The sequence below is a fragment of the Allobosea sp. P4_E12 genome, from assembly GCF_056401655.1.
The window spans coordinates 55,563-108,998 of sequence record NZ_JBFUIY010000018.1; the positions used below are offsets into that span (position 1 = coordinate 55,563).

General features: G+C 64.1%; 61 protein-coding genes, 1 tRNA gene and 1 pseudogene (2 of these 63 running past the window's edge). 44 read left to right on the forward strand and 19 right to left on the reverse strand.

Features of this window, described 5'->3' with window-relative positions; translation table 11 throughout:
• Together AC1DW9_RS22250 and AC1DW9_RS22255 are read left to right on the forward strand one after the other, a co-directional pair.
• A protein-coding gene (locus tag AC1DW9_RS22250; RefSeq protein WP_441505779.1) for an Lrp/AsnC family transcriptional regulator crosses the window boundary here: on the forward strand, positions 1-25 show its 3' portion. The gene continues 455 nt to the left of window position 1, outside the view; only the last 25 of its 480 coding nucleotides appear in the window; the start codon falls outside the window, past its left edge; its stop codon occupies positions 23-25.
• Between the two features lie 106 nt (positions 26-131).
• Complete coding sequence (locus tag AC1DW9_RS22255) at positions 132-1,025, forward strand: tellurite resistance TerB family protein (RefSeq protein ID WP_476775530.1); 894 nt, start codon at positions 132-134, stop codon at positions 1,023-1,025.
• A 20-nt stretch (positions 1,026-1,045) separates the two neighbouring features.
• Here the strand turns inward: AC1DW9_RS22255 and AC1DW9_RS22260 are convergent, their stop codons facing one another.
• Positions 1,046-1,378, reverse strand: coding sequence for an NIPSNAP family protein (locus tag AC1DW9_RS22260; protein ID WP_441505815.1), 333 nt, complete (start codon positions 1,376-1,378; stop codon positions 1,046-1,048).
• A 2-nt stretch (positions 1,379-1,380) separates the two neighbouring features.
• Positions 1,381-2,565: a pyridoxal phosphate-dependent aminotransferase gene (locus tag AC1DW9_RS22265; RefSeq protein WP_476775529.1), complete on the reverse strand. Its 1,185-nt coding sequence runs from the start codon at positions 2,563-2,565 to the stop codon at positions 1,381-1,383.
• Positions 2,566-2,931: 366 nt separating this feature from the next.
• Between AC1DW9_RS22265 and AC1DW9_RS22270 the strand changes: the two genes are divergently transcribed.
• The 11 genes from AC1DW9_RS22270 (at position 2,932) to denD (AC1DW9_RS22320) (ending at position 13,697) form a co-directional block, all read left to right on the forward strand.
• The gene (locus tag AC1DW9_RS22270; protein ID WP_441492460.1) at positions 2,932-4,752 is read left to right on the forward strand and encodes an IlvD/Edd family dehydratase; all 1,821 of its coding nucleotides are present in this window, start codon (positions 2,932-2,934) and stop codon (positions 4,750-4,752) included.
• Between the two features lie 31 nt (positions 4,753-4,783).
• The gene (locus AC1DW9_RS22275) at positions 4,784-5,686 is read left to right on the forward strand and encodes a LysR family transcriptional regulator (protein WP_441505776.1); all 903 of its coding nucleotides are present in this window, start codon (positions 4,784-4,786) and stop codon (positions 5,684-5,686) included.
• A 90-nt stretch (positions 5,687-5,776) separates the two neighbouring features.
• Positions 5,777-6,790, forward strand: a complete 1,014-nt coding sequence (locus tag AC1DW9_RS22280) for a tripartite tricarboxylate transporter substrate binding protein (protein ID WP_476768430.1) — start codon at positions 5,777-5,779, stop codon at positions 6,788-6,790.
• A gap of 9 nt (positions 6,791-6,799) precedes the next feature.
• Positions 6,800-7,831: a zinc-dependent alcohol dehydrogenase gene (locus tag AC1DW9_RS22285; RefSeq protein WP_476855185.1), complete on the forward strand. Its 1,032-nt coding sequence runs from the start codon at positions 6,800-6,802 to the stop codon at positions 7,829-7,831.
• 5 nt (positions 7,832-7,836) lie between these two features.
• Positions 7,837-8,484 carry a hypothetical protein gene (locus AC1DW9_RS22290; protein WP_476855186.1) on the forward strand — a complete coding sequence of 216 codons (648 nt, stop codon included), beginning with the start codon at positions 7,837-7,839 and terminating at the stop codon, positions 8,482-8,484.
• A gap of 125 nt (positions 8,485-8,609) precedes the next feature.
• A complete protein-coding gene (locus AC1DW9_RS22295; RefSeq protein ID WP_441505772.1) occupies positions 8,610-9,449 on the forward strand; it encodes an isocitrate lyase/PEP mutase family protein in 840 nt (279 codons plus the stop codon).
• Complete coding sequence (locus tag AC1DW9_RS22300) at positions 9,446-9,772, forward strand: hypothetical protein (RefSeq protein WP_441492466.1); 327 nt, start codon at positions 9,446-9,448, stop codon at positions 9,770-9,772. Before AC1DW9_RS22295 ends, AC1DW9_RS22300 begins: the two co-directional genes overlap by 4 nt.
• Positions 9,769-10,893: a GNAT family N-acetyltransferase gene (locus AC1DW9_RS22305; RefSeq protein WP_476775526.1), complete on the forward strand. Its 1,125-nt coding sequence runs from the start codon at positions 9,769-9,771 to the stop codon at positions 10,891-10,893. Before AC1DW9_RS22300 ends, AC1DW9_RS22305 begins: the two co-directional genes overlap by 4 nt.
• Before the next feature lie 32 nt (positions 10,894-10,925).
• Positions 10,926-11,672 (forward strand): SDR family oxidoreductase, encoded by a 747-nt coding sequence (locus tag AC1DW9_RS22310; RefSeq protein ID WP_441492468.1) that lies wholly within the window; start codon positions 10,926-10,928, stop codon positions 11,670-11,672.
• A 19-nt stretch (positions 11,673-11,691) separates the two neighbouring features.
• Positions 11,692-12,687, forward strand: coding sequence for a D-erythronate dehydrogenase (gene denD, locus AC1DW9_RS22315; RefSeq protein ID WP_476775525.1), 996 nt, complete (start codon positions 11,692-11,694; stop codon positions 12,685-12,687).
• Positions 12,688-12,713: 26 nt separating this feature from the next.
• On the forward strand, positions 12,714-13,697 hold the full coding sequence (gene denD, locus AC1DW9_RS22320) for a D-erythronate dehydrogenase (protein ID WP_441505769.1): 984 nt from the start codon (positions 12,714-12,716) through the stop codon (positions 13,695-13,697).
• Positions 13,698-13,757: 60 nt separating this feature from the next.
• Here the strand turns inward: denD (AC1DW9_RS22320) and AC1DW9_RS22325 are convergent, their stop codons facing one another.
• The 3 genes from AC1DW9_RS22325 to rplU all read right to left on the reverse strand — a co-directional run bounded on the left by AC1DW9_RS22325 (position 13,758) and on the right by rplU (position 15,587).
• Positions 13,758-14,393 (reverse strand): GNAT family N-acetyltransferase, encoded by a 636-nt coding sequence (locus AC1DW9_RS22325; RefSeq protein WP_069878797.1) that lies wholly within the window; start codon positions 14,391-14,393, stop codon positions 13,758-13,760.
• A 153-nt stretch (positions 14,394-14,546) separates the two neighbouring features.
• Entirely contained in the window at positions 14,547-14,813 is a 267-nt protein-coding gene (gene rpmA, locus AC1DW9_RS22330; RefSeq protein ID WP_043241804.1) for a 50S ribosomal protein L27, read from the reverse strand.
• A gap of 99 nt (positions 14,814-14,912) precedes the next feature.
• Positions 14,913-15,587, reverse strand: a complete 675-nt coding sequence (rplU, locus tag AC1DW9_RS22335; protein WP_069878798.1) for a 50S ribosomal protein L21 — start codon at positions 15,585-15,587, stop codon at positions 14,913-14,915.
• Positions 15,588-15,890: 303 nt separating this feature from the next.
• On the opposite strand from rplU, the gene AC1DW9_RS22340 reads away from it, so the two are divergent.
• A tRNA-Ser gene (locus tag AC1DW9_RS22340) sits at positions 15,891-15,980 on the forward strand.
• A gap of 61 nt (positions 15,981-16,041) precedes the next feature.
• On the opposite strand, the gene AC1DW9_RS22345 is transcribed toward AC1DW9_RS22340, so the two are convergent.
• Both AC1DW9_RS22345 and AC1DW9_RS22350 read right to left on the reverse strand, forming a co-directional pair.
• Complete coding sequence (locus tag AC1DW9_RS22345; protein ID WP_441505768.1) at positions 16,042-16,332, reverse strand: I78 family peptidase inhibitor; 291 nt, start codon at positions 16,330-16,332, stop codon at positions 16,042-16,044.
• A gap of 44 nt (positions 16,333-16,376) precedes the next feature.
• Entirely contained in the window at positions 16,377-16,910 is a 534-nt protein-coding gene (locus AC1DW9_RS22350; RefSeq protein WP_441505767.1) for a hypothetical protein, read from the reverse strand.
• Positions 16,911-17,172: 262 nt separating this feature from the next.
• Here AC1DW9_RS22350 and AC1DW9_RS22355 point away from each other — a divergent pair, with 262 nt between their 5' ends.
• Entirely contained in the window at positions 17,173-17,568 is a 396-nt protein-coding gene (locus tag AC1DW9_RS22355; protein ID WP_476775524.1) for a PRC-barrel domain-containing protein, read from the forward strand.
• 606 nt (positions 17,569-18,174) lie between these two features.
• Here the strand turns inward: AC1DW9_RS22355 and AC1DW9_RS22360 are convergent.
• Positions 18,175-18,336, reverse strand: coding sequence for a hypothetical protein (locus AC1DW9_RS22360; RefSeq protein ID WP_476775523.1), 162 nt, complete (start codon positions 18,334-18,336; stop codon positions 18,175-18,177).
• Between the two features lie 579 nt (positions 18,337-18,915).
• Between AC1DW9_RS22360 and AC1DW9_RS22365 the strand changes: the two genes are divergently transcribed.
• Entirely contained in the window at positions 18,916-19,134 is a 219-nt protein-coding gene (locus tag AC1DW9_RS22365; protein WP_476768422.1) for a DUF4167 domain-containing protein, read from the forward strand.
• 85 nt (positions 19,135-19,219) lie between these two features.
• Here the strand turns inward: AC1DW9_RS22365 and AC1DW9_RS22370 are convergent.
• From AC1DW9_RS22370 to AC1DW9_RS22380, 3 genes and pseudogenes are all read right to left on the reverse strand, one after another.
• Positions 19,220-19,315: pseudogene (locus tag AC1DW9_RS22370) on the reverse strand (DUF2934 domain-containing protein); the annotation flags it as partial.
• Between the two features lie 162 nt (positions 19,316-19,477).
• Entirely contained in the window at positions 19,478-20,002 is a 525-nt protein-coding gene (locus AC1DW9_RS22375; protein WP_476768420.1) for an L-2-amino-thiazoline-4-carboxylic acid hydrolase, read from the reverse strand.
• 326 nt (positions 20,003-20,328) lie between these two features.
• Positions 20,329-21,333 (reverse strand): SphA family protein, encoded by a 1,005-nt coding sequence (locus AC1DW9_RS22380; protein WP_441492477.1) that lies wholly within the window; start codon positions 21,331-21,333, stop codon positions 20,329-20,331.
• A 201-nt stretch (positions 21,334-21,534) separates the two neighbouring features.
• Between AC1DW9_RS22380 and AC1DW9_RS22385 the strand changes: the two genes are divergently transcribed.
• Entirely contained in the window at positions 21,535-21,813 is a 279-nt protein-coding gene (locus AC1DW9_RS22385; protein WP_476769460.1) for a hypothetical protein, read from the forward strand.
• Between the two features lie 114 nt (positions 21,814-21,927).
• On the opposite strand, the gene AC1DW9_RS22390 is transcribed toward AC1DW9_RS22385, so the two are convergent.
• Positions 21,928-22,233, reverse strand: a complete 306-nt coding sequence (locus AC1DW9_RS22390) for a hypothetical protein (RefSeq protein WP_476775522.1) — start codon at positions 22,231-22,233, stop codon at positions 21,928-21,930.
• A gap of 209 nt (positions 22,234-22,442) precedes the next feature.
• Between AC1DW9_RS22390 and AC1DW9_RS22395 the strand changes: the two genes are divergently transcribed.
• Positions 22,443-22,706, forward strand: coding sequence for a hypothetical protein (locus tag AC1DW9_RS22395; protein WP_441492480.1), 264 nt, complete (start codon positions 22,443-22,445; stop codon positions 22,704-22,706).
• A 120-nt stretch (positions 22,707-22,826) separates the two neighbouring features.
• On the forward strand, positions 22,827-23,132 hold the full coding sequence (locus tag AC1DW9_RS22400) for a hypothetical protein (protein WP_084651267.1): 306 nt from the start codon (positions 22,827-22,829) through the stop codon (positions 23,130-23,132).
• 191 nt (positions 23,133-23,323) lie between these two features.
• Here the strand turns inward: AC1DW9_RS22400 and AC1DW9_RS22405 are convergent, their stop codons facing one another.
• On the reverse strand, positions 23,324-23,926 hold the full coding sequence (locus tag AC1DW9_RS22405; RefSeq protein WP_441492481.1) for a hypothetical protein: 603 nt from the start codon (positions 23,924-23,926) through the stop codon (positions 23,324-23,326).
• Positions 23,927-24,118: 192 nt separating this feature from the next.
• Here AC1DW9_RS22405 and AC1DW9_RS22410 point away from each other — a divergent pair, with 192 nt between their 5' ends.
• From AC1DW9_RS22410 to AC1DW9_RS22425, 4 genes are all read left to right on the forward strand, one after another.
• On the forward strand, positions 24,119-24,388 hold the full coding sequence (locus AC1DW9_RS22410; protein ID WP_441492482.1) for a hypothetical protein: 270 nt from the start codon (positions 24,119-24,121) through the stop codon (positions 24,386-24,388).
• A 115-nt stretch (positions 24,389-24,503) separates the two neighbouring features.
• Positions 24,504-24,824: a polyhydroxyalkanoic acid system family protein gene (locus AC1DW9_RS22415; RefSeq protein WP_441492483.1), complete on the forward strand. Its 321-nt coding sequence runs from the start codon at positions 24,504-24,506 to the stop codon at positions 24,822-24,824.
• Between the two features lie 216 nt (positions 24,825-25,040).
• The gene (gene ybaL / locus AC1DW9_RS22420) at positions 25,041-26,774 is read left to right on the forward strand and encodes a YbaL family putative K(+) efflux transporter (protein ID WP_476775521.1); all 1,734 of its coding nucleotides are present in this window, start codon (positions 25,041-25,043) and stop codon (positions 26,772-26,774) included.
• A gap of 280 nt (positions 26,775-27,054) precedes the next feature.
• Positions 27,055-27,984: a lipid kinase gene (locus AC1DW9_RS22425; RefSeq protein WP_441505760.1), complete on the forward strand. Its 930-nt coding sequence runs from the start codon at positions 27,055-27,057 to the stop codon at positions 27,982-27,984.
• Between the two features lie 92 nt (positions 27,985-28,076).
• On the opposite strand, the gene AC1DW9_RS22430 is transcribed toward AC1DW9_RS22425, so the two are convergent.
• Both AC1DW9_RS22430 and AC1DW9_RS22435 read right to left on the reverse strand, forming a co-directional pair.
• Positions 28,077-28,448: a YciI family protein gene (locus AC1DW9_RS22430; protein ID WP_476775520.1), complete on the reverse strand. Its 372-nt coding sequence runs from the start codon at positions 28,446-28,448 to the stop codon at positions 28,077-28,079.
• 144 nt (positions 28,449-28,592) lie between these two features.
• Positions 28,593-29,477, reverse strand: coding sequence for a LysR family transcriptional regulator (locus tag AC1DW9_RS22435; protein ID WP_476769455.1), 885 nt, complete (start codon positions 29,475-29,477; stop codon positions 28,593-28,595).
• Between the two features lie 99 nt (positions 29,478-29,576).
• Between AC1DW9_RS22435 and AC1DW9_RS22440 the strand changes: the two genes are divergently transcribed.
• Together AC1DW9_RS22440 and AC1DW9_RS22445 are read left to right on the forward strand one after the other, a co-directional pair.
• Positions 29,577-30,176 carry a GNAT family N-acetyltransferase gene (locus AC1DW9_RS22440; protein ID WP_441505757.1) on the forward strand — a complete coding sequence of 200 codons (600 nt, stop codon included), beginning with the start codon at positions 29,577-29,579 and terminating at the stop codon, positions 30,174-30,176.
• Positions 30,173-31,345 (forward strand): MFS transporter, encoded by a 1,173-nt coding sequence (locus AC1DW9_RS22445; RefSeq protein WP_476775519.1) that lies wholly within the window; start codon positions 30,173-30,175, stop codon positions 31,343-31,345. Before AC1DW9_RS22440 ends, AC1DW9_RS22445 begins: the two co-directional genes overlap by 4 nt.
• 30 nt (positions 31,346-31,375) lie before the next feature.
• On the opposite strand, the gene AC1DW9_RS22450 is transcribed toward AC1DW9_RS22445, so the two are convergent.
• A complete protein-coding gene (locus tag AC1DW9_RS22450; protein ID WP_441505755.1) occupies positions 31,376-32,005 on the reverse strand; it encodes a GntR family transcriptional regulator in 630 nt (209 codons plus the stop codon).
• A 192-nt stretch (positions 32,006-32,197) separates the two neighbouring features.
• Here AC1DW9_RS22450 and gabT point away from each other — a divergent pair, with 192 nt between their 5' ends.
• The 11 genes from gabT to AC1DW9_RS22505 all read left to right on the forward strand — a co-directional run bounded on the left by gabT (position 32,198) and on the right by AC1DW9_RS22505 (position 43,228).
• Complete coding sequence (gene gabT / locus AC1DW9_RS22455; protein WP_441505754.1) at positions 32,198-33,553, forward strand: 4-aminobutyrate--2-oxoglutarate transaminase; 1,356 nt, start codon at positions 32,198-32,200, stop codon at positions 33,551-33,553.
• Positions 33,554-33,560: 7 nt separating this feature from the next.
• Positions 33,561-34,538 (forward strand): aminopeptidase, encoded by a 978-nt coding sequence (locus AC1DW9_RS22460; RefSeq protein WP_441505753.1) that lies wholly within the window; start codon positions 33,561-33,563, stop codon positions 34,536-34,538.
• Positions 34,538-35,311: an enoyl-CoA hydratase/isomerase family protein gene (locus AC1DW9_RS22465; RefSeq protein ID WP_441505752.1), complete on the forward strand. Its 774-nt coding sequence runs from the start codon at positions 34,538-34,540 to the stop codon at positions 35,309-35,311. Before AC1DW9_RS22460 ends, AC1DW9_RS22465 begins: the two co-directional genes overlap by 1 nt.
• Positions 35,312-35,336: 25 nt before the next feature.
• A complete protein-coding gene (locus AC1DW9_RS22470; protein WP_441505751.1) occupies positions 35,337-36,536 on the forward strand; it encodes a CaiB/BaiF CoA transferase family protein in 1,200 nt (399 codons plus the stop codon).
• 74 nt (positions 36,537-36,610) lie between these two features.
• A complete protein-coding gene (locus tag AC1DW9_RS22475) occupies positions 36,611-37,849 on the forward strand; it encodes an ABC transporter substrate-binding protein (RefSeq protein ID WP_441505750.1) in 1,239 nt (412 codons plus the stop codon).
• Between the two features lie 13 nt (positions 37,850-37,862).
• Entirely contained in the window at positions 37,863-38,738 is an 876-nt protein-coding gene (locus tag AC1DW9_RS22480) for a branched-chain amino acid ABC transporter permease (RefSeq protein WP_441505749.1), read from the forward strand.
• A gap of 4 nt (positions 38,739-38,742) precedes the next feature.
• Positions 38,743-39,636, forward strand: coding sequence for a branched-chain amino acid ABC transporter permease (locus AC1DW9_RS22485; RefSeq protein ID WP_441505748.1), 894 nt, complete (start codon positions 38,743-38,745; stop codon positions 39,634-39,636).
• Positions 39,636-40,397 (forward strand): ABC transporter ATP-binding protein, encoded by a 762-nt coding sequence (locus AC1DW9_RS22490; RefSeq protein WP_476775518.1) that lies wholly within the window; start codon positions 39,636-39,638, stop codon positions 40,395-40,397. The genes AC1DW9_RS22485 and AC1DW9_RS22490 overlap by 1 nt, the downstream gene beginning before the upstream one ends.
• 65 nt (positions 40,398-40,462) lie before the next feature.
• Positions 40,463-41,137 carry an ABC transporter ATP-binding protein gene (locus AC1DW9_RS22495; protein ID WP_476775517.1) on the forward strand — a complete coding sequence of 225 codons (675 nt, stop codon included), beginning with the start codon at positions 40,463-40,465 and terminating at the stop codon, positions 41,135-41,137.
• Positions 41,138-41,153: 16 nt separating this feature from the next.
• The gene (locus AC1DW9_RS22500) at positions 41,154-42,500 is read left to right on the forward strand and encodes an amidase (protein WP_441505745.1); all 1,347 of its coding nucleotides are present in this window, start codon (positions 41,154-41,156) and stop codon (positions 42,498-42,500) included.
• Between the two features lie 59 nt (positions 42,501-42,559).
• Positions 42,560-43,228 carry a TetR/AcrR family transcriptional regulator gene (locus AC1DW9_RS22505; RefSeq protein ID WP_441505744.1) on the forward strand — a complete coding sequence of 223 codons (669 nt, stop codon included), beginning with the start codon at positions 42,560-42,562 and terminating at the stop codon, positions 43,226-43,228.
• On the opposite strand, the gene AC1DW9_RS22510 is transcribed toward AC1DW9_RS22505, so the two are convergent.
• Positions 43,173-43,730, reverse strand: coding sequence for a gamma carbonic anhydrase family protein (locus AC1DW9_RS22510; RefSeq protein WP_441505743.1), 558 nt, complete (start codon positions 43,728-43,730; stop codon positions 43,173-43,175). The genes AC1DW9_RS22505 and AC1DW9_RS22510 overlap by 56 nt on opposite strands.
• A 77-nt stretch (positions 43,731-43,807) precedes the next feature.
• Positions 43,808-44,551 (reverse strand): FadR/GntR family transcriptional regulator, encoded by a 744-nt coding sequence (locus AC1DW9_RS22515; RefSeq protein WP_441505742.1) that lies wholly within the window; start codon positions 44,549-44,551, stop codon positions 43,808-43,810.
• Positions 44,552-45,024: 473 nt separating this feature from the next.
• Here AC1DW9_RS22515 and AC1DW9_RS22520 point away from each other — a divergent pair, with 473 nt between their 5' ends.
• The 5 genes from AC1DW9_RS22520 to AC1DW9_RS22540 all read left to right on the forward strand — a co-directional run bounded on the left by AC1DW9_RS22520 (position 45,025) and on the right by AC1DW9_RS22540 (position 49,826).
• The gene (locus tag AC1DW9_RS22520) at positions 45,025-45,735 is read left to right on the forward strand and encodes an ABC transporter permease (RefSeq protein ID WP_441505741.1); all 711 of its coding nucleotides are present in this window, start codon (positions 45,025-45,027) and stop codon (positions 45,733-45,735) included.
• Positions 45,736-45,791: 56 nt separating this feature from the next.
• A complete protein-coding gene (locus AC1DW9_RS22525) occupies positions 45,792-46,517 on the forward strand; it encodes an ABC transporter permease (RefSeq protein ID WP_441505814.1) in 726 nt (241 codons plus the stop codon).
• A 12-nt stretch (positions 46,518-46,529) separates the two neighbouring features.
• Complete coding sequence (locus AC1DW9_RS22530) at positions 46,530-47,306, forward strand: ABC transporter ATP-binding protein (RefSeq protein WP_476775516.1); 777 nt, start codon at positions 46,530-46,532, stop codon at positions 47,304-47,306.
• Positions 47,307-47,317: 11 nt separating this feature from the next.
• Complete coding sequence (locus tag AC1DW9_RS22535; RefSeq protein ID WP_441505739.1) at positions 47,318-48,172, forward strand: transporter substrate-binding domain-containing protein; 855 nt, start codon at positions 47,318-47,320, stop codon at positions 48,170-48,172.
• Positions 48,173-48,395: 223 nt separating this feature from the next.
• Positions 48,396-49,826: an FAD-binding oxidoreductase gene (locus AC1DW9_RS22540; RefSeq protein WP_476775515.1), complete on the forward strand. Its 1,431-nt coding sequence runs from the start codon at positions 48,396-48,398 to the stop codon at positions 49,824-49,826.
• A 133-nt stretch (positions 49,827-49,959) separates the two neighbouring features.
• On the opposite strand, the gene AC1DW9_RS22545 is transcribed toward AC1DW9_RS22540, so the two are convergent.
• Positions 49,960-50,883 (reverse strand): LysR substrate-binding domain-containing protein, encoded by a 924-nt coding sequence (locus AC1DW9_RS22545; RefSeq protein WP_441505737.1) that lies wholly within the window; start codon positions 50,881-50,883, stop codon positions 49,960-49,962.
• A gap of 205 nt (positions 50,884-51,088) precedes the next feature.
• Between AC1DW9_RS22545 and AC1DW9_RS22550 the strand changes: the two genes are divergently transcribed.
• The 3 genes from AC1DW9_RS22550 to AC1DW9_RS22560 all read left to right on the forward strand — a co-directional run.
• Positions 51,089-52,138, forward strand: coding sequence for an ABC transporter substrate-binding protein (locus tag AC1DW9_RS22550; RefSeq protein ID WP_476775514.1), 1,050 nt, complete (start codon positions 51,089-51,091; stop codon positions 52,136-52,138).
• Between the two features lie 142 nt (positions 52,139-52,280).
• Positions 52,281-53,354 carry an ABC transporter ATP-binding protein gene (locus AC1DW9_RS22555; RefSeq protein ID WP_441492494.1) on the forward strand — a complete coding sequence of 358 codons (1,074 nt, stop codon included), beginning with the start codon at positions 52,281-52,283 and terminating at the stop codon, positions 53,352-53,354.
• Positions 53,347-53,436: the beginning of an ABC transporter permease gene (locus AC1DW9_RS22560; protein WP_441492495.1), read on the forward strand. The gene runs 774 nt beyond the window's last position; 90 of the gene's 864 nt are visible here — the first part of the coding sequence; its start codon is at positions 53,347-53,349; its stop codon lies off the right edge, out of view. The genes AC1DW9_RS22555 and AC1DW9_RS22560 overlap by 8 nt, the downstream gene beginning before the upstream one ends.

A 53,436-nucleotide genomic window follows, 5' to 3' on the forward strand; every position in this document is an offset into this window, starting at 1 on the left:
GCTCCTGCCGTTGCCTTCGTCATGATCGCGTCAAGGTTCCCTTCCATGCGGGGCGGCTTGTGAAGCCCGTGACCCGGGTGCAGGTTACGCCGCCGCTTTGCGGTGAATGGCCTAAACGAGGGAGCCTCTCGATGTTCAACGCAAAATCTCTGCTGGACGCGCTGGTCAGCGCCGGCAATCAAGCCGGTCAGCAGGCCGGCCAGTCCGGGGGGCTCGGCGGAATGCTGGGCAATCTGGCGCAACAGGTTCAGCAGGCCGGTGGTTCGGGTGGCATTGGCGGCCTCGTCGGCAGCGTGCTCGGCCAGGCGACGCAGGGCATGCAGGATGCCGCGCGCCAGACAGGGCTGGAGCAGAAGGCGAGCGACGTTCTCGGCCAGGTCTCCGGCGGCAAGACGCCCGACCAGTTGCTGGAACAGGCCAAGGGGATGTTCAGCAGCAATCCGGCCGTGGCGACTGCGGTGCTCGGCGGCCTCGGCGCCTTGCTCTTCGGTTCCTCGACAGGGCGTTCGGTTGCCGGCTCTGCGGCGAAACTCGGCGGCCTCGCGCTGATCGGCGGCCTCGCCTACAAGGCCTACCAGAACCATCAAGCCGGCAAACCCCTGCTCGATCTGAAGCGTCAGGAGGTTCTGCCGGCACCAGTCGGGACCGGTTTCGAGCCGGAGGCCGCAAGCGAGGCAACGGCCCTGATCTTCATCCGGGCGATGATCGCAGCCGCTGCCGCCGACGGTCATATCGACACCGAGGAGCGCAATGCCATTCTCGGCGGCCTGCGCGACGCCGGTTTCGATCCCGAAGCCAATGCCTGGCTCGCCCATGAAATGGCCAATCCGGCTTCGGTCGATGTCCTCGCCGAAGCGGCGGAAACGCCGGAACTCGCGGCGCAGATCTACACGGCGGCTCGCATCGCCATCAATCCTGATACGCCCGCGGAGAAGGACTTCCTCGCCGGGCTTGCGGGCTCGGTCGGGCTCGATGCCGAACTGGTCGCCAATATCGACGCGGCCGCGAGCGCGGCGAAAGCCTGACGCCGTTCCAATCGGCGCGATCAGGGTGCGCGGCGCGCACCCTGATCGTCTTCGAAGACCGGTCGGAAGAACGAGCGTTCATAGCTGATGATGAAGCGGTGCTTCTCGTTCATCGCCACGGCCGCCAGGCATTCCTCGTCCCTGAACGAGGCGGTGCGATACTCCTCATAGGCCGCAAGCGACGGAAAGCTGAACATCGCCAATGCGACGTTCGACGTGCCTTCCGAGGGCATGAAATAGCCGTGATGCTTGCCGCCGAATTTCTCGACCAGCCTGATCCAGAGCTTGCCATAGGCCTCGAAGGCCGGCAGCTGGTAGGGATCGACGATATAGCTCAAATGGCAGGTGATCATCGTCATGCTGCCTTCGCGTTGGCGAGGAAGCTCTTCATCCGCTCCAGCGCGCGTTCGATGTTCTCCAGCGAGTTGGCATAGGACAGGCGGATATAGCCTTCGCCATGGATGCCGAAATCGGGCCCGCCGATCGTCGCGACACCCGCATCCTCGAGCAGGGCGGAGGCCAGTTTCTTCGCCTTCCACCCGGTCTTCGAGATATTCGGGAAGGCGTAGAAGGCGCCTTTCGGCACGGCGCAGGACACATCGGGCAAGGCGTTCAAGCCGGCGACCACCGCCTTCCGGCGCCGATCGAACTCTGCGACCATGGCATGCACCGCGTCCTGCGGGCCGGTGAGCGCGGCGAGCCCCGCCCATTGCGCCGGGGCGTTGACGCAGGAATGCGAATTGACCGCGAGCTTGCGGGCATTGTCGTAGAGCGGCTTCGGCCAGACCGAGAACCCCATGCGCCAGCCGGTCATGGCATAGGTCTTGGACCAGCCATTGAGCAGGATCAGCCGGTCGCGAATTTCGGGATAGCTCAGCAGGCAGACGTGCTTCTCGCCGTCATAGAGCATCTGGTCGTAGATCTCGTCCGACATCACCGCGACATCGGGGAAGCGGCTGAGCCCGGCGACGAGCTTGTCGACCTCGGCCTTCGGCGTGACGCCGCCGGTCGGGTTTGCCGGCGAATTGACGATCAGCAGCCGGGTTTTGGGCGTGATCAGCGAGAGCGTCTCCTCGGCCGAGAAGGCAAAGCCGTTCTCCTCGCGGATCGGTACCGGGATCGGGGTCGCGCCGGTGAACTCGATCATCGAGCGATAGATCGGGAAGCCGGGATCGGGATAAAGGATCTCGGCGCCGGGCTCGCCGAACATCAGGATCGCCATGAACATGGTGACCTTGCCGCCCGGCACGATCATCACCTCTTCCGGCGAGACGTCGACCGAGAAGCGCTTGTGCAGGTCGGCGGCGACCGCCTCGCGCAGCGGCAGGATGCCATTGGCCGGCGTATAGCCGTGATGGCCGTCGCGCAGCGCCTTCACCGCGGCCTCGACGATGTGGTCGGGCGTCGGGAAATCGGGCTGGCCGATGCCGAGATTGATGATGTCCTTGCCCTTGCGCTGCAGCTCGGTCGCTCGTGCCAGCACGGCGAAAGCGTTTTCCTCGCCGATCCGGGCGAAGGAGGAGACGGTCTGCAGCGTCATGGTGCGTTTTCCTCTGCAAGCTCTCGACGAGGCGGCCCTGTCGTGGGCCTTGCGCTGTCGTGGTGCGCTGTCTTGGCCGGAAACGCAGCGGCGATGCAAGCCCGCCGTCTGCACCGGCCGCCGGGCGCCCGCGCATTTGGAACACTTGCAAACTGCAGGGCGGCGACCTTTCCTGCGCAGCCGGCATCTGCATGGATTGGCGAAGTAATTTGTGTGCTGTATGCAGAATGCAGGTGACGCGATTTGGTCGAATTTGGCTCTTGTCGCGCGCATGGCGATCGGCATGATTGGCTGGTCAAATCGATTTAAAGACCATGGCGGACGCGGCGCGAAGGCTGCGCGCCGGTGCGAGAGGGAATGACGGGGATGGCCAAGACGCCTGCAAGGAAGTCGGTCCGCAAGATCAAGCCGGAGCAGCTGCGCTCCAAGGCCTGGTTCGACAATCCCGCCAATGCCGACATGACCGCGCTCTATATCGAGCGCACCATGAATTTCGGCCTGTCGCGCGAAGAGCTGCAGTCGGGCCGCCCGATCATCGGCATCGCCCAGACGGGCTCCGATATCGCGCCCTGCAACCGCCATCATATCGAGCTCGCCGCCCGCGTCCGCGACGGCATCCGCGAGATGGGCGGCGTGCCTTTCGAGTTCCCGATCCATCCGATCCAGGAAACCTGCAAGCGCCCGACCGCGAGCCTCGACCGCAACCTGCAATATCTCTCGCTCGTCGAGATCCTCTATGGCTATCCGCTCGACGGCGTCGTGCTGACGACCGGCTGCGACAAGACCACCCCGGCACAGATCATGGCGGCCGCCACGGTCGACATCCCGGCCATCGCACTGCCGGGCGGGCCGATGCTGAACGGCAATTTCCGCGGCGAGCGCACCGGTTCGGGCACGATCGTCTGGAAGGCGCGCCAGATGATGGCCGCCGGCGAAATCGACTATCGCGGCTTCGTCGATCTGGTGGCGTCGTCGGCTCCGTCGGCCGGCCACTGCAACACCATGGGCACGGCCTCGACCATGAACTCGCTGGCCGAGGCGATGGGCATGACCCTGCCCGGCGGCGCCGCCATCCCGGCGCCCTATCGCGACCGTTATGAGATGGCCTACCACACCGGCAAGCGCATCGTTGAGATGGTCTGGGAGAACCTGATCCCGTCGAAGATCCTGACACGCGAAGCCCTGGAGAACACCATCGTCGTCAACTCGGCGATCGGCGGCTCCACCAATGCGCCGATCCATGTCAACGCCATCGCCAAGCATATTGGCGTGAAACTCGACAACGAGGATTGGACTGCGATCGGCTACGACATCCCGCTGCTGGTCAACCTGCAGCCCGCCGGCGAATATCTCGGCGAGGATTTCTACCGCGCCGGCGGCGTGCCTGCGGTCGTTGCCGAGCTCGTCGCCAAGGGCAAGATCAAGCCCGCCATCACCGCCAACGGCAAGACGCTGGCCGAGAACTGCGAAGGCTTCTTCTCCGGCGATCGTCGGGTCATCAAGGCCTATGACGAGCCGATGAAGGCGCAGTCCGGCTTCCTCAATCTGCGCGGCAACCTGTTCGATTCCGCGATCATGAAGACCAGCGTGATCACGCCGGAATTCCGCAAGCGCTATCTCGAGAACCCGAAGGACCCAATGGCCTTCGAGGGCAAGGCAATCGTCTTCGACGGACCGGAGGATTACCACCACCGCATCGACGATCCGTCGCTCGCGATCGACGAGCACAGCGTGCTCTTCATTCGCGGCGTCGGGCCGATCGGCTATCCCGGCGCGGCCGAGGTCGTGAACATGCGGCCGCCGGATTACCTGATCAAGAAGGGCATCACGGCGCTGGCCTGTATCGGTGACGGCCGCCAGTCCGGCACGTCGGGCTCGCCCTCGATCCTGAACGCCTCGCCGGAAGCGGCGACCGGCGGCGGACTTGCGCTGCTGAAGACCGGCGACAAGGTCCGCATCGACCTGAAGAAGCGCACGGCCGACATCCTGATTTCCGACAAGGAGCTGGACGAGCGCCGCGTCGCGCTGAAGGCGGCCGGCGGCTACAAATATCCGAAGAGCCAGACCCCCTGGCAGGAGATCCAGCGCAAGATCGTTGGCGAGCTCTCCGAGGGCATGGTGCTGAAGCCGGCGGTCAAGTACCAGAAAATCCACAAGAAGTTCGGCGTTCCGCGCGACAATCACTAGTCGGTCGTCGCTGGCGCAGGAGCGCGCCGCTTTGCTGCTCACGCTGAGGCAGATCGAGGTCTTCCGCGCCGTGATGCGCGCTCGCACCATCGTCGGTGCGGCGCGCGATCTCGGTATCGCCCAGCCGACCGTGACCAAGACGGTGCGGCGGATCGAGGATATCTGCGCGTTTGCCCTGTTCGACCGGCATGGCGGCCGCCTGACGCCGACGGCGGAGGCGCATCGTCTTCTCGGTGAGGTCGACATCGCCTTCGACCAGCTCGAAGGCGCTTTGGCGCGGGCGCTCAGGCTGGCGCGGGCCGATACCGGCTCGCTCCGTCTCGGCGCTTCGCCGAGCATTGGCCGCGTCCTGATCCCGCGCGCAGCCGCCAGCCTGCTGAATGACCATCCCGGGCTCAGCCTGCATCTCGATATCCTGTCGGTCAGCCAGGTGATGGAGTATCTGCTCTCGGCTCAGGGCGAGGGTGCCGTCACCTTGTTCCCTATTCTTCATGCGGGAATCCGGAGCATATCGGTCGGGACCGGCAAGGCGGTTGCCGTGTGTCCGCGTGACTGGCCGCTGGCTTCGGCCAAGCGCCTGTCGCCCTCGGCTCTGGCTGGTATTCCGATCATCGTGTTCGAGCCACAATCCGTGCATGGTCAGGTCGTCGACGCGGTGCTGCGCGACGGTGGCGTCGTGCCGGAGCGGACGCATGTCGCCCGCTTCGCCGAAACCGCGATTGCGCTTGCCGAGGCGGGGCTCGGTCTTGCCATCGTCGACCGTTTCAGCGCGCTGGCGGCCAACCGCGATGTGGTCGCGCTTCTGCCGCTCGATCACCCGGCCCAGTACGAGGTCTTCCTGCATCGGAATGTCGAACGCGCGCGCAGTCGCCTGATCCAGCATTTCGAGACGGCCTTGCGGGCCGAGATCTCAAAAGTCGGGGCTGATCTATAGCCTCAGGCTATCGCGGGACGCAGGATTCGCTGTTGTCGCCCCTCCCCATCGATGGCCTTGTCGTTTGCAATAAGAGCAGGAGGAAACATCATGACGGACCCGTTGGCGCTTACCCCCATCCGGCCGGGCCCCCTGAGCAGGCGTGAGGCGATGGCGGCGGCGCTCGGGCTGCTTGCGGCAACGGCTGCCGGGCCGGCGCGGGCCCAGGCCTATCCGGTGCGGGCCATGCAGCTTGTCGTGCCCTTTGCCGCAGGTGGTGGCGTCGATGTCGTGACGCGCGTCGTTGCCGAAGCGGCGGGCGACGTGCTCAAGCAGCGCTTCGTCATCGAGAACCGCGGCGGTGCTGCCACGATCCTCGGCTCCCAGACCGTCGCCAAGGCGGAGCCCGACGGCTACACGCTGCTCGCTGCGCCGACCACGATGGTGATCAATCCCGCGCTGAAGGCGACTGTGCCCTTCGATTGGGAGAAGGATTTCGTCCCGGTCGCGATGATCGCGAAGCTGCCCTTCGTTGTTGCGGCCGGGAAATCCTATCCGGCCAATACGATGAAGGAACTGGCCGCGCATGGGCAGGCGAGCAAGCGGCCGATCACCTTCGGTTCGGGCGGCACCGGCACGGTCGCGCATCTGGCTGGAGAATTCTTCGGCCTGGTCTCGGATACCAAGGTCCAGCATGTGCCGTATCGCGGCGAAGCGCCAGCTTTGACCGATGCGATCAGCGGCAATATCGACGTCATGTTCTCGACCCTTGCCGGCGCCTCCAGCCACGTCAAGGGCGGCACGATGAAGGCGCTCGCGGTGACCACGGGCAAGCGTGCCTCGCTGTTGCCGGATGTGCCGACTGTCGCCGAGCAAGGCTATCCCGGCTACGACCTCTCGGCCTGGGTCGCCCTCGTCGCCCCCAAGGGAACGGCCCCCGAAGTGGTGCAGGTGCTCAATTCCGCGATCAATGCGGCCTTGGCCCGGCCCGATGTGAACGCCCGCCTGGTCGAGATCGGCGCCGAGCCGGCACCCGGCACGCCGGCCGAACTCGCGGCGTTCATGGCCAAGGATGCCGAAACTTGGGCAAAGGTGGTCAAGTCGGCTGCGATCAAGGTCGAGTGAGAGCGGTTCATGCTCGCGCTTCGCAAGACCRCCCCCGCGCCCGGGCTCTGGCTCGGTGAGATATCCGAGCCGAGTGCCGGTCCCGGCGAAGTGCTGCTTGAGGTTACGGCTGCAGGTCTTTGCGGCACGGATCTCCATATCGCGGACTGGTCGGGCGGGTACGAAGCGATGGCGGCCGCAATGCCGGTCACGCTCGGGCACGAGTTCGTCGGCCGCGTCCGGCATTTCGGTGAAGGCACCGACGGCATCGCGGTCGGGACACGCGTGGTGGTGCGTCCCTCCGTCGTCTGCGGGCGTTGTGAGCGTTGCCGCTCAGGACGGGCAGAGGATTGCGCCATGCGGACCGGCATCGGCATTGCTCGCAATGGCGGCTTTGCAGCCCTTGCCGCCGTTCCAACAGAGAATTGTATCGCACTCCCCGATGAGCTCGATGATGCGGTTGCGGCACTCGCCGAGCCCATGACGGTTTCGACCGAGGCCGTCGATACGGGCGGGGTGAAACCGGGCGATATGGTGCTGGTCATCGGGCCCGGTACGATCGGGCAAGGGGCGGCGCTGGCCGCCGAGGTGGCTGGTGCAGCGCGGGTTGTCGTGGCTGGGCGCGACGACGCGGTCCGCCTCGCCACCGTCGAGGCACTCGGCTTTCCCGAGACGGTTGACACGGCCGGGACGACCTTGCGAGAGGCGCTCACGCGCGTCGGCCTGCCTGTCAGCTATGATGTGATCATCGAGGCCGCGGGCGCACCGGTAGTGGTGCCGGAGGCGATCGATCTGCTTGCATTGCGCGGTGTCCTTGTCATCTGCGGGATTCATCCCCGTCCGGCGCCAATCGACCTGACGGCGCTTGTGCGGCGGCACCAGCAGATTCGCGGGAGTTATCGCTCGCCATTGGCAACGTGGCCGCGGGTGATCGCGCTCATGGCTGCGCAACAGGAGCGCATCCGGCGGATGATCAGTGAAGAGATGCCGCTCGCAGCGGGGCTCGACGCCTTTGCAAGAGCAAGCCGTCGCACTGCATCCAAGATCGTCCTGCGGCCATGACGGGCATGCCGTCAGGTTCGGCCGATTGGCCCGGACCAGTCTTCCTGGCGATCGGCAACAGCGTCGACCCGGCCATGCGCCTGGATTACGAGGCCTGGCACGGGGGCGAGCATGTCCCGGAGCGGCTGACGATGCCCGGCTTCCTCGCCGCGATGCGCTACGTCGGGGGGCGTGGCGCCGCCGCCCGTTATCTGACGCTCTACGACCTCGGCTCGGCAGAGGCACTGGAGACGCCCGAATATCTCGATCTGCTTGCCAATCCGACCCCGGAAACGCGCAGGATGCGACCGGCCATGGGGGCGTTCAGCCGCTCTGTCTATCGTGAGACGGGCCGGGCCGGGCGTGGCCTCGGCCGCTATCTCGCTGGAGTGACATGGCAGGTCAGCGGTGAAGAGGCGGTGCCGCCACCGAGCCTGGTGGACCTGATCGGGCGTTCTGGCGTCCTCTCGGTCCGAACAGGCGTTGCCCTGGCGGCCAGGCCCCATCCCGCCTTTCCCACAACGCAGGATGCGAGTGCAGCGCATGGCATTGCCCTGCTCAGCGGCACAGACCGGGAGGCACTGCCTGCGCTCCTGCGCGGTGCTCTTGCCTCCAGGATTCCGAGCCCGGCCGGTCTCACGGCTTTCATCTACGAGCTGATTGCAGCCTATTGATCGGCCTCCATGCCGGTTGCGCATCGTTGCCGAGCCTTGACGCATGACGTGAAGGGCTGACAAACGGCACGCGCCCGGACAGTATGGGGCATCGCTCGGCCAACTCGCATCTGAAACGATTTAAAATGACCGACAGTCCGCAGATCGCCGCCTTTCGTGCACTTCACGAATCTGGCTGCTTCGTCATGCCGAACCCATGGGATGTCGGTTCGGCGCGCTGGCTGCGCGGGCAGGGTTTCAGGGCGCTGGCCACGACCAGCGCCGGTTTCGCCTTCACGCAGGGGCGGGCTGATCAGGACGTGCCGCGCGACATGATGCTCGCTCATATCGCGGATATGGTGAAAGCCGTACCCGACCTGCCGATCAATGCCGATTTCGAGAACGGCTATGCCGACGGACCGGCCGATGTCGCGCTCAATGTGAAAGCCTGTGTGGCGACCGGGGTCGCCGGGCTCTCGATCGAGGATGCGACCGGGCGCGATGACGTCCCGCTCTATCCTTTCGAGCTCGCGGTCGAGCGGATCCGCGCGGCGCGGCGGGCGATTGACGAGACCGGCTCCGGCGTTCTGCTGACGGCGCGTGCCGAGTGCTTTCTCACCGGCCATGACGATCCGCTGAACGAATCGGTCAGGCGCATTGCCGCCTATGCCGAGGCGGGCGCCGATGTGCTTTATGCACCCGGGCCAAAGACCCGCGAGCAGATCGCCGCGATTGTCGCGGCTGCCGGCGGCAAGCCGGTCAATGCGCTGATCTATGGCGATTTCGGCCTGACGGTGTCTGATGTCGCCGCACTTGGTGTCCGGCGCATCTCGATCGGCGCGGCGCTGGCGCGCGCGGCCTGGGCTGCCTTCATCGAGGCGACACGCCTGATCACCGAGCAGGGCAGTTTTGCAGGCTTCGCCGGCAACGGGCCGTCGGTCCCGCTTAACAATTTCTTCGAGGACGACCTCAAGGCGCGCTCGTGAGCAGCGAACTCGTCATTGCGCCCGAATGGCTCGGGCGAAGCGGCCTCTGGATGATCGACGCCAAGGGCAGGCGCAAGGCGATCGACGCTGAGGACGCCGGTCTCTCCGAGGCGTTCGGCGATCGGCTGGAAGCCTGGATGGATGCGTTCGACGCGATCTACGATGAAGAGGACGAGGCGGCGTCGGCCTTCGCAAACGAGGTCGAGCGGCTTGTCTGGGAGGCGGAGGGTTCAGCGCTTGCCCATGCGGCCGCTGCCGAGCTCGGTGCTGGCTGGAATATCTCGCTCGATCTCTCCGCCTGGCATGCGCGGGGGAAATCATGACCCTTTCGCCTGATTGGAAAGCACCGCCCTTTCCGCCGGCCAAGGTACTGGAAGGGCGCTATTGTCGGCTCGAGCCGATCGATCCGGACCGGCATCTTGACGATATCTGGCAGGCCAATGGCGGGCATGATCAGATCTGGACCTGGATGCCGGCCCATCCGCCGCAGGATCGCGAAAGCTATCGCGAGCTGCTGACGACGATGGCGGCGAAGGCCGGCATCGTGCCGTTCGCGGTGATTGACAGGGCCGACGGCAAGGCCAAGGGCCATCTCTGGCTAATGGAGATCAGGCCCGAGCATGGCGTCTTCGAGGTCGGCTACATCACCTATTCGCCGAGCCTGCAGAAGACCCGGGTTGCGACCGAGGCGATCTATCTGTGCGGCGCCTACGGATTCTCGCTCGGCTATCGCCGTTTCGAGTGGAAGTGCAACACCCTGAACGAACCGTCGAAGCGGGCCGCTCTGCGCTTCGGCTTCCAATACGAGGGTCTGTTCCGCCAGCACATGGTGGTGAAGGGCAGGAATCGCGACACCGCCTGGTATTCGATCCTCGACAGCGAATGGCCGGTGCGGGCGCAAGGCTTCCAGCGCTGGCTGGATCCCGCGAATTTCGACGCCGAGGGCCGGCAGAAGCTGGCGCTCGGGACCTTCAACCAGATGCTGGGCGGGATCGATGGGCTATCCTTGCGCCGGGCGTCATCCGGCGACATTCCCGCCATCAGGGCGCTGAAGAGCGCAGCCTATACGCCGAACGAGGCCATTATCGGCGTGCCTTCGCTGCCGCGGATCGCCGATTATGCGCAGGTCGTGGCCGAGCACGAGGTCTGGCTGGTCGACGGCGACAACGGGCTGGATGCCGCGCTTGTTCTCGAGATCTCTCCGGACGATTTCACGATCTGGAGCGTGGCGGTCTCCCCAGGGGCACAAGGGCGCAAGCCCGGTCTGCTGCTGATGCGCTTTGCCGACGAGCGCGCCGCCGCACTCGGCTTTGGTTCGGTGCATCTCTACACCCACGCGAAACTGACCGAGCGCATCGCCTGGTATGAGCGCTTGGGTTTCGCGGTTACCCATCACACTGATCTGGCCGATCGGCGCCTGACGCATATGCGCAAGCAGCTCTGACAATAAGCCGGCTTAACAAGAGGACCAAGGATATGGCAGGACGTTTGAAGGGCAAGGTCGCCGTCGTCACGGCCGCGGGGCAGGGCATCGGCCGGGCGATCGCGGAAGCCTTCGTCAGGGAAGGCGCGACGGTCTGGGCAACGGACAAGGATGTTGCGCTGCTGGAGGGAATCCCGAAGGCGAAGAAGCGTAAGCTCGACGTGCTTTCGAGCAAGGCCGTCGACGCTTTCGCCGAGAAGGTCGGACCGATCGACATCCTGGTCAATGCCGCCGGCTTCGTTCACCACGGCACCGTTCTGGACTGCGACGACAAGGCCTGGGATTTTTCCTTCGACCTCAACGTCAAGTCGATGCACCGCACGACCAAGGCCTTCCTGCCGGGGATGTTGTCGAAGGGCGCGGGCTCCATCGTGAATATCGCTTCGGGCGCCGGCTCGGTGCGCGGCATTCCAAACCGCTATGCTTATGGCGCGACCAAGGCGGCCGTGATCGGCCTGACCAAGGCAGTCGCCGCCGACTACATCAAGAAAGGCATTCGCGCGAACGCGATCTGCCCGGGCACGATCCAGTCGCCCTCGCTCGACCAGCGCATCGCCGATCTCGCCAAGGTGACGAAGACGACCGAGGCGGCTGCGCGTCAGGCCTTCGTCGACCGCCAGCCGATGGGCCGGCTTGGCACGGCCGAGGAAATCGCCTGGCTTGCCGTCTATCTGGGTTCCGACGAGTCGAGCTACACCACCGGGCAGATTCATCTCGCCGATGGTGGCTTCGCGCTCTGACGCAGGGAAGGGCGCGTCGATGCACGTCCTGGTGACAGGCGCGGCCGGCATGGTCGGCCGCAAGCTCGCAGCGCAGCTGGCGGCTGTCGGTGCTTGCGCCGGCAAGGCTATCAGCAAGCTGACGCTGACCGATGTCGTTACGCCGGAGACGCCGGGGGGCTTTGACGGCGAGATCGAGATCCGGACCGAGGATTTCGCCGATCCCGCCATCGCCGCGGAGCTGATCGGGGCCCGCCCGCTCGTGATCTTCCATCTTGCTGCGATCATCTCCGGCGAGGCCGAGCGAGATTTCGACAAGGGCTATCGGATCAATCTCGACGGGACCCTGAGCCTGCTCGAGACGATCCGCCGGGAAGGACGGAAGGATGGCGGCTCCTATGTGCCCCGTCTCGTCTTCACCTCGTCGAGCGGCGTCTTCGGCGCGCCCTATCCGGCGGTGATTCCGGACGAGTTCCATGCCACGCCGCTGACCTCATACGGGACGCAAAAGGCGATCGGCGAGCTGCTGCTTGCGGATTACGCGCGGCGGGGTTTCGTCGACGGCGTCGGAATTCGCTTCCCGTCGATTGCCGTGCGCCCGGGCAAGCCGAACGCCTCGGCCGGTGGCTTCTTCTCCAGCATCATCCGCGAGCCGCTGGTCGGGCTGGAGGCGTCATTGCCGGTCGGCGACGATCTCGTGTTCACGCATGCGAGCCCGCGTTCGGCTGTCGGCTTCCTGCTCCATGCTGCCGGGCTGGACCGCGAAACCCTCGGCCCGCGGATCAATCTGACCATGCCGGGCGTCTTCTGCTCGGTCGGGGAGCAGATCGCGGCCCTGCGGCGCGTGGCCGGCGAGAAGGCGGTCAATCTGATCCGCCGTGCTCCGGACAAGGCAGTCACCGAGATCGTCGCCGGCTGGCCGACCGGCTTCGAGGCCAGGCGCGCGCTTGGGCTCGGTTTCCGGGCCGAAAAGGATTTCGACGAGATCATCCGCGTCCATATCGAAGATGAACTCGGCGGGCGCCTGCCACACTGATCAACAACAAGCACCAGGAAATCCCCATGCATATTCTCGTTCTCGGTGGCGCCGGCATGGTCGGCCGCAAGTTCATCGAAAGACTGGCCCATGACGGTCAGCTCGGCGGCAAGCCGGTCACCAAGATCACGGCCCAGGATGTCATCGCCGCAAGCGCGCCAGCCGCAGCGCCCTTCATCTTCGACGTCGTCGTCTCCGACATGTCGAACGAGGGGGAGGCCGAGTCGCTGATCGCTTCCCGCCCCGACCTGATCGTCCATCTCGCGGCGATCGTCTCGGGCGAAGCCGAGGCCGATTTCGACAAGGGCTACCGGATCAATCTCGACGGCACGCGCCATCTCTTCGAAGCGATCCGAAAGGTCGGCGGCGGCTACAAGCCGCGTGTCGTCTTCACCTCCTCGATCGCGGTCTTCGGTGCGCCCTTCCATGAGAAGATCGAGGACGAGTTCTTCACCACGCCGCTGACCTCCTACGGGACGCAGAAGGCGATCGGCGAGCTGCTGCTCTCCGATTACTCCCGCCGTGGCTTCTTCGATGGCGTCGGAATTCGCCTGCCGACGATCTGCGTGCGTCCGGGCAAGCCGAACAAGGCCGCGTCCGGCTTCTTCTCCAACATCATCCGCGAGCCGCTGAACGGTGAAGAGGCGGTGCTGCCGGTTTCCGATCAGGTCCGGCACTGGCATGCCTCGCCGCGTTCGGCCGTCGGCTTCCTCATCCATGCCGCGACGATGGATACCGGCGCCATCGGGCCTCGCCGCACCCTGACCATGCCCGGCTATTCCTGCACGGTGGCGGAGCAGATCGAGGCGTTGCGCAAGGTCGCCGGCGAGAATGTGGTGAAGCGGATCAAGCGGGTTCCGGACCCGGTCATCGATGGCATCGTTGCCGGCTGGCCGCGCAACTTCAACCCGCAGCGTTCGACCGCGCTCGGCTTCAAGGCGGAAGCGAGCTTCGAGGAGATCATCCGCGCCCATATCGATGACGAGCTTGGCGGCAACTTCGTTAGGTAAGCCTAGAGCTCACGGCCAACAGCAATCAGCCCCGGCATCATCTGCCGGGGCTGTTTCGTTTCAGGCGACGCAGAATTCGCCGGGGGTCTCGATTTCGGGCGCGTGGGTCCAGCCCGTTGCTCCCCAGCTCTTCAGGGCAGCCCAGGTCGAGCGGTCGAGCCGGTACTGCTCGCAGGGGAACAGCCCGCCGCGAGCCGGCAGCGACTTCAAGAAGGAGCCCTCCTGCCGGAAGCCGGACTTCTCCAGCACCCGGCGTGAGGCCGGGTTGATGACGCGCGTGTCCGCCTCGATCGCCGGAATGTCGAGCAAGGTGAAGAGCGTGTCGATCAGAGCCTGCGCGGCCTCGGTCGTGTAGCCCTTGCCCCAGTGCGGGGTGCCGAGCCAGTAGCCGATGAAGGGGATGCCGGTCGCCTGCTTATGGGCGCCGATCATGCCGATGAGCTCGTTCGGCCTGGAGCGCGGCGTGATCGCCAGCGCCAGATGCTCGCCGAGCGCATTGCCCTTGCGCATGGCGAAAATGAAGGGCTCGACCGCATCCGCCGGATAGGGATGCGGGATCGAGGCCGTCATCTCGGCCACGGCTTTCTCCCCAGCCTGGCGCAGGATGGCGGAAGCGTCTGCCATGCGCGGCCAACGCAGCCAGAGACGGCGGGTCTCGAGCCGGAAGACATCGTCGCGGGTCAGTTCGGGGAACATCGGTCTCTCCGTCGGCGCAAACGAAAAAAGGGAGCTGGGACTTTGGTCCCATCTCCCCTTTCGCTTGACCTTCGGGAGACCCTTGTCGGGCCTTGCCCTTGATCCGATCGGTTCGATGGAACCGGCGGATCAAGGAACTTCCCTATCCGCCTTTTACTCTGCGGCCTCTTGGGCCGGGACTACGTTCACGAAAGCTCGGCCGAGTTTCGTCGTGAATCGGACTCGTCCATTGGTCGTCGCAAAGAGCGTATGGTCTTTGCCCATGCCAACGTTCACGCCGGCATGCCACTTGGTGCCGCGCTGACGAATAATGATGTTGCCGGCCACGACCGCCTGGTCGCCGAAGCGCTTCACGCCGAGACGCTTGCTTTCGGAGTCGCGACCATTGCGCGACGAGCCGCCTGCTTTTTTGTGAGCCATAACGCCCTACCTCGAAACTACTGTTGTCTCTCTAACCCGAATCGGCGGCAAAAGCCACCGGTTCGGAGATGAAAGCCGAAGACTGCCTGACAGGAGCTGTCAGTAGTCCTCGCCGGAAGCCTGTTCGGCCTGGTCGACCTTGGCGCGCGGGGGCTTGCCGGCCAGGAGTTCCTTGGCCTGAACAACCCACTCCTCGCGGGTGGCGCGGCCACGCAGCTTGAGCTCTTCGTCCCACTTGGCGACGTCGGCCTCGGACCAGGCGGCGATGTCGTTCCAGGAGGTGATGCCGGCAGCGCGCAGCTTCTTCTCGATGGTCGGGCCGACGCCCGAGATCAGCGAGAGGTTCGAGGCGTCGAGCGCCTCAGCCTTGGCTTCAGCCTTCGCCTTGCCCTTGACGGCGCTGGCGGCGGCCTTCACGGCAACGGTCGAAGCGTCACCCTTCTTCATCTCGGGCTTCTTGCCGCCCGTGAGGATGTCGGTGATGCGCACGATCGTCAGCTCGGCGCGGAAGCCACGCTTGCGCTTCGAGTTCTGGCGGCGGCGCTTCTTGAAGGCGATGACCTTCTCGCCGCGGGCCTGGCGCACGATCTCACCGGCAACGGTGATCTCGGCCAGTTCCTTCGCGCCGAGCGTCGACTTCTCGCCGTCGGTCAGCATCAGGACGTTGCCGAAGGCAACGGTATCGCCAGGCTCGCCTTCGAGCTTGGCAATGGTGATTTCATCGTTCGCGGCGACGCGAAACTGCTTACCGCCGGTCTTGATGACTGCGAACATCGTTGTTCTCCATGTTCAGCCCCGCCCTGTCATGGCCTCGCGAGGCGCATGCGGGACGGCTTTTTGGCAGTCGTTACGTGGTCGGGTTCACTCTTCGATCATGCCGGATGCCGCAACGCGGAGCCGGACACGCAAAAGAGATCAGGCGCGGGTTTCCCCACGCCGGACGAGGCTCGATAGTCTTGGCGGCTCTTCAGGTCAAGTCGCGAGGCTTCAGATTCGTCGGATTTATGACAGCGAGGAGACTTGTAACCGTCCGATGTGGCGTGTAGTAACCAGCCCGCTTCGACCGAAGGCGACCGCGGACAGGTGGCAGAGTGGTTGAATGCACCGCACTCGAAATGCGGCATACCCGCAAGGGTATCGGGGGTTCAAATCCCTCCCTGTCCGCCATCTTCCCGCTCAGGGTTTCATCGCCTCGAGCAATGGCCCCCCTGCGGAGCGCCGTTTGGCGTCAGCCGCAGAGCGCCCGCTGGATTTTTCCGCTCTCATCCACCTCGATCGTCACCCGCTCCCGGCGGTAATCCATCGTCATGGGCGAGCCGGGTGAAAGACGTCGCACCACACTTGCGCCGGTCGCACGCATGACCTCGGCGTCGCTCTTGCCGATCTGCCCTGCAAGGCGCTTGGCTCCTTCGGGCGAGCACGGACTTGGCGGCGCGGCACTGGATGGTTGACCGGCGGCCGTGCAAGCAGCGAGCGCCAATGCTGCGATCGAGCCGAGGAGGTGAAGAGATCTGGTCATGGGGCAAGACTATCCGCGAATTGCTCTTCGCCAAGCCCCTGTCCTCAAGGGCCGCGCCGTTTTCCGCTGAGGCGCAGGTCGAGGTTCTGCCCTTGCCCCGGCTGGCTCGCTCTGAGCGCCAGGGCCAACCCTTCTGCGTGCCGGCTGATCGTCAGCGTGGCCGGCGGACTGGGCCGAACGCTCTCCGCCGTCTCGCGGAAGGACAATGCGAGATTGTCACCACGACGTGCGCCGGCGAGGTTTGCCACAGTGCCCTTGCTCTCGCGGAACTCACCGTCATAGCGCTGCGTCCTGGGATCATAGCGCAGATCGATCTTCACGGTCGTGGAGAGGACCAGCGCGGTCGAGCAATGGCCGCTTAAAGTGACCCGGGAGCCCTGCTGATCGCCGTCGAATTTGCAGTTCAGTTTATGGCTCGATCCGCCCGCATTTTCGAGCGTCCCGGTGCCCGTGAAGCGTCCTTCGAATGCCTGTAGAAAGGACGCTTCGTCGATCATGGCCTGCTGGGCTGAAGCCGGCGTCACCGCGGTCGTCGCAAGCATCACGGTGAATGCCTTGAGCATGTGATCATGTTTCATGGCCGTTCCTCCTGCCGGCTAAACGCCCGAGGCAGGGATCGGATCAGTCCTTCTCGAAAATCGTGATCTCCTGGAGAGATGTTCGCCCGCGCGCTCCTGCGAATATCCAGGCGCGCGATGCAGATGTCAGCGGTCCCACCGGGCCATGAGCCCCCTTGTCGCACTGCAGATATTCCCGGAACCGATCGGGAGGCCGGGAATTACCTCTCTGTCACGCCGCAGCGGTCTCCGACTGCGGCCCAACAAGAAGGTTATCCCAAAAATGCGTCCCATTGCTCTTGCTCTCGCCGCCACCGTGCTTTCCAGCGCCGCTTTCGCGGAGACCGCTCCCACTCCGGCTCAGGCTCCGGTCTTCGTCTCAGTGAACGAAGCATCCGCCCTGACCAGCAGTCTCAAGGGGCTCAACGTCAAGAATGCCGGTGACGAGAATGTGGGTGAGATCGAGGACGTCGTCATCGCCGGTAACTCCCTCGCCTCTTACATTCTGTCGGTCGGCGGCTTCCTTGGAATGGGCACGCACTATGTTGCGGTCAGCCCGAACGCGCTCGCCATCACCTGGAATGCGACCGACAAGAAGTGGAATGCCAGGATCAACGCCACCAAGGACCAGCTGAAAGCGGCGCCGCAGTTCAAATATGAAGGTCGCTTCGCGAAATAGGCTCAATCGCCATAGCCTTGAACAGGGCCCGGCTCCTCGAATGGGGCGCCGGGCCCTTACGCTGTGGGACACGGCACTCTCGCGGAAACCCGTCTGCCGGATTGATCGCCGCGCCGGAGTTTTCAGTTCCAGGCCTCGTCTCCCTCGCCTCACCATCGCGGTCGCGGCGGAACTGACGAGGCGCGATCGACACCCGGCGCGACACGCGCGGAAGTTGCGAAGCTCACCACCGCAGATCGATGATACGCAGCATAAAGTCTAGCTGTCGGCCTCCCGAAGCGTGTGGAATCGTATGGTCAGCCGGGAGAGAGCGCAGGGCTAGTAATAATCTCGGGGGAACGCCGTTCTGCGGGAGGAGGCTGCTGTTCGGGAGGGCGGCAGCCTCTTTCCACAGGGCGGACATCGCTTTTCCCCTTCGGCTTCAGTCGCGGCAACTCCTGACACAGTCTTCGGCGAATCTGTATGATCGGGCGCGGGGGCTTGAACGGTGTGCAAGGTCAAGGGCGAGAGCCAGACGGCATCGTCTGCCAACGGGGCCTGACAATTGGTGTCCCGCGCCCATGCGATCTGCGCCATCTGTCCTGTTGGGAGTCGAAGCTCGGCGCATCATTTCGGATTGCCGGTCGGTCCTGAGCGGCGGCGGACAAGCAGGAGAGACTGTGCTGCAAGCTGCAGGGCTTCGTCCGCCCGGCGCGGCCATCGACGCGCGCCGATGATATCTCCGAGCAGAAGCCCACTCATGAAGGCGAGGATGAGCCATCCGATCATGTTGGGTCTCTCCCCGGGAGGAGGGGCCATGATGCTGGCGGCGCTTGTTCCCCGGCAAGCGACGAAGGTCCTGGCTTTTTGAGCGACGCCCCGCCGTGGCGCGCAGGGGCGTCGCATCCGACCGTTGGTGCGGATGATGGCCCTGGCTTCCTGAAAGGCGACGCCGGTTGCTCGATCAGCAATTGGACAACCTGAATTCGCCACATTGTTCCGCTAACAGTGCCGGGTCGACTTAGAAATGCTCGGCTTGGCTCATGTCTCCTGAGAGAGCACGGAGCCTCAACCCGTATCCCTTCGACGATTGATCGCTGCCTCGATGCAGCGCGCCCGTCGCATGCATTTCGCTCGACGATTCTCCAACACGAATGCCTTGCGGCCTCGCCGCGTGGCCAATGGACCTACATGCACAACAACATTGAAACGAAGCCTGTTGAGGCGCGTGCGCGCCCCGAGATCTTGAGGAAGAATGCCATCGTCCCGCTCAGGGCAGATCCGAACTGGAAGCCCGAACCCTGTGGCCTCAGCCGTGAGGAGCTCCGCAAGATCGTGGCTGAGATCCTAGGTTAGGGAGAAGCAACGATGCCTCGCACCTACTCCATCCCGTCGCGCCCGCGTCCATATCGCGTGCCGCAGTCCGGGCGCGCCGAACAGGCGCCGCTCCAGGGCGCGCGGCAGCACTATGAGCGTGCCCTGAAACTTGGTGATGCCGAAGCCTTGGCCGGTCATCGCATCGAGGCCGAGCGCTATTATCAGCTGGCCGAGCACTATCTGCGATCCGGCAGCGGTCGAGCCGCGTGAGAGCGGGTCTCGAGCGCGGTATCACCGTCTTGTGTCCACCGGCTTCGTGGTTGCGGAAAGCCCAAATGACTTTGGCCGCTTCCCAATGTTCACGATCGCGGCCGTCCGGCTGGCCTTGCTCCATCCAGAGGGCATAGGCAATTTTGCGGATTTCCCGCTGGGCACTGTCCTTGCTGGCCATCTCTCGCTCCCTTCGCCAGTCACAACCGGATGAAACCGCGCGTTCGCTCCGGCGTTCCCCTGCCGCGACAATCTGGCTCGACCCCAGGGCCCAGGCTCGAGCCGCATCCTTTCTTGCGGCGGTCCGTGCCGGTGAAGCGGGGTCGCAGGAACGCGGTGCCGCTCACTCCGGGGCGGTGTCGAGCTTGTCCGAGAAACGATACTTGAAATCGCAGTGCGAAGCGCCCTCCATCACGGTCTGGCTGCGCTCCAGCGAGATCCGTGGGTCGTAACCCGTGCAAAAGACTCCGTCGCGATTGCACGAGAGCAGATGGCCGATATGGCCGAGGCCCATCTCCCGATAGGTCTCAGCATAGCGGCACCGTTTGACGTTGTAGTGAAATTCCGCGTCGGTGGCCTTGATGACCTCGATCGTCAGCGCATCGTCCTGCGTCCAGAGATCCTGGAGTTCCTGGAAGGTGCGCAGTGTCGTCCCTCCCGGTGTCTTGGCGGCAAAGGCCTTGCCGGTCTCAACGGCGGCCCGCCTGATCGCCGTGTCGAGAATGGATTGTGCCAACTCTTCGCCCAGCTTTTCACGCATGACCTCGTAGATCGGCGCGATGATTCCGGCCTCGATCTTGCGACGTGCGAGAATTCCGATCTCGCCATCGATCGCAGTGCGCGAACCGGCCTCAGAGTCCTTGTCCATCATGGTATTCCCCTGGATTGCCCGGCGTCGGCATCGCGCTGGCACGACGAGGCCCGCTGCCGTCGGATGATGTCATGCGAGGCCGGCCCGACCGCCGCAAATGATAGCGTCGCATCTTGGCTCGATGGACGGAAATGACAAGATTCCCTGCAGGCAGCCGGCACGGCAGCCTGGCATGCCGGTGACACCGGCCAGCGTCAGCGCGTGGCTTTGTGGCAGCCTTCGTGGAGCGAGAGCGGAGTCTTGATGGGGACGCTGCGTCCGCGACCTTGGCCGGCAAAGTTCGGTATCGCCGGTCGGACCAGGTTCTTGGCCGGGGTGTGGGGTCAGTGCTTGACGATGGTCGGCTTGGGCGCTGCCGGAGCCGCCTGTCCCCCGAGCGGGAAGGCGACTGTGAAGAGCCCGATCGTACCGCGCGGGCGGTTCTCGACCCCCACCTCGCGAAGGACCTTCAATCGCGTCGAGATCGGGAGGCCACCAACCTCGAAATTATAACCGATGGTTCCGCCGATCGCCGTGGTCCGACCCTTGAACGGGCCCAGCGAGGCGCCGCTGCCGCCATCCCCGCTCACCTGCTGGTAATGGCCGACCTGCACGCCGATGGAAAAGTCCTTGCTCAGGTACTGGCTGATCGAAAGATCGGCGTGAAAGGCGTTGCCGCTGTTGTAGTCGGTGGCAGTGTTCGTGCCGTTGATCTCGAATCCGGCTGCGGCCGAGACTTCCAGCCCCGTGGTCGTGTTGAGATAGGTCACGGCGCCGTAGAGGTCGCCAATCCAGCGATTGAGCGCGACATTCGACAGCTGGCCGTCCTGATAGGCGCCGGCGGGAATGTTGACGGCAACACCGGTCGTCCAGTGGAAATTGCCGGAATGCCAGCCGATGAAGCTGGTGACGACGGGATCGCCGATGTTGAAGGTGGCGTCGCGCTGGCTGAAGGCGAAAGCTCGCCCCAGGCGCGGGGCGGCAATTAGGGCTCCGGCGCTGACTCTCGGAATGCCGAAGGGCAAGGTCACGGCGAAGCCGAGATTGCCGCCCAGGACCTCGAGCGGAGTCACCCAGGTCGGTGTCAGGAAATCGACCCGCGCCTCGACCTTGACGTCGCTGAGGACGGCCCCGCCGAGCTGGAGACGGCGGGAGCCCGGCAAGCTGCCGGAATAGCTGTAGAAATCATTCTGAAAATAGAAGCCCGGCGGCGGCACCAGGCCCGACAGAGCCCCGCGCAAGCCCGGGATATAAAGACTAGCGCCGCCTTCGGTCGCAAATGCCGGGCCCGCTGCCAGGCCGGCGAAGGCGCAGATTGCGGCACCGATTTTCAAAACGTGCCGCCGCATCGATTCGGTCCCCACATCGTGATGGAGGGAAGCTGGGCCGGCCTCGGTTTCATCGTCAAGCGAAGAGTTTCGGTGCAGAGACAGAAGACTGGCGAAGGTTTTCGAGTGTGGTGTTTACGACCCGGTAAGACGCAGACGATGTTATGCTGGGGGTGCAAGACGGGTGCCCAGACCGAAGAGGCTCCAATCCATGACTGTCTCATGAGCAGAGTTCTGTTGAGCGGCCTTGCGGCAGCGACAATCGTCGCTGCACTGTCGTCGCGCGCCGAGGCTTTCTGGGAGCGCTCCCAGATCATGGCCTGTGCGGAAGCCCAGTCCGAAGCAGAGCGGATCAGGCGGCAATGCTGGATTTTCGCTCCTGTGCCGGAGTTTCCGGCGCCGGTGCTGTCCGGGTACCGGTATGTGCCTTATGAGAAACGCTCCGGGCGCGCGCGTGGTCCCTGGCCGAATGGCGAGAAGGTCATCCGGCGCCTCGGCTAGGTCTTTCCTGAACCGAACGAGCGTTTGCCGCGGCGTTTCCTATTGTCGTGCTGCCGCGAAGGAACGAACGAAACCCGACGCAATCCGAGCCTCGGGCCGATCCCCAGGCGGGTCTCAGCACTTATAGACTGTGCCGGCGGTGCTGGGTCCCTTCCAGGTATGGGCTGCGACCGGTGAGACCACATGTGTCCCGCCGGCTTCGGCGGCACGGATCTTCAGCCTGGCAAGGGCACTGTCGCGGGCGCTGTCGATCAGCAGCGTCTGATTGATGGTCGAATCGCCATTGATCTCCGCGATCTGCTTGCAGGCTTGAACGATTTCCTTGTTCTCCGTCACGACGACTGCGTTGGAGCGCGAGTTCGGAACGGCGCAGGCGGCGAGTGCGAGCGTCGACAGGAGCAGTATCGGGCGCAGTAGCATCGGGGTCTTTCCTGAAGGCCTGTGTGTGGCCATATCACATTTCGCACGATCAGCCGCCTGGCTGCAATTTCGGGAAACAGGCCGCCGCGGACGATCGCATTGAACCGCGGACGCAGGTGTTCTATCCCGGGGCCGCTTTCACTCAGGTCGCTTCAAGAGCCGCAGGCCCATCGCGCCGCAGCCGGCGACCTTTCGCATAAGGATCGACCATGGCCCGCAAGAAATCCAAACCGCTCGATGCCGAGTTCGTCATGTTCGACATCGTCTATTCCGATGGCTCGCGCTCGTCGAACCGGCGGGTTCCCTCCGACCTGCTCGGCGGGCTCGATGGTGACGAGCCGGCGCGCGAGGCCATCATGGAACAGGACCAGATCATCGCGGAGAAGTCCGGCAGGCCGGCTCTCGCGATCACCTCGCTGACCCGTTCCGGAAAGGCCGCCCCGGAAAAGCCGGCGCAGAAAGCCCGCCGCTAGCACGCGTAACCGCGACGCCACACATGCGGAAACCTTAATATCTCGTCTGCCTTGACGGTTGCCGTAGCGATAGTTTTCATGCGAATTGGCGGTCTTGGGTGGCTGAAAAAGGATATATTGATGCGTTCTCTTATTGTCGTGGGGCTTCTGGCCGCGGGGCTGGCCGGCTGCCAGACTGCACAGGAATCGATGGCCGACGCAGAAATCACCTGCGAAGCTCAGGGCTTCCGTCCGGGCACGCGCGCTTATCAGCAGTGCCGTTCTGCCAATTATGTCGAGAACCGCCGTGCATCGAATGAGACCGCCAGTGCGGTGACCGCCGGCGTTGCCGCGGGCGTCGTCGGCGGCGCAATTGTCGGTGCCGCAGCGTCTCGCCCCTATTACGGTCGCGGCTATTACTATGGCCGTCCCGGCTACTGGTGGTGACATTCCATTTCCGGGAGGCTTCGGCCTCCCGGTTTTTGTTTGAAGCGCGCACTGGTTGGTTGACCGGCTGCAGGTCTCCCCGATCACTTTTTAAGATCACCGGACTGGATCTCGAAATCCGTCCAATGATTTCACTTCTCTGTTTGCATCGGCTTGCCCGAAGGCCGCGATCCACCTCTCGGGCCGATGCTCTAGCGTTTCGTGCTGCGGCGTCGCACCGGAGCCGGCGCTGGCTCGCTCGATGACGTCAGCAGCGAGCCGAGCACATAGACCGCGATGCCAATGCCGAGCAACGCTGCGAGCGGCTCCTTCTCCGTCCGTTTCGCCAGCAGGCGGCTGCCATCACGGGCATAATCCTGGGCGATATTGCCTGACGATTGCAGCCAGCTTTCGCCGGCCTTCATCGAATCTCTCCCCGCCTTGATCATGTCGTCTCCGCCATAATCGGAGAAGAGCCGGCGCAGGCGCCCGTAGTCGGGCTCCCATTGCGGTCGTGCGGGTCGCATGCTCGCCCAGGCGATCAAGCCGACGCTGAGGGCGCCGAGGCCGAAGGCGACGACCGGATGGCGTTGGATGGCGCGCAGGGCAACCTCGCCCTTTTCCTGGGCGTAATGCCCTGCCTCGCCGGGATCGACATCGCGGATCGCGTCCTTGGCGCGATCATAGCCATCCTTGACGGTCCCAGCGAGATCGGCCGCCTTGGCGCGGATCGTATTGCCGGCACGCTTGGCCTCATCCTCTGCCTCGTCCCAATCCTTCGGCATGTCGGGCGGAAACGCATTGTTGGTCGCCATCGCGGACACTCCAGTCTCTCGTTTCGGGTGTGCAAACTGAACGATGCTGTAGCGACAGAGTTCCGTCAGCGTTCACGGAAATGTGCCGAGCCTGCCGGCTAAGGCTTGTTGAGGCCGACTTCCGGTCACGAGGGTGCCCAGATTGGATGCGAGGTCGTCACCATCCGATCCGGATCGACTAAGGAGATGATCATGGAAACACAGCACCTTCAGATGCAGTGCAACCCCATCATGACCGACCCGGAATGGATTGCCCTTGAAAGCCTCGACGAGGAGACCAAGCACTTCATCTTCGACGATGCCGTGTTGCTGTCGCTGCGGCAGCGGGGACTCGTGGAGCCGGCCGATGGCCTGTGGCGTGTCACTGCGCGCGGCCACCGGGCTCTGAGCGAGCGCAACTATTGGTGGCTCGCGCATACCCAGGCCTCGCGCTCGCTCTGCTCCAGCGCGTTCTCGGGGTGAGCGGAAGCCCTTTCGGCCAAAACCCGGTCTCATGGCCATCATTGGCCGGGTGTGCCTCTGGATATCGCGCGGCGATACATCACATGACAGTCAGTCGTCCTGATTGAAGAGCGCCATGGCCAAGCCTGTCAGCATCACCGTTTCTCATGACCTCGGACGCGAGGCCGCCCTGGACCGGCTGCGCAGTGGCATCGACCGCATCCGCGACAAGCTCGGCATGGTGAAGATGCAGCTGGTCGAGGAGAACTGGGACGGGGATGCCGTCCAGTTCGGCGTCGCCGCACTCGGCTATACCGTCAGGGGCAAGCTCGAGGTCGAGGAGACGCTTGTCCGCATCGAGGTGATGTTGCCCTGGGTGCTCGCGGTCTTCGCCGAGAAGCTCAAGCTCGGCGTCGAGAAGCAGGGACAGGTCCTGCTCGAGAAGCCACGCTCCTGATCACAGGTGGCGGGCGCTGCCGGAACGCTTCGCGTTCGTAAAGTTTCCGTTCACCATCAGGCTGCTGCAGTGACCCATTGCGACAATTCGCCGGGCACGATCGGCAATATTATTGCTGCCTGAAGCGAGAGGGGCGGCGCGCTGCGGTTGAAATTCCACCTTCCGCCCGCCATGGTCTGACAACCCCTTTTCATCACTCACCGCTCCGGGAGACCAATGCATCACGGCCCGCTGATCGCCATCCTTGTCGCGGGCCTCGGCCTTGCTTTCGTCTTCGGGGCGCTTGCCCAGAAATTCCGCTTCCCTCCTCTCGTCGGTTATTTGCTCGCAGGCGTCGCGGTCGGGCCCTTCACCCCGGGGTTCGTCGCGGATCAGGGGCTTGCCAATCAGCTGGCCGAAATCGGCGTCATCCTGCTGATGTTCGGCGTCGGCCTGCATTTCTCGCTGAAGGACCTGCTTTCCGTCAAAGCCGTTGCCGTGCCCGGCGCCATCGTTCAGATCGGCGTCGCGACCTTGCTGGGCCTCGGCCTCGGCTTGCTGCTGGGCTGGACATGGGTCGCAGGCGTGGTCTTCGGCCTCGCTTTGTCGGTGGCGAGTACGGTCGTGCTGTTGCGGGCGCTCCAGGAGCGTCGCCTCGTCCAGACCGAGAAGGGCAAGATCGCGGTCGGCTGGCTGATCGTCGAGGATCTCGCCATGGTCCTCGCGCTGGTCCTGATTCCGGCGGTCGCTGATGCGCTGAACGGCGCGCGGCCGGGTGCGCCGAGCCCGCTTGCGGCCCAGTTCGATCTGGGGCTGTGGGGCGTGCTCGGGCTGACCCTCGCCAAGGTCATCGCCTTCGTCGCGTTCATGCTCATCGTCGGTCGTCGCGTCATTCCCTGGTGCCTGCACTGGGTCGCCCATACCGGCTCTCGCGAGCTGTTCCGGCTGGCGGTGCTCGCTGTCGCTCTCGGTGTCGCCTTCCTGGCAGCCAGCCTGTTCGGTGTCTCGTTCGCACTTGGTGCCTTCTTCGCGGGCATGATCTTGAGCGAGTCACCGCTCAGCCAGCGCGCTGCGGAGGAATCCCTGCCGCTGCGCGATGCCTTCGCGGTGCTGTTCTTCGTCTCGGTCGGCATGTTGTTCGATCCGGGGATTCTGCTGCGCGCGCCGGGCCCGCTGCTCGCGACGCTCGCGATCATCCTGGTCGGAAAATCGGTGGCGGCCTGGCTGATCGTGCGCGCCTTTGGCCGGTCGAATGCCGTGGCGCTGACGATCTCGGCCAGCCTGGCGCAGATCGGCGAGTTCTCCTTCATCCTGGCCGGGCTTGGCGTTTCGCTCGCGATCCTGCCGGAGCAGGGGCGCGACCTGATCCTGGCCGGCGCCATCCTGTCGATCCTGCTCAACCCGGTCCTGTTCGCGATCGTCGAGAAGATCAGCGCGGAGACGCAGCCGGCGAAGCCGAAGCCGAGCGTGGCGGCGCCCGCGCCGGCGCCTGAGCCCGAACGGGATATCGTGCCGACCTCGCTTTCCCAACACATGATCGTCGTCGGTTACGGTCGTGTCGGCTCATTGCTGGGGGCCGGGCTGCTCGCGCATGGCGAGAAGCTGCTGGTGATCGAGGACCAGTCCGATGCGATCGAAACCGCCAGGCGCGATGGGGCCGAGATCATCGTCGGGAATGCGGCTGATCCCGAAGTCCTTTCGGCTGCGGGTGTGGCGCGGGCCAAACGGCTCTTCGTGGCGATTCCGCAGAGCTTCGAGGCCGGCCAGGTTTGCATGCAGGCCCGACGCGACAACCCGACGCTGCCGATCGTCGCCCGCGCGCATTCGGATGCGGAGGTCGAGCACCTGACCAAATGCGGTGCGACGCTGACGATCATGGGTGAGGCCGAGATCGCGCGTGCCATGCTGGCGCTGTGCGTGAGACTGGGGTCGGCGCCAACCGAGCCGCCGCCGCCGGCAGAAGCAGCCTGAGGTTTCCGCTGGACCCCACGATATCCGCGATTGCCGGAAGGCGCCTTCGTAGGTCTCGGTGGAAGCGAGTTCTTTCGGATTGAGCCGGGCGGCCCAATGCCTCACGCCCGTTCGCGAGTGTGCTCAGGTGGGCTCGGTTTCCGATTTCGGCGCATCGGGAAACCGGTCCGTCCGATCAGGGCATACCCCGGTCGGACCGCCGGAGACGGGGCCTTGCGGTTGAAATCGGCGGGCAGCTTCCCCACCTGCCTTGCCCGATGTCCTGCCAACCCAAGAGCCGATGAGCCAATTGATCCAGAAGCGCGCGCTGCTGCTGCGCAATCCCAAGGCGCGGCGTGGCCAGGAGTCGATCACGCCCCTCCTCGAGCGGCTGGAAGGCGGCGGGCTCACCGTAAGCGTTGAAACCTTCGAGGCATTGCCCGAGATCGCCCGCGATATCGTACGCCTGCGCCACATGGCGGATCTCGTCATCGTTTGCGGTGGCGATGGTTCGGTGTCCTCTGCGGCGCTCGCGGCGATGGAAAGCGGCCTGCCGCTGGGCATCATCCCGATGGGCACGGCCAATGACCTGGCTCGAACGCTCGACATCCCGATGGACCTGCTGGCAGCCGCCGATGTGATCGCGCGTGGCGAAACGCGCCCGGTCGATGTCGGCACGGTCAATGGCCACGCCTTCTTCAATGTCGCGAGCATCGGGCTGAGCAGCGAGCTCGCGCAAAGTCTCGACCCGGTGCTGAAGCGGCGTTTCGGAAGGCTGGGTTACGCGCTGGCCGCCATGAAGGTCATGACCCGGGCGTCCAGGTTCAGCGCGACCATCACCGAGAAGGGGCGGGCGATCGACGTCGAGACCTATCAGATCGCGGTCGGCAACGGGCGGCACTATGGCGGTGGCAATGTGGTGCAGGAGAATGCCGAGATCGATGACGGGCATCTCGACCTCTACAGCCTGGAGATGACGAACCTCTGGAAGCTGGCATTGATGCTGCGTTCATTCCGCTCGGGAACTCATGGTGCGTGGCGCGAGGTTCGCACTGCGAAATGCGTCGAGTTCGACATCGAGACGAAGAGGCCCATGCCGATCAACACTGACGGCGAGATCGTCACTGCAACGCCGGCCCATTTCAAGGTTCATCCCAAGGCCATCTCGATCTTTGCGCCGGCCTCCGCCACGCATTTGGCAATGGCGCGCCCTTCCTTGTATCACCGTTGACGAGGCGCTTTGGCGTGGCAGGGCTGCCTGGCAACATGGCCGCGATGCTGGGCGGACGGTAAAGCCGAGCCTCGCGACCTGCTCCGCTACCGTCAGGCAGGCACAGTGTCTGCCGCGGGCATCGCGGCCTTCATATCCATCCACGCCAGCTCGAGGACATGGCCGTCCGGATCCTCGAAGGCGCGGTTATACAAGAAGCCCAGGTCAATCGGGTCACGAACCTCGATCACATAGATGCCGAGCAACTGTTCCTTTGTCTCGGCAAAGGGACCGTCGGTGACGAGTGTCCCGCTCTTGCGCACGCTTGTCGCGGTATTGGTGGGCATCCGCCGAACCACCGGCCTGAACGTCCGGCCCGATTTGTCGTGTACGGCAATCAACCGGTCGACGACGACCGCTTCCTCCTCGCGCGACCAGGCGGTCGTGATATCCTCGTCATGGTAGCACAGCACGGTGTAAAGCATCTGCAGACCTGCCTTCGGTTCAAGGACGAAGCTTGAGCCCCCGTGCCGACATGTGGTGCCAGAATTTTGCCGGGTGGCCTGCCACCTGAAAAGATCGCGCTTGCCACGAACTCGCAGTGTCCCGAAACGCGCTGCCGGGATCGTTCAGACGGACAGCTTGCCCAACGCGCGGATCGTTTCCATGAGGCCCTTGTGCAGTTTCTTGTCGCGCCGGACGACGATCGCCAGCGTGCGCTTGAGGTTCGGGGTCAGGCTCCTCACCGCGACGCCGGATGGTGCTCGGTGGCCTGCGACGGCCATGCCTGGCAGGACGGCACAGCCCAGCCCTGCACCGACGAGTTCCTTGATGGCTTCGACGCTCCCCAGCGACATGATCGGCCTGAGCGTCACCCCAGACTGAGAGAGCCACGCATCGGCAATGCTGCGCGTCCTCCCGCCGGGCTCGAACAGAATCACGGGCCGTCCGGCGAGCCAGGCCGGGTCGACCTTGGCGGGAAGCGGCATGTCCTGCGGCGCGATGAGCACGAACTCGTCGTCGAGCACCGGGGTCACGTCCAGCATGCGGCCCGCTGCAGGCAACGTCACCAGTGCGATATCGATCGCGTTCTCCTCGATGGCCTTGAGAAAATCGGTCGTGTTGCCGGTGGTGACCGTGATCTCGAGCGTCGGGAATTTCCGGCGGAGTTCCTTCAGCACCGGTGGCAGCAGATAGATGCAGGCCGTTGCGCCTGTTCCGAGCCTGACACGTCCCATCGCGCCCTTGCCATGCCGTGCCATGGCTTCGGTCGCGCTGCCGACCAGGCGGCCGATCTGGTGCGCATAGCCCAGGAGTTCATCACCTGCCGGGGTTGTCTGGCATTTGCGGCCGATCCGTTCGATCAGCGTCACTCCCAGACGCCGCTCCAGCTGGCGCAACTGCAAGCTGACCGCGGGCTGCGAGAGCCCTCGGCGTTCGGCCGCAGCGGTGAAGCTGCTCAGCTCCACGACGTCGACGAAGGCCTGTAACTGATCGAGACTGAGATTGGACACCCAAAGAATATCTCATGCTCCGTATAATGAGGCAAATCTTCCCTAATGACGGAGGGAGGCGTAGCCAGGGTGCCAGGATCCACCTTCGAAGAGCGAAACATGCCCAGCCTGGCGGAATGCCCATCACAGCCATCGGCCATCTCGTCGTCCAGGGTCGCAATCCGCGCGGCGCAAGAGCGCGACCTCGAGACCATCCAGGAGATTTATGCGCACCATGTTCTGCATGGGCTCGCCAGTTTCGAGACCGTTCCGCCTTCGCTCGACGAGTTGGCGGCCAGGCGCGCCGCTGTCCTCGATCTCGGCCTGCCCTTCCTGGTTGCGGAAATCGACGCGGCGGTCGTCGGCTACTGCTATGCGACGTGCTACCGGCCCCGGCCCGCCTATCGATATACGGTGGAGGATTCCGTCTATGTCGCGCCGGGAATGGCAGGGCGCGGCATCGGGAGCCGGCTCCTGGCCGCCCTCATCGACCACTGCGAGAGGGGCCCCTGGCGCCAGATGGTGGCCGTCATAGGCAATAGCGACAATCGTGGTTCGATCGCCTTGCACGGCAGGCTCGGCTTCGAACCGGTCGGCACGTTTCGGGCAATCGGCTTCAAGCTGGGAGGGTGGCTGGACACGGTGCTGATGCAAAGGGCGTTGGGCCAGGGAGCCCATACGCCACCAGATGACGGTTCGTATCCATCGGCCTCGGCATGATGCGCCCCTGGGCGGTCTTCAATCTCGGTCTCACGCAGCTCATCTCATGGGGGGTGACGTATTACCTGATCGGCGCGTTCGGCAATCTGATCGTCGCGGATACGGGCTGGTCGCGAGAGGCGGTCTACGGAGGGTATTCGCTTGCCCTCTTGGTGATGGGGCTGAGCTCTGCGCCGATTGGCGCACTGATCGATCGAAGGGGAGGGCGCTCCGTCATGATCGGGGGAGCGTGGCTCAATGCGCTCGGCTGCCTCTTGCTCGCGCTGGGAGGCAATCTCGCGCTCTACTTCACGGCCTGGTTCATGCTCGGTCTGGGCATGCGCATGTCGCTCTACGACGCTGCCTTCGCCACCCTGGCGCGGTTGCTGGGTAGCGACGCGCGCCGCCCGATATCCCAGATCACGCTCCTGGGAGGCCTGGCCTCGACGGTCTTCTGGCCGATCGGCAGTGCTCTTGCGGAAACCCTGGGCTGGCGGGGAGCCGTGTTCGCCTATGCGGCGATTTCTCTGCTGGCGATCCCGCTGCTGATCACATTGCCCGTCCCCTCGCGGCCGATCAGGTCGTCCTCCCGGTCCAATACCGGCCGCATCGAAACCCCGCGTCGGAAGATTTGGGCGGCAGGCCTGTTTGCCTTGATCGTGACGCTGGCGAACTTCCTGAATTCGGCGATGTCTGCGCACATGATTGCGATGATGGTCGGCCTCGGGTTGAGCGCGTCGACTGCAATCATGGCCGCGAGCTTCCGTGGGATCGGCCAGTCGGCGGCGCGCCTCTGCGAGGTCCTGTTCGGAGCCCGGGTCGATCCCATTGCTCTCAACCTCTTTGCCACCGTCGTCCTGCTCGTCAGTTTCGTCGCTGGCTTCCTGGCGGTGTCGACTTGGCAGGCTGCGCTTGTCTTCGCCTTCATGTATGGCGCCGGCAACGGCTTGCTGACGATCACGCGGGGAACCGTGCCGCTCATCCTGTTCGATCCGGCGAGCTATGGACGCTTCGTCGGGACACTCGTGGCCCCGAGCTTCCTGCTATCGGCCACGGCGCCGATCGCCTATGCGGCCACGATCACGCGCTACGGCGACGCGGGTGCGCTCCTGCTGTCGGCCGCGGTCGCAACCGTCGGGGCCTTCGCAGCGCTCGCCTTGTTCGTTCTCGGCCATGTGCGAGCACCCTGACCTGGGCGAAGCCGGGCCGCCGGCGTTTCGCTAAAGGACGTAATCCTTGTAACGCTCGATGTATTCGCGCGCGCTCCGGTTTAGTTCTCTGATGCGCATCTCGGCGTCGTCGGCGTCGCCTCGGATGATCGCTGCCAGTACGGCCCGATATTGAAGTATGCCCGCCTGGGCACGGCCGGGAAGGAGCGCCACCCGACGGATCGTGACACGGGTGCGGTCGTAGATGCGCTCGAGCAGATCGGTGAGGACCGGGTTGCGCGCGGCTTCGGTTATGCGGGTTCGAAACGTCTCGATTGCCTCGACATGGCGGTCGATATCGCCTGCCTTCAGGCTTTCCTCGAATGACGGGCCGAACAATTCGCTGATGTCGTCCCAATCGCCCCTTTTCGAGTTCAGGGTCGCCAGCCGAACGGCGAGGCCGTCGAGCGCTTCCCGTACCTCGTAGAGGCGATATGTGGTCTCCATATCAACCGCGGAGACGATTGCACCCTTGTTGGGTTCTCGTGTGATCAGGCTGCGGTCTTCCAGCGTCGCCAGCACCTCGCGCGCCTTAGCTCGCGGCAAATCATAGGCCTGGGCCAGATCCTCTTCCGGAATGCGGCTGCCAGGGCTGATCGCCCGCGAGGAAATTTTCCTGCGCATGTCGGCGATGGCGCCCACGACAGTCGCCGCCTTTCTCTTTTGCCTAGGCATTCTGCAACCTCACGGTGTCGGTTCCCTTCGATAGAGCGGCTGAACAGATAGATCAATCGTCTCGACAACAGATTGTACAATCGATTGCAAGATAGTTGACACACGAAAATGTACACGCTTAACTCCACTCATGGCGATTGCCGCCGGGGAGGGAGCCGCATGAGGCTGAATCAAGAATTGGCCGTTCCGGGCCCTGAGTGCGCATCGTTGCTCGACAGGCGGAATGCCGCCGTGGCGCGTGGCGTCGCGAATGGCCCGCCGGTCTTTGCTTCACACGCCTCCGGCGCGAAGCTGACGGATGTCGACGGCAATGCGTTCCTGGATTTCGCGGGCGGAATCGGCACGCTGAACGTGGGGCACGCGCACCCGGACGTAGTGCAGGCGGTGAAGGCCCAGGCCGACCAGTTCCTGCATACCTGCTTCAATATCGTTATGTATCCCGGCTATGTCGATCTGGCCGAGAAGCTCATCGAACTCGTTCCCGGTTCATGGCCGAAGAAGGTCATGCTCCAGACGACCGGCGCGGAGGCGGTCGAAAACGCCATCAAGGTGGCGCGCAGCGCGACGGGGCGCCAGGCTGTCATTGCTTTCGAAGGAGCCTTCCATGGCCGTACCTTCATGGCTCTGTCGCTCACCGCGAAGGCGCCGGCCTATAAGAGCGGGTTCGGGCCCCTGGCGTCGGAGATCTACCGCGCGCCGTTCCCGGTCCTCTATCGTTCCGGCCATGAAAGCGAAGAGGCTTGCAGCGCGGCCGCCTTCGCCGAGTTTGCTCGGCTGGTCGAAATGGAGGTCTCTCCCGACGCCGTCGCTGCAGTGATCATCGAGCCGCTTCAGGGCGAGGGCGGCTTTCATGCTGCGCCTGCGCCCTTCCTGAGGCAGCTCCGCGAATACTGCACGCGGCACGGTATCGTGCTCATTGCCGACGAGATCCAGTCCGGTTTCTGTCGGACGGGCGAGTGGTTCGCGACGCAGCATGCCGGCATCGAGGCCGACCTTTACACACTCGCCAAATCGATGGGCGGCGGGCTGCCGATCGCCGCGTTAGTCGGACGCGCCGAGCTGATGGATGCGCCCCGTGTCGGCGGTCTGGGCGGGACCTATGGAGGCAATCCTCTTTCCTGCGCCGCCGCCCTGGCCACGATCGCGGTGATGGAACGGGATGATTATCAGGAGAAGGCCCGCCGCATCGGTGCGGTCGTCGAGGATCGTTTCTCCGGCTGGGCGCAGCAATATGCGATCGTCGGCGATGCGCGTGGCCTCGGGGCGATGCGAGCCATCGAGATCGTCCGGGATCGCAAATCTCACGCGCCGGCCGGCGATCTGGCGGCTCAGATCGTCGAAGAGTGCTATCGCAATGGTCTGATCCTGGTGAAGGCTGGCTTCCACGGCAACGTCATTCGCTTCCTTGGGCCGCTCTCGCTGGAGGCGGAGGAGTTGGAGCGCGGCCTCGGCATTCTCGGCGATGCGGTCGCCGCCGCAGACCGGCGCGCCAGCCCGCTGGCAATGAGCGCCTGAGATCGACATGAACACGCTTCTCAAGCTCAAAAATGCGCGCAAGGTCGTGAAACTGCTCGGCAATGCCGGGTCGGACAGCCAGGTTCTGGTCCTTTACGACCTCTTCACCGATCATAATGTCGAGGCGCTGGCGATCGCCCTGTCCGAAGCCGGCGCGGGCGTGCACCTCATGCAGATCGAGGGCTCGTCGAGACATGGGCGGCAGCTCTCCGAGATCACCGCGCAAGCCATGAAGGCGTCGGATCTCGTCATCGGACTGACCCGCGCCAATATCGCACACACACAGGCGCGTCAGGAGGCCACGCGCGCCGGTGTGGGAGTCATCGTTCTGCCCGAGTCGCATCAAGGCGATTTCTTCCTGGCAGAGGGTTGGGAGGCGGATTTCGTGGCCTTGCGGCCGCAGATCGAATGTCTGGCCGATGCCTTCACCCAGGCCGGCACTGCCCGTGTCACCAGTCCCGACGGGACGAACGTGACCATGAGCATCGCCGGGCGACGTGGTCGCGCCCTTCATGGCTTCGCCAACACGGTCGACATCTCCGCAGGCTACTGTCTCGAGGCTAGCCTGGCGCCGGTGGAGGGAACGGCCGAGGGCGTCATTGTCGTCAACGCCAGCATTCCAGGCGTGAGCCTGATCCGTGACGAGCCCGTCCGCATCCACATGGAGAAGGGCATGGCGGTCGCGATCGAAGGCGGAGCCGAGGCCCGGATGTTCAGCGACCTCCTGAAGAGCTTCAACGATCCGCTGGTCTATAATCTCGGTGAACTCGGCGTCGGCATGAATCCGAACTGCGTTCTCGACGGCACCATGCTGTCCGATGAGAGCGTTTACGGCTCGATCCAGCTTGCCCTCGGCACCAGCGCCTATATCGGCGGCACAGTAAAGGCCGCTGCCCACTACGACACCATCCTCACCGACGCCACGCTCGAGCTGGATGGACGCGCCGTCCTTCGCGGCAGGGACCTGCTGCTGGAGTACGTATGATGGGCATCGAGGTTTCGCGCGACGGGACAGGCGTGGTGACGGTCCTGCTCAACCGTCCCGAGAAGCGCAACGCTTTCACCATGGAGATGTACCAGGCGTTCGGCGCAGCCTTCTCCCAGCTTGAGAGTGATGACGCGGTCCGCTGCGTCGTCGTCAGGGGCGCCGGCGGGCATTTTTGTGCCGGGAGTGACATTGGCGGCTTCGGGGATGATCGCGACGGGCGCCAGCAAGCCCGCGACTATGCCGACTTCACGCTTGCGATGACGGACCGGCTCAAGAACCTGCGTCACCCGACTGTCGCCTGCATCGAAGGCGCTTGTGTCGGGGGCGGCCTGGAGATCGCCTCGATGTGCGACATCCGGATCGCGGCGTGCTCGGCCCGGTTCGGAGTGCCGATCAACCGCATTGGCATCACGCTGGACTACCGCGAGCTTGAGGACATCGTCGCCGTCATCGGCCATTCCGCGGCGCTCGAAATCCTGCTGGAAGGTCGAATCTTCGGAGCCGAGGAGGCTCTGTCGAAAGGACTCGTGACCCGGCTTGCCGATGATGATGCCGTCGCCGCCGAGGCCTATGGCGCCGCAGAGCGGATCGCCGGCGCGGCGCCTCTGGTCAATCGCTGGCACAAGAAATTCATCCAGCGCCTGCGGCAGGGCGGGACGCTGACGCCGGAGGAAAGTGACGAAGCCTATGCCTGCTTCGACACCGAGGATTACCGGCTGGGCCGAGCGGCGTTCGGACAGAAGATCAAGCCGGCTTTTGTCGGGCGCTGACAAGAAGATGACAGGTAAAATTCCGATGAGCAGCCGTCCGTCGCCAATCTCCGGCATGAAGGTCCTCGATCTCTCCCAGATCATGGCGGGTCCTTACTGCACCATGGTCCTGGCCGATCTCGGTGCCGAGGTGATCAAGGTCGAGAAGCCCGTCACCGGCGACGATTCCCGTGAGATGGGCCCCTATGTGAACGGCGAGTCGACTTGCTTCGCGCAGATCAACCGGAACAAGGAGGGTATCTCCCTCAACCTGAAGGATCCGCAGGCGCGCGATATCCTTTACGACATGGTTCGCTGGGCCGATGTGGTGGTGGAGAACTACCGGGTCGGCGTGACGAAGTCCCTCGGGGTCGACTACGAGACGCTGAGCAAGATCAATCCGCGCCTGATTTACTGCTCGGTGTCCGGCTACGGCCAGACGGGGCCTTATTCCGGGAAGGGCGGCTTCGACCTGGTCGCCCAGGGCCTGACCGGCATCATGAGCATGACCGGCGAACCCGACGGCCGACCCCTCAAATCCGGTATCGCGATTTATGATGTTGGCGCGGGTCTCACGGCCGCCTATTCGATCATCGCGGCCCATGTCCATCAGCTTAAGACCGGCGAGGGCCAGCACATCGACATCTCCCTCGCCGAATGCGGTCTGCCCTGGTTCATCTGGGAGGCTGCCGCCTATTTCGCCGAGGGTACGGTGGCAAAGGCGACGGGCAGCCGCCACCGCGTTTCGGCGCCGTACCAGGCACTGCGCACCGGCGACGGCTTCATCATCATCGGAGCCGCGAACCAGCGGACGTGGGAGAAGCTCTGCCGGGATGTGATCGGCCGTCCGGAACTGATCACCGACCCGCGATTTGTGACCAATATGGACCGGCTCGAGAACATCAAGGCGCTCGAGCCCCTGCTCGAAGAGGCTTTCGCCTCCGCCGATGCTGCGACCTGGATCGCGCGCTGCGAGGCGGCCAGTGTCCCATGTGGTCCGATTAACGACTTCGGACAGGCGATGAATGACCCGCATTACATCGCTCGCGGCATGATCGAGGAGATCGACCATCCCAAGCTCGGTGCCATGCGGATGATCGGGATTCCGACCAAATTCTCGAAGACGCCAGGTGCAATCAGGAAGCCGGCCCCACTGCTCGGAGAGGATACCGACAGGGTCCTGCGTCGGTTCGGCATTTCGGATGACCAGATCGCGAGCCTACGAGGCCGCGGCGCCGTTCAATAGACCGTCACTCGGGGGCGGAAAGCCGCCCCCAACCGTCCAAGAATAACGGCAAAAGCCAACATAGGGGAACGATGATGAAACAGCCTTACAATCTGTCACGCCGCGCCTTTTTGGTCTCAGGGACCGCCGCAGCAGGCCTAGGGGCGCTTCCGGGCCAAAGCTTCGCGCAGGGGGAGCGGGTATTTCGGCTCGGCGCGCTCAACTCGATCACCGGCATCGGCGGCCCCTACGGCCCCTACATGTTGGAAGCGATCAAACTAGCGGTGGCCGAGGTCAACTCTGCGGGCGGTGCGGCGGGCCGCAAGTTCCAGCTCTTCGCCGAAGATGATCAGACGAAGCCCGAGGCGGCTGTCCTCGCGGTCAAGAAGCTCGTCGAGATCAACAAGGTCGAGGCGGTCGTAGGCATCTGGGCGTCCTCGGTCGGCCTGGCGACGATGCCGATCACCAACGACGCCAATCTGATCACGATGAACACCTGCGGCGCGCCGGAGATGCTCACCGAGAACAAGAAGGGCCTCGCCTGGATGTTCCAGGCTTCCAATGCGATCTTCGGGAATGCCTTTGCGGAGGTTGCGCGGCGCCGGGGCTTCAAGCGCCCCGCCGTCATGGCCTTCAACAACTCGACCTTTGTCGGGCAGGCGAACTATTTCAAGAGCGCCTGGGAGGCCAATGGCGGCAAGGTCAGCGCCTTTGTCGTCTACGAGCCCAACCAGAGCAGCTATCGCACCGAGCTTGCCCGTGTCCTCGCGTCGAAGCCGGATGTCATCTCGCTCAGCGCCTATCGTCCCGACGCCACCATCATCCTCAAGGAATGGTACCAGAGCGGCCAGGACTGCAAGTTCATCATGCCTGGCTGGACCGCCAACGAAGACCTCGTCAAGGCGCTCGGCAAGGAAGCGACGGAAGGGCTGATCTCGATCTCGAATGTCGCGGCCGAGCAGCATCCGGCGTTCAAGCGTTTCGCAGCCGAATTCAAGACGATCACCAAGCGCGAGCCCGATATTTTTGCCGCGCAGTGCTACGACATGGTGATCACGCTTGCCCTTGCCCTCGAAGCTGCGGGAGCCCAGGCGGACGTCGCCGCCATCAACGGTCAGATCCGCGCGGTCACCGGGACCGGAGGCACCAAGGCCAACTCCTTCGTCGAAGGCCGCGATATCCTGCGCAAGGGACAGAAGGTCGATTACGACGGGGCGTCCTCGCGTCTCGAGTTCGGCAAGCATGGCGAGACGGTGCCCGATTTCGGTGTGTTCGACATTCAGGACGGCAAGCTCGTCCTGAAAGAGACCATCCCCGGCCAGCTGCCGGCATAGGAAGGTCGCACCGATGGATTGGATCTCGATCGCTAACGCGGTCATCAACGGCGTCGTGATCGGGATGTTACTGGCCTTGCCCGCACTCGCGATCACGCTCGTGTTCGGCATTGCTCGCTTTCCCAATGCGGCCACCGGCGACTACATGACCCTGGGCGCCTACACGACCATTGCCTCCCAGATGTTTCTGGGAGGCTCGATCGTAACCGCCGTGCTCGGCGCGATGACGATGACCGCCGCTGTTTCGCTGTTGATGTATTTCTGGGTCTTCCGGGCACTGGCGGAACGCTCGCACGTCGCCCGGCTTATTGCTTCCATCGGCGTGGCCTTTGCCGTTCGCAGCACAATCACCTTCTTCGCGGGGCAGGACCAATATGTCGTGGACCTGCCACTGGTGCGGGCCTGGAATTTCGGCGGAATCCGCATCCTGCCGACGGATCTCTACATCGTCGGCGCTGCGATCATCGCGCTCCTGCTGGTTTTCTGCGTCATGTATCTGACCCCGACGGGACGTCGCATGAGGGCGATCGCGGACAGCTCGGAACTGGCCGCCGCGAGCGGCATTCGAGCGCGCAGGGTGATGATCTTCCTCTGGGCCGTGGCCGGAGCATTCTGCGGACTCGGTGGTGCGCTGCTGGGCATCAAGGCAGTGGTGCTGCCCGAACTCGGCTGGGAACTCCTGATGCCGATGTTTGCTGGCGTGATCCTCGGCGGGATCGGCAGCCCTGTGGGCGCGGTTCTGGGCATCGTGACGTTCAGCATCGCGCAGGAAGTCGCGAGCTTGTTCGTCGGCCCTGCCTACAAGGTCGTTCTCGCCTTCCTGATCCTTCTTTGCGTGCTGCTCCTGCGACCGCAGGGAATGTTCGGCCGTCCGATTGCAGCGAGGTGATGCCATGGAAGGCTATTTGATCGCGATCTCGATCAGCGTGCTGATCTATCTCCTGATGGCGAGCGGGCTGGCGCTGCAATACGGCTTCACCGGCCTGGTGAATTTCGGCCATGTCGGGTTCTTCGCCATCGGCTCCTACACCTCGGCCCTGCTAGCATTGAAAGGGGTGCCGATCCCCGTCTCGCTGGCTGCAGCGACGGCGCTCGCCGCCCTCGCGGCCTACCCGTTGGGGATGATCTCGCTGCGGCTGGGCGGCGACTATCTCGCCATCGTCACGCTCGGCTTCTCCGAAGCTGTCCGCATGACACTGCAGACAGAGGAATGGCTGACGCGCGGCATGCATGGGCTGCCGGGCATCCCCAGGCTCTTTGCCGGTTGGGTCGATCCGAAAATGACCGATTTCTACATCTTTCTCTTGCTGCTTGCGGTCTGTGCCGTGGTCTTCCTGCTGATCCATCATATCATCAGGAGCCCGTTCGGCCGGGTGATCGAAGCCATCCGCGACAACGAGGTAGCGGTCAGGGCGCTGGGCAAGAATCCGGCCCAGTTCAAGACGCGATCCCTGATGATCGGGGCCGGAATCGCGGGCCTCGCGGGCGGACTCCAGGCCCATTACCTGACCTTCATCAGCCCCGAGCAATACGTCCCGCTCATCACCTTCTACATCTGGATCGCCCTTGTCCTGGGCGGTGTCGGATCATTGCGCGGCGTGGTCATCGGAACCGTATTGCTCGTCGGGTTCCTCGAAGGCTCGCGTTTCCTGCGCGATGTCTTCACCGGCGTCTCCGAGGTCCAACTGGCGAGCGTCCGGATCTGGATCATCGGCATGGCTCTGATCTGCGTCGTGCTCTACCGCCCGCAAGGCCTGTTCGGAAAATCGTCGCGGAGGAGCAACTGATGGCGCTCCTTTCGATAACCGATATCACGGCTCGCTTCGGCGGCTTTCGTGCCCTCGACTATGTTTCGCTCGAAGTCGGCGAAGGCGAACTGGTCGGGTTGATCGGAACGAATGGTGCGGGAAAGAGCACGCTGTTCTCGGTCGCCACCGGCTATATTCCGGCGGGGTCCGGCAGTGTGGTCTTCCAGGGCGAAGACATCACCGAAGTGCCGGTCCATCAGCGGGTCCGGCGCGGTCTCGCCCGCACATTCCAGGTCCCGCGTGAATTCAGCCACATGACGGTGTTCGACAACCTGATGGTGGCAGCGCGGGATCAGTGTGGCGAGAAGCTCGCCGCCCTGGTTTTCGCGCGCGGCGCGATCCGGCAGGAGGAAGAGCGACTGGCCGAGCGCGTGCGGGAAGTGATGGCCTTCCTCAACCTCGCGCGCGTCTCGGACGAACTGGCGGGCAAGCTCTCGGGCGGCCAGAAGAAGCTGCTCGAGATCGGCCGGCTGCTGATGCTCGAACCCAAATGCATCCTGCTCGACGAGCCTTTCGCCGGGGTGAATCCGGTTCTGATCGAGCAGCTCTGCGACCGGATCGTCGAGTTGAACCGGCGCGGCATCGCCGTGCTGATCATCGAGCACAATCTCGCCGAGCTCGCGCGCGTCGTGCCCCGACTCTACGCGATGGATCGCGGCAAGGTCATCGCCAGTGGCACGCCTGACGCGGTTCTCGCCGATCCGGGCGTCCGCGAAGCCTATATGGGGGGTGTGATATGAGCCTTCTGCAAATCGCCAACCTGTCCGGCGGTTACGGCGATGTCGACATCATCACCGGTATCGACATGCATGTCGGCGCCAGGGAAATCGTCACGATCGCGGGCACCAACGGCGCCGGCAAGTCGACCCTCATCAAGGCGGCGATGGGCATCCTGCCCCGTATCGCCGGCACCATGGTGTTCGACGGCATCGATCTGATGAAGCTGCAAATCGAGGACCGCGTCCGCATCGGCATTTCCTACGTGCCGCAAGTCCGAAACGTCTTTGGCACCCTGACCGTGCTGGAGAACCTGCAGGTCGTGGAACATGCGCCTGGCAAAAGCGCACGAATCCGCGACATGTTCGATCTCTTCCCCGCTCTGGCGGGGCGGCGCGGCACCTATGCGGAAAACCTCTCCGGCGGCGAGCGTCAGCAACTCGCCTTTGCGCGGGCCTTGATGTCCTCGCCCCGCCTGATCCTGCTTGACGAGCCGTCCGCGGCGCTGTCGCCGGCGCTGACCGACCAGGTCTTCGAGGAGGTCAAGCGGCTGCCGCAGGCCGATGTTGCGGTGCTGATGGTCGAGCAACGGGCACGTCAGGCGCTCGCCTTCAGCGACCGCGGATACATCCTCGATGCGGGGCGCATCGTCTTGTCTGACACAGGCGCAAGCCTGCTAGCCAACGAGGAAATGGGCGACGTCTATATCGGACGCGGCCAATCCCAGGCGGCAATGCCCCACGCACCTTCCACGCACGTCTAGAAACGGGACAGGCACAATGGACATTTCTTCCGTCGACCGGCCGGTGACGGCCAAACGGCCGGCTGCCTCGCGCACGGCCATGCTCACCGCGACCGAGGGCTTGCGAGCGCTCGATCAGGGGACTCTGACCTGCGAAGCCTGGGCACGCGCCTGCCTGGAGCGCATCGAGGAGCGCAATGGCGGCGTCAAGGCGTGGGTCCATGTGAACGCCGACGCCGCCCTCGCTCACGCGCGGGCTCTCGACCGGAACGGCCGTAGCCGCCTGTTCGACGGCGTCCCGCTCGGTCTCAAGGATACGATCGACACCGCCGACATGCCGACTGAGCTGGGCGATCCCGAGATATTTCCTCGCCGCCAGCCGCAGTCCGACGCGCCGGTGGTTTCGATGGCGCGCAATTTCGGCTTCACCATCCTTGGGAAGAACACGGTCTCGCGGCACGCCATCATGCTGCCGGGACCCGCACGCAATCCTCACGATCTGACGCGCACGCCGGCGGCCTCCTCGGCCGGCTCCGGCGCCGCCGTCGCCGATTTCATGACGCCGATCTCCATCGGCACACAGACGGCCGGCTCGATCCTGAGGCCATCCGCCTTCTGCGGAGCGGTAGGCTTCAAGCCAACGCTGGACGCCATTCCCTATGTCGGCATCAGGACCTATTCGCGCCCGCTCGACGTCATCGGGCCGATCTGTCGCTCGGTGGAAGACGCGACGCTCTTCATGCGCGGCTTCACCCGCGATCCGCGCTTCGATGCAACGACATCCGTGCGTACCGACATGCGCGTCGGCGTGTGGAGGACGAAGGATTTCGATAAGGCCGATCCCGCTGCGCTGGCCATCTTCGAGGACAATCTGCGCAAACTGGAAGCGGCAGGTGCGACCGTCCAGTCGCTGGTCATGCCCGCGATCTTCGAGACGATCGGGGAAGCGCAGGATGTGATCATGGCCTATGATCTGGCGCGCGAGTATGCCGACATCAAGCGCAACCATGCGGACAAGTGCGATCGCGAACTGATCGAATACCTCGAACTCGGCGAGAGCTACTCCGCCGACGATTATGCGCGTGCGCTCGACGCCGCGGACGCGTGCCGCAGGGCCTTCCACGATCTCGCGCGCGATGTCGACGTGCTCGTCATGCCGTCGACCTTGGGCGAGGCGCCGGAGGCGACGAGCACCGGCAGCTCCGCCTTCATCCGCATCTGGTCCCTGCTGCACAACCCTTCGATCACCTTGCCGGTGTCTCGCGGACCAGCAGGCTTGCCGCTCGGTTTCCAGGTGGTCGGCTGCGTCAAGGAAGATGCGCGCCTGCTCTACTGGTCTCGCTGCATCGAAACCATCCTGGGAAGCTCGGCCCATATCGCCTGATTGGCCCGAGCCGCGACGCCTGGCTGGAACTCTCATGGGATCCAGTGCACAAGCGATGGATGACGACGAGCTTTAGACCGGAGCAACGGGAGAGCGGCAGGGATGCGATCGTACGCACCGCAACCCTGCTGTTCGGTGAGCGCGGTTATCAGGGGGTGAGCATGCGCCTCCTGGCGGAGCAGCTCGGCATCACCGCCCCCAGCCTCTATCACCATTTCTCCTCAAAGGAGGCGCTGCTCTTCGCCGTCCTCGAGGACAATCAACGGGATTTCCTCGCAACGACCGAGGAAGCCGTCGCGAAGGCAGCTCCCGACCCAAGGCGCCAACTCGCGGCGCTGGTGGCCTCGCATGTTCGCTATCAGATCGAGAAGGTCGAATATGCCCGGGTCTATGACCGGACGTTCCTGGGAATGGGTCCGCTGGTCGAATTTCTCTCCGACGAGCAACGCGGCGTCATGCGTGTCTTGCAGCGCCGGCACACCGAGAATCTGCGCCGTGTGATCCAGGGCGGGGTCACGGAGGGTGTGTTTACGGTCAAGGACGTATCACTTGCCGCCTTCGCAATCATCTCGATGTGTGACGGCGTCATCACCTGGTATCGCAGCAACGGCAGGCTTACCGTGAAAGAAGCGGCCGGGCTCTATGCCACCATGGCGCTTGACCTCGTCGGCGTTAGACCAGATGCCGGGAGCTCCGCGCTGGATGGTCAATTGCCATCTCCGCGATGAAGCGTCGGTGGTTGGAGACATATTCCGCCGCGGTCTCCGCGATGTCGTGGATCTCCTGATCCGTCAACGACCGCACCGCCTTGGCAGGGGCCCCCACGATCAGCGAGTTCGGTTCGAAGCGCTTGCCCTGGGTGATGAGAGCGTTTGCGCCGACGATGCAGTTTTCTCCGATGACGGCGCCGTTCAGAATGGTCGAGCCCATGCCGACGAGCACCCGGTCGGCAAGCGTGCAGCCGTGCAGAACGGCGCGGTGCCCGACAGTGCACGAGGCGCCGACCGCCAAAGGATATCCTGCGTCCACGTGGAGCACGGCGCCGTCCTGAATGTTTGATCCGGCACCGATCGATATGCGGTCATTGTCGCCCCGGATGACGGCGGCGAACCAAACGCTGGTGTCGTCATCGAAGATGACGTCGCCGATGATCGAGGCATCGGGGGCGAACCAATAGCGGCCCGAGCGCGGAAGGGTCGGGCGCAGATCGCCCAGGTTCATGATTGGCATGGATCTTCTGTGGAGACCGAGGGATTTTGAGGCTTCTCACGGGGCAGGGCGCGGGCATCCGCCTCCCTTGCGCGAGTCTAGAAGCCGACCGAGAGACCCAGCCGCTTCGCTGCGTTCATGACGTGCCGCCGGGCGGCGCTGCGTGCCGCCTCCACACGTTGCTCGACAATATTGTCATAGATTTCCTTATGTTCCATGAGAACTGCCTCCGGCCGGCCGACATAGGAGGAAGAATTCAGACGGGCGATGCGGACAGAGTTCTTGAGCTGCGCTCCAAGAAGATCAACCAGCTCGAGAATGAACGCATTTCCGGTCGCCTTGGCGATCGTGCTGTGGAAAGCGAAGTCCGCGTCAATGCCGTCATCCCCATCGCGGATATTCGCATCAATGGCGTGGAGACACTGAGAGAGCGCGCGCAAGTCGCTGTCCGAACGCCTTAGCGCGGCATAGCCCGCCGCATCACCCTCGAGAGTCAGGCGCAATTCGAAGACCTGCGACAGCTGCTCGCGATTATTCTCGATCTCTCGTGGATCGAGCCGGAACGATCCCGCGGCGCGCATGCTCGTCACGAAGGCGCCGCTGCCCTGGCGCGCGTCGACCAGCCCCTCCTGCTTGAGCCTCGAGATGGCTTCCCTGATGACGGCTCGGCTGACACCCATGCTCCGTGAGAGTGCGAACTCGGTCGGCAATTTCTGGCCGATCTCGAGTTCGCCCCCGCTGATGCGTGCCGCGAGATCGCCGGCGATCTGCTCGGCAAGGTTCGGCCGTCGCAAGGGACGAGGCTCTTCGGCAGGCGTGGATCCGGCGCTCTTGGCTTTCATTTCACCCAATCCCTATCAAAGGAATATTTGTCGGGCAACTTTGATCGTCGCTGGAATGCGGCGCTTGTTCATGCCGCAGGAACACATTCTCGGGGCAGGCCTCTGCTCGATTCCAGGCGGAGCGTGTCATCTTCCCGCGAAACCTATGAAAGGCTCGCGCGCCCAGCTGTGTAACTCGATTCAGGGACATTCTTCGCGCTGCTTGGTTTTCGCGATCCGCAAAGTCGGGCGGAACGCGACCGCGCTTGACGGCCATCTTCTAGTATGTCTTTTTGTCCGACAACCAAACGCTTGTTAAGTTCAAGACAAGAACAAAGAATGCAGCATCCGGGGAGGCTGACGTGAACGCAATCAAACTGCCATACGAGTCGAACGGCGGATGCATAGCCCAGCGGAGGTGCCCTGGAGCCGCGGGCATTGGTTCCGGGCTTGGTATGAGCGTCTTGTCCGCCTGAGCCCGCGAGACGCTGCCTATGTCGACATTGTCGCTGATGAGTCTGGGCTCCGACGGTTGGGGCGTGGCGATGCTGGTCGCTGCCGGCGTGACCTTATCAGTCGCCGCCTGCGGCTTCCTCCTCGGTTCTGTGATCGGTGGCCTTGTTGCCTGGGTGAAGCTGTCAGGCGGTGCGGTCGCTCGCGCTGCGGCCGATGCCTACACCACGATTCTTCGCGGCATTCCGGACCTTCTCATCATCTACCTCTTCTATTTCGGGGGGAGCGCGCTTCTCAGCAGCATCGCGGGACTTTTCGGTCCCGGGGGCTTCGTCGGTGTGTCGGGGTTCGCCGCGGGTGCCGCTGCGATCGGCATTATCTCCGGCGCCTATCAGTCAGAGGTCTTTCGAGGCGCGTACACGGCGCTGAACTGGGGTGAGATCGAGGCGGCGAAATCCGTGGGCATGCACCGCACGCTGATGTTCCGCCGCATCATCGCGCCACAGGTGCTGCGATATGCCATCCCGGGCCTGGGCAATGTCTGGCAACTGGCCTTGAAGGAGTCCGCCCTCGTCTCGGTCACGGGGCTGGTCGAGCTGCTCCGCCAGTCGGCCATTGGCGCCGGCTCCACGCGTGAGCCGTTCAGCTTCTATCTCGCTGCCGCTGTGCTCTACCTGGCAATCACCACGGTTTCCTCATGGGGATTCCGGCGCGCCGAGAGCTACGCGATGCGCGGCGTCCGGAGAGCCTGAATGCAGCCCGCTCACATGCCCATCACCCTCAAGCATCCTGAGAAGCGAAGCCCGTGATTGACGCCGCATTCATGGGGGAAACCTTCCTCAAGCTGCTGGAAGGACTGCCCCTCACACTCAAACTCACGTTTTCATCCGTCACTCTGGGTCTGATCGTTGCGATGGCCCTCGCGACGATGCGCATGTCAGGGGTGCCGGTCCTGGACTGGCTTGCGCGCAGCTATGTGTTCGTGTTCCGCGGGACGCCGCTTCTTGTTCAGATCTTCCTCATCTACTACGGGCTCGGTCAATTTCGGCTGGCCCTGCAGGCCATGAACCTATGGGGTTTCTTCCGCGAGCCGTATTGGTGCGCTCTGCTCGCCCTGACCCTGAATACCGCCGCCTATGTGAGCGAGATCATCCGCGGAGGCTTGCAGTCCGTCCCGCAAGGTCAGATCGAAGCGGCACGCGCCTGCGGGATGTCGCCGCTTCTCCTCTATCGGCGGATCATCGTTCCGATTGCTGTCCGTCAGGCACTTCCGGGCTACGGCAATGAAATCATCCTGATGGTGAAGGCGACCTCGCTCGCCTCGATCATCACGATGATGGAAGTGACCGGCATTGCGCATAAGCTGATTTCGCAGAGCTTCCGCGCGATCGAGATCTTCATCTGCGCCGGGGCCATCTACCTCATTCTCAATTTCCTCGTGACGCGGGCCATTCAAGCCCTGGAGCACAGGCTTTCGCCGCATCTGCGGGACGCGCCCATGCCCATTCAGCGCCTTGAGCCGGTCCATGAGTAGCGGAGACGATCGGTGACCTCATTGTCCACGCCAGCCGTTTCGGTGCGCGATCTGCGCAAAAGTTTCGGCTCCTTGGAAGTTTTGCGCGGTATTTCGCTCGATGCGGCCGAGGGACAGGTGATCTCAATCCTCGGCTCGTCGGGCTCCGGCAAGTCAACGATGCTTCGATGCATCAACATGCTGGAGACGCCCGACGCCGGCGAGATCGCGATCGGCGGTGAAGTCATTGCACTGCGCAAGGGCCGAAACGGACGCACGGAGCCGGCGAATCGCTCCCAGGTCGACCGGATCCGCTCCCGCGTCGCGATGGTCTTCCAGAGCTTCAATCTCTGGTCGCACCTGACGGTGCTTGAGAACGTCATCGAGGCGCCGATCCATGTGCAAAAGCGACCAAGGGCGGAGTGCATCGCCGAGGCCGAGGCGCTGCTTGCGAAGGTCGGCATCGTCGACAAGCGCAACCACTATCCGGCTCATCTGTCGGGCGGCCAGCAGCAGCGTGCCGCAATCGCGCGCGCCCTCGCCATGAAGCCGAAGCTGATGCTGTTCGACGAGCCAACCTCGGCGCTCGATCCCGAACTCGTCGGCGAGGTCCTGCGCGTCATGCGATCGCTGGCGGAAGAGGGCCGCACCATGCTCGTGGTCACGCACGAAATGGGTTTTGCCCGGGATGTCTCGTCCCGCGTGGTGTTCCTCCACAAGGGGATGGTGGAGGAGGACGGGCCGCCTGGCGAAGTATTCAGCGCACCAACATCGCCACGGTTTCGACAATTCATCTCTGAGCATCGTTAGGAGGGGACACGATGAACAACCCGAGATTTCGACTGGGCTGGCTGGCGCTGAGCGCTTGCGCATTCCTGGCGACTGCCGCCGAAGCGCAGCAGGGAAAGGAGATCACCATCGCAACCGAAGGTGCCTTCATGCCCTGGAACTACACCGAGCCGAGCGGGAAGCTCGGCGGTTTCGACGTCGAGTTGGTGAACGATCTCTGCCGCCGGATGAATGCCAAGTGCAAGGTCGTCGGTCAGGACTGGGCCGGCATCATCCCGGCTCTCCAGGCCGGAAAGCACGATGCGGTGATGACGGGAATGAACATCACCGACAAAAGGCTGGCGGTGATCGGCTTTTCGAGGCCCTACGCCACGAGCCGCCACGTCTTCGCGACGATGACCGATCGCGAAATGCTCAATCTGCCCAAGAGCGGACAGCTGATCGACATCACATCTCTGAACGACGACGGCAAAAACACGATTGAGCAGATGAAAAAGCTGATCAAGGGGAAAACGATCGGCGTGCAGACATCGACCAACGCCCTTGCATTCCTGGAGACCTACTTCAAGGGAGACATCGAGATCAGGGAGTACAAGACAGCCGAGCAGCATGATCTTGATCTCTCCGCAGGTCGCATCGATGCGGTGTTCGTCGATTACGCGTCTGCGATGTCGTCGCGTGAAAGGAAGGAACTGAACGGCATGACCGTTGCGGGGCCGTCATTTCGCGGCGGACTGCTTGGTCGTGGCGTCGCGATCGGCCTGCGCAAGGACGATGGCGAGCTCAAGCAACGCTTTGACCAGGCGATCGAGCAGGCACTCGCGGATGGCACGATCAAGACTCTGTCGATGAAATGGTTCAAGTCCGACATGTCGCCTCCGCAATAGTCCCGTCGATGGAGTGGATTGACGGACTGGATCTTGAGAACCCCCGGGCGGGCAGGGCTGTCGGCCGAGCCCGCCCGGACCGAACTCCGCCTGTTGACCTTAGGTCGGCAAGGCCAGGCACAATCAGTGGCCGGTGCAAGCAAAGCGAATCCGTCTGACGGGGCGAGAGTTCCCAAACGGTTCCGATCAACACGCCCGGATTTGCCAGCGATCGAGCACAGACATGAGCGACACCAGACATCTTGACGCCATCAGCGCAATCGTCGGGACCAAGGGATTGGTCACAGACGCTGCCGATAGGCGCCGATACGAGGTCGGAGCACGGTATGACGAGGGGAGGGCGCTATTCGTCGTCCGGCCCGGGACAACCGAAGAGGTGTCCCGCATCGTCGCCTATGCGGTCTCGAATGGCATTCGCCTCGTGCCCCAAGGCGGGAATACGGGTGTGGTCGGGGGATCCACTCCCGATCAGTCGGGAACGCAGGTCGTTCTCAGCGTCGACCGCTTGAGCGCTCCGCTCGAAATCGATCTGACCAATCGCACGGTGACGGTAGGGGCCGGCGTTCGCTTGTCGACGCTGAATGAGACCCTCGCGACGCATGGGCTCTTTCTGCCGATCGATCTCGGCGCAGATCCGATGGTTGGCGGCATGATTGCCACGAACACCGGTGGCGCTCGCTTCCTCCGTTATGGCGCCATGCGGCGACAGGTTCTGGGTCTGGAGGTCGTGCTTCCAGATTGCAATGGCACCATCCTTGACCTCACGACCGGCCTGCGGAAGGACAACGCGCATATCGACCTGAAACATCTCTTCGTCGGGACGAGCGGGGCGTTCGGCGTTATTACAAGGGCGGTTCTCGAAGTGCAGCGCGTCCCGCGACAGGTCGCGACGGCGTTGCTCGTGCCGCGTGACGATGAGGCCATTCCCCTCCTGCTCACGGCGCTTGAGGAAGCGTGCGGCGAGTATCTGAGCGCCGTCGAGGGGATTTCGCGGAACGCGATGAAGCGAACATTTGCCCATGTCGAGCGCCTGAGGAATCCGTTCGCTCGCGGCGAGATTCCGCCTTACGCGATCCTCGTCGAACTGACCCGGAATTGGCCCGAGCGCGGGCATGAAGCCGCGCTCCCAGTCGTTCTCGAGACCGTTCTCGCCGAGCTGTTCGAGCAGGATGATCCGCTGCTCGCCGATGCGCTGATTGGTCGGTCGGAGGAACTCTGGGCGTTGCGGCATTCCTTGCCGGAGGGGCTGAAGGCGGCGGGGCATGTGATCGCCTTCGATCTTTCCCTGAAGCGCTCAGACCTTGTTCCCTTCCGAACCGAGATCATTCCGCTCCTCAACGCCGAGTTCCCCGAGCTCGAGCTCTGCGATTTCGGGCATATTGCCGATGGCGGCATGCACTTCAATCTTGTGCATCCCGGCCGGCCAGATGCCGCCTATATCGACCGCGTCCGGGACAAGGTGCTGGACGTCGTGATCCGAGGCTACGCGGGCAGTTTTACCGGCGAGCATGCGCTGGGCCGATCAAACCAGTCTCTCTACGATCGATACACACCGGAACTCGTGAAGCAGCTTTCGGGATCTCTCCAGGGCGCGCTGACCGAGGCTACGATGGGAAACGTGCGTTTCGCGTCGGCGAACCGGGCGCCTCGTTAGCGCGGTTCTCCGGGTCTCAACTGCGTTCATCCTGCCGGTGCTGAAATGACCTGAGACGCAACTGCGCCAGCAGGGCCCCGGCTGGAGCAGGCGCTTGGAGACGCCCGCCTACGGACGGGAGTCCAGGTTCGGCTCACGGCGCCCCCGAGCTTGGAGCCTTTCCGTGCACCTTCTGGCGCTCAAGATGCAGATGCGCGACGAAGTCGGAGACAAGTTGCGAGCGCAGGCTGTGCGAGGGGTAGAGAACTCCGAAATTATAGGCGATGGCCGGCCGGAAGGGACGGGAGACTAACCCCAGCGGTTCGAACGCTTTTGCCGTGAACGGGTCCGCAATGGTCAGGCCCAGTCCCTGCGCCACCATCTGGCAGGCGATGGCGGCGATCGGGGTTTCGACGCGAACGTCGCAGCGCACCCTGGCGTCGTCGAGCACCTGCTGCAGCGAGCGGGACATGAAACTCCCCGCGCCCTTGCCGATGAACGGCATGCCGTCCAGGTCCTGCGGGACGATCTCCGGCCGCACCGCAAGCGGGTGACCGGCCGGCATCACGCAGACGCCGATGGCAGGGTCGAACAGCTCGATCTCGACACCGGGCTTGTCCATCGGGAGCATCGCGAAGCCGACATCGAATTGCTGTGTCGAAACCCACGAGGCAATCGACTCCGAACGCTGCGCCTGGATCGCAGCGGCGACGCTCGGGCGGTCCTTGAGAAATCCGGCAAGGGCGACAGGCAGGAAGGTGTGCGCCAGAGCGGGCATGCTGACGATCCGCAACTGCTCGACGCGGCGCTCCTTGATCTGGGCGGCGCGCTCGCTGATCCGTTCGAGCCCGACGAAACTGCGCTCGACTTCCTGATGCAGGGCCATCGCTTCGGGCGTCGCGACCGTGCGGCCATCGCTGCGCGTGAACAACACGAATCCGACCGCCTCCTGCAGCTCCTTCATCAATCGGCTGATCGAGGGCTGGGAGCTGCGAAGCAGGCGCGCGGCCTTGGTGAAGCTCCCGACATGCAGAACCGCGTTGAAGGCTTCGGCATGCCTGTGGGTGATCTGAGCCAAATCCGGCACTCCATTCCCGTTCCGCTACGGTCGGCCTGACCGGGCATTGCGACCCGGTCGGTGCGCCGGCAGGGCAATCGCGGCGATACCATATCAAATCTGAATGGCGTGATCCATAATCAGTCGATTGACAGATGGGTGCCGCTCCCCAACCCTTGGCTGCAACGGGGGCCGTGTTCCCCGGCCAAACAGGGGATTTTTCGGCATGGCCACTTTGCGTTCGACTTCGCTTGGATCCGTCTTCGCCCTCGCGCTCGCCACGGGCGGCCTTGTCAGCGCGGGAGCGAGCGCCCAGCAGACGATGTATGTCGCGGGCTATGGCGGCTCCTTCGAGCGCCTGATGCGCACCGCGATCATTCCGCCCTTCGAGAAGGCGAACAACGTCAAGGTCGAGTATGTCGCGGGACAGTCGACGGCGACGCTCGCCAAGCTGCAGGCCCAGCGCGGCAAGCAGGAGATCGACGTCGCCATGGTCGATGACGGCCCGATGTATCAGGCCGTGCAGTTCGGGTTCTGCGCGCCGATCGAGAAGGCCCCGGTGCTCGACGATGTCTATCCGATCGCGAAACTGGACGAGAAGGCCATCGCCTTCGGCATCGGCGTCACCACCCCGGTCTACAATGCCAAGATCTTCAAGGAGAAAGGCTGGCAGGTGCCGACCTCCTGGGGCGACCTCGGCAACAGCGCCTATAAGGGGCAGCTTGCCCTGCTCGGCGCCGCCAGCACGACCGGCCTGCATGGGCTGATCATGGTGGCGCGCGCCGAGGGCGGCGGCGAGAGCAAGATCGAGCCCGGCTTCGCCGCCTTCAAGGACAAGATCCGGCCCAATATCCTGACCTTCGCACCCTCCGCACCGAAGCTCGAGGAGCTGCTGCAAAGCGGCGAGATCGCGCTGACCGTGATCTCGCGCTCGCGCGCCGTCGCGCTGAAGAAGGAGGGCCTGCCGCTTGAAGTGGCCGAGCCGAAGGAAGGGGCCGGCGCACTGATGGTGACGATGTGCCCCGTCGTTGACAGCGACGTGGCGCCGCAATCGCAAAAGTTCATCCAGCACATGCTCTCGCCAGCCATCCAGAAGGTCTTTGCCGGCGCGGGCTATGGCCCGGTGAACCGCAAGACGGAGCTGACGGCGGATGAAGCCGCGGGGCTGGCGGTCGGCGACCAGGCCGTTTCCAAGCTCGCCAAGATCGACTGGCCGACCGTCAACCAGAACCGGGCTGCGTGGACGCAGCGCTGGAACCGCGAGATCGAGCGCTAGATCAGCGGACCGGATCTTATCCGATTCGCCGATCTAACCTTCTGATCTGCATCACCTTTCGGGCCGATTCCTGAAGCCCTCGTTCCTCCGGACATCAGGCCTGCGCCAAGGGCGCAGGCGGTTTCATGGATCACCCTCGACTATGGCCAAGATCGCCCTTCGCGGGCTTACCAAGCGCTTTGCCGCCTTCACGGCGCTCAACGGAATCGACCTGGCGATCGAGCCCGGCGAGTTCGTGGGGCTGCTCGGTCCGTCCGGCTGCGGCAAGACCACGACGCTGAACATCGTCGCCGGCTTCGAGGAGCCGACCAGCGGCGAGGTACTGCTCGACGGGCGCAGCCTCCGGGGTGTTCCGGCCAGCCAGCGCGGCATGGGCATCGTCTTCCAGAGCTATGCCCTGTTCCCGCACCTGACGGTCGCCGAGAATGTCGCGTTCGGGCTCGAAATGCGGAAGATCGCCAAGCCCGCCCGTCAGCAGAAGGTCAAGGAAGCGCTCGATCTGGTGCGTCTCGGCCATCTCGCCGAGCGCTATCCCCGGCAATTGTCCGGCGGGCAGCAACAGCGGGTCGCGCTGGCGCGGGCGCTCGCCATCGAGCCCGCCCTGTTGCTGCTCGACGAGCCGCTTTCCAATCTCGATGCCAAGCTGCGCGAGGAAATGCAGGTCGAGATCCGGGCGATCCAGCGCCGCGTCGGCACGACGACGATCATGGTCACGCATGATCAGGCCGAGGCGCTGGCGACCTGTGACCGGATCGCGGTGATGGATGCCGGGCGGATCGTCCAGCTTGCCGATCCGTTGACGCTCTATGACGCACCGACGAGCCATTTCGCCGCGAGCTTCGTCGGCCGCTCCTCCCAACTCAAGGCAAGGATCGTCTCGGTGGAGGCCGGGCGTTGCTCGCTGCGCATCGAGGGCGTCGAGGCGGCGGTGCCCGGCACGGCGCAGCCCTCGCTTTCGGCAGGCAGCGCGGTGGTGATCGCCTTGCGCCCGGAAAAGGTCCGCCTCGTGCCGCCCGGGACCGGTTTTCTCGGCGGTCGGCTGACATCACGTGTCTTCCAAGGCAGTTCATGGCTGTTCTCCGTCGAGACGGCCATTGGTGCGGTGCTGTCGTCGGAGCCGCATCGTGGAGTGCCCGCCTTCAACGAGGGCGACGATGTCGGGCTCAACTGGCGGCCCGAGGATGCCGCCATCATCGCGGACGCGCATCATGGCTGAGGCATCCAGGAGCCGCGTGCCGCTGCTGCTCAGCCTGCCGGCGCTTCTCTTCTTCGCAGCGCTGCTGGTGACGCCGCTGGTG

What these genes read in the sequence shown, in the direction of transcription:
- AC1DW9_RS22255 (WP_476775530.1), top strand. Translation starts at nt 132, where the DNA reads ATGTTCAACGCAAAATCTCTGCTGGACGCGCTGGTCAGCGCCGGCAAT.
- AC1DW9_RS22260 (WP_441505815.1), bottom strand. Translation starts at nt 1,378, where the DNA reads ATGATCACCTGCCATTTGAGCTATATCGTCGATCCCTACCAGCTGCCG.
- AC1DW9_RS22265 (WP_476775529.1), bottom strand. Translation starts at nt 2,565, where the DNA reads ATGACGCTGCAGACCGTCTCCTCCTTCGCCCGGATCGGCGAGGAAAAC.
- AC1DW9_RS22270 (WP_441492460.1), top strand. Translation starts at nt 2,932, where the DNA reads ATGGCCAAGACGCCTGCAAGGAAGTCGGTCCGCAAGATCAAGCCGGAG.
- AC1DW9_RS22280 (WP_476768430.1), top strand. Translation starts at nt 5,777, where the DNA reads ATGACGGACCCGTTGGCGCTTACCCCCATCCGGCCGGGCCCCCTGAGC.
- AC1DW9_RS22290 (WP_476855186.1), top strand. Translation starts at nt 7,837, where the DNA reads ATGCCGTCAGGTTCGGCCGATTGGCCCGGACCAGTCTTCCTGGCGATC.
- AC1DW9_RS22295 (WP_441505772.1), top strand. Translation starts at nt 8,610, where the DNA reads ATGACCGACAGTCCGCAGATCGCCGCCTTTCGTGCACTTCACGAATCT.
- AC1DW9_RS22305 (WP_476775526.1), top strand. Translation starts at nt 9,769, where the DNA reads ATGACCCTTTCGCCTGATTGGAAAGCACCGCCCTTTCCGCCGGCCAAG.
- AC1DW9_RS22310 (WP_441492468.1), top strand. Translation starts at nt 10,926, where the DNA reads ATGGCAGGACGTTTGAAGGGCAAGGTCGCCGTCGTCACGGCCGCGGGG.
- denD (WP_476775525.1), top strand. Translation starts at nt 11,692, where the DNA reads ATGCACGTCCTGGTGACAGGCGCGGCCGGCATGGTCGGCCGCAAGCTC.
- denD (WP_441505769.1), top strand. Translation starts at nt 12,714, where the DNA reads ATGCATATTCTCGTTCTCGGTGGCGCCGGCATGGTCGGCCGCAAGTTC.
- AC1DW9_RS22325 (WP_069878797.1), bottom strand. Translation starts at nt 14,393, where the DNA reads ATGTTCCCCGAACTGACCCGCGACGATGTCTTCCGGCTCGAGACCCGC.
- rpmA (WP_043241804.1), bottom strand. Translation starts at nt 14,813, where the DNA reads ATGGCTCACAAAAAAGCAGGCGGCTCGTCGCGCAATGGTCGCGACTCC.
- rplU (WP_069878798.1), bottom strand. Translation starts at nt 15,587, where the DNA reads ATGTTCGCAGTCATCAAGACCGGCGGTAAGCAGTTTCGCGTCGCCGCG.
- AC1DW9_RS22345 (WP_441505768.1), bottom strand. Translation starts at nt 16,332, where the DNA reads ATGACCAGATCTCTTCACCTCCTCGGCTCGATCGCAGCATTGGCGCTC.
- AC1DW9_RS22350 (WP_441505767.1), bottom strand. Translation starts at nt 16,910, where the DNA reads ATGAAACATGATCACATGCTCAAGGCATTCACCGTGATGCTTGCGACG.
- AC1DW9_RS22355 (WP_476775524.1), top strand. Translation starts at nt 17,173, where the DNA reads ATGCGTCCCATTGCTCTTGCTCTCGCCGCCACCGTGCTTTCCAGCGCC.
- AC1DW9_RS22360 (WP_476775523.1), bottom strand. Translation starts at nt 18,336, where the DNA reads ATGATCGGATGGCTCATCCTCGCCTTCATGAGTGGGCTTCTGCTCGGA.
- AC1DW9_RS22365 (WP_476768422.1), top strand. Translation starts at nt 18,916, where the DNA reads ATGCCTCGCACCTACTCCATCCCGTCGCGCCCGCGTCCATATCGCGTG.
- AC1DW9_RS22375 (WP_476768420.1), bottom strand. Translation starts at nt 20,002, where the DNA reads ATGGACAAGGACTCTGAGGCCGGTTCGCGCACTGCGATCGATGGCGAG.
- AC1DW9_RS22380 (WP_441492477.1), bottom strand. Translation starts at nt 21,333, where the DNA reads ATGCGGCGGCACGTTTTGAAAATCGGTGCCGCAATCTGCGCCTTCGCC.
- AC1DW9_RS22385 (WP_476769460.1), top strand. Translation starts at nt 21,535, where the DNA reads ATGAGCAGAGTTCTGTTGAGCGGCCTTGCGGCAGCGACAATCGTCGCT.
- AC1DW9_RS22390 (WP_476775522.1), bottom strand. Translation starts at nt 22,233, where the DNA reads ATGCTACTGCGCCCGATACTGCTCCTGTCGACGCTCGCACTCGCCGCC.
- AC1DW9_RS22395 (WP_441492480.1), top strand. Translation starts at nt 22,443, where the DNA reads ATGGCCCGCAAGAAATCCAAACCGCTCGATGCCGAGTTCGTCATGTTC.
- AC1DW9_RS22400 (WP_084651267.1), top strand. Translation starts at nt 22,827, where the DNA reads ATGCGTTCTCTTATTGTCGTGGGGCTTCTGGCCGCGGGGCTGGCCGGC.
- AC1DW9_RS22405 (WP_441492481.1), bottom strand. Translation starts at nt 23,926, where the DNA reads ATGGCGACCAACAATGCGTTTCCGCCCGACATGCCGAAGGATTGGGAC.
- AC1DW9_RS22410 (WP_441492482.1), top strand. Translation starts at nt 24,119, where the DNA reads ATGGAAACACAGCACCTTCAGATGCAGTGCAACCCCATCATGACCGAC.
- AC1DW9_RS22415 (WP_441492483.1), top strand. Translation starts at nt 24,504, where the DNA reads ATGGCCAAGCCTGTCAGCATCACCGTTTCTCATGACCTCGGACGCGAG.
- ybaL (WP_476775521.1), top strand. Translation starts at nt 25,041, where the DNA reads ATGCATCACGGCCCGCTGATCGCCATCCTTGTCGCGGGCCTCGGCCTT.
- AC1DW9_RS22425 (WP_441505760.1), top strand. Translation starts at nt 27,055, where the DNA reads ATGAGCCAATTGATCCAGAAGCGCGCGCTGCTGCTGCGCAATCCCAAG.
- AC1DW9_RS22430 (WP_476775520.1), bottom strand. Translation starts at nt 28,448, where the DNA reads ATGCTTTACACCGTGCTGTGCTACCATGACGAGGATATCACGACCGCC.
- AC1DW9_RS22440 (WP_441505757.1), top strand. Translation starts at nt 29,577, where the DNA reads ATGCCCAGCCTGGCGGAATGCCCATCACAGCCATCGGCCATCTCGTCG.
- AC1DW9_RS22445 (WP_476775519.1), top strand. Translation starts at nt 30,173, where the DNA reads ATGATGCGCCCCTGGGCGGTCTTCAATCTCGGTCTCACGCAGCTCATC.
- gabT (WP_441505754.1), top strand. Translation starts at nt 32,198, where the DNA reads ATGAGGCTGAATCAAGAATTGGCCGTTCCGGGCCCTGAGTGCGCATCG.
- AC1DW9_RS22460 (WP_441505753.1), top strand. Translation starts at nt 33,561, where the DNA reads ATGAACACGCTTCTCAAGCTCAAAAATGCGCGCAAGGTCGTGAAACTG.
- AC1DW9_RS22465 (WP_441505752.1), top strand. Translation starts at nt 34,538, where the DNA reads ATGGGCATCGAGGTTTCGCGCGACGGGACAGGCGTGGTGACGGTCCTG.
- AC1DW9_RS22470 (WP_441505751.1), top strand. Translation starts at nt 35,337, where the DNA reads ATGAGCAGCCGTCCGTCGCCAATCTCCGGCATGAAGGTCCTCGATCTC.
- AC1DW9_RS22475 (WP_441505750.1), top strand. Translation starts at nt 36,611, where the DNA reads ATGAAACAGCCTTACAATCTGTCACGCCGCGCCTTTTTGGTCTCAGGG.
- AC1DW9_RS22480 (WP_441505749.1), top strand. Translation starts at nt 37,863, where the DNA reads ATGGATTGGATCTCGATCGCTAACGCGGTCATCAACGGCGTCGTGATC.
- AC1DW9_RS22485 (WP_441505748.1), top strand. Translation starts at nt 38,743, where the DNA reads ATGGAAGGCTATTTGATCGCGATCTCGATCAGCGTGCTGATCTATCTC.
- AC1DW9_RS22490 (WP_476775518.1), top strand. Translation starts at nt 39,636, where the DNA reads ATGGCGCTCCTTTCGATAACCGATATCACGGCTCGCTTCGGCGGCTTT.
- AC1DW9_RS22495 (WP_476775517.1), top strand. Translation starts at nt 40,463, where the DNA reads ATGCATGTCGGCGCCAGGGAAATCGTCACGATCGCGGGCACCAACGGC.
- AC1DW9_RS22500 (WP_441505745.1), top strand. Translation starts at nt 41,154, where the DNA reads ATGGACATTTCTTCCGTCGACCGGCCGGTGACGGCCAAACGGCCGGCT.
- AC1DW9_RS22505 (WP_441505744.1), top strand. Translation starts at nt 42,560, where the DNA reads ATGACGACGAGCTTTAGACCGGAGCAACGGGAGAGCGGCAGGGATGCG.
- AC1DW9_RS22510 (WP_441505743.1), bottom strand. Translation starts at nt 43,730, where the DNA reads ATGCCAATCATGAACCTGGGCGATCTGCGCCCGACCCTTCCGCGCTCG.
- AC1DW9_RS22515 (WP_441505742.1), bottom strand. Translation starts at nt 44,551, where the DNA reads ATGAAAGCCAAGAGCGCCGGATCCACGCCTGCCGAAGAGCCTCGTCCC.
- AC1DW9_RS22520 (WP_441505741.1), top strand. Translation starts at nt 45,025, where the DNA reads ATGTCGACATTGTCGCTGATGAGTCTGGGCTCCGACGGTTGGGGCGTG.
- AC1DW9_RS22535 (WP_441505739.1), top strand. Translation starts at nt 47,318, where the DNA reads ATGAACAACCCGAGATTTCGACTGGGCTGGCTGGCGCTGAGCGCTTGC.
- AC1DW9_RS22540 (WP_476775515.1), top strand. Translation starts at nt 48,396, where the DNA reads ATGAGCGACACCAGACATCTTGACGCCATCAGCGCAATCGTCGGGACC.
- AC1DW9_RS22550 (WP_476775514.1), top strand. Translation starts at nt 51,089, where the DNA reads ATGGCCACTTTGCGTTCGACTTCGCTTGGATCCGTCTTCGCCCTCGCG.
- AC1DW9_RS22555 (WP_441492494.1), top strand. Translation starts at nt 52,281, where the DNA reads ATGGCCAAGATCGCCCTTCGCGGGCTTACCAAGCGCTTTGCCGCCTTC.